Annotated in this window: 33 protein-coding genes (2 of these 33 running past the window's edge); 17 read left to right on the top strand and 16 right to left on the bottom strand. The window is 65.7% G+C overall.

Going from position 1 to position 57,671, the window contains the following annotated elements:
* The 3 genes from glgB to JKP78_RS22960 form a co-directional block, all read right to left on the bottom strand.
* Positions 1-1,688 carry the 5' portion of a 1,4-alpha-glucan branching protein GlgB gene (gene glgB / locus JKP78_RS22970; protein ID WP_200627728.1) on the bottom strand. The gene continues 523 nt to the left of window position 1, outside the view, so the window shows 1,688 of its 2,211 coding nt (coding positions 1-1,688); the start codon lies at positions 1,686-1,688; its stop codon lies off the left edge, out of view.
* A complete protein-coding gene (gene treS, locus JKP78_RS22965) occupies positions 1,685-5,005 on the bottom strand; it encodes a maltose alpha-D-glucosyltransferase (RefSeq protein WP_200627727.1) in 3,321 nt (1,106 codons plus the stop codon). Before treS ends, glgB begins: the two co-directional genes overlap by 4 nt.
* A gap of 154 nt (positions 5,006-5,159) precedes the next feature.
* Positions 5,160-7,178 carry an alpha-1,4-glucan--maltose-1-phosphate maltosyltransferase gene (locus JKP78_RS22960; RefSeq protein WP_200627726.1) on the bottom strand — a complete coding sequence of 673 codons (2,019 nt, stop codon included), beginning with the start codon at positions 7,176-7,178 and terminating at the stop codon, positions 5,160-5,162.
* 141 nt (positions 7,179-7,319) lie between these two features.
* Between JKP78_RS22960 and JKP78_RS22955 the strand changes: the two genes are divergently transcribed.
* Positions 7,320-7,481, top strand: coding sequence for a hypothetical protein (locus JKP78_RS22955; protein WP_170030651.1), 162 nt, complete (start codon positions 7,320-7,322; stop codon positions 7,479-7,481).
* A 130-nt stretch (positions 7,482-7,611) separates the two neighbouring features.
* Here JKP78_RS22955 and JKP78_RS22950 read toward each other — a convergent pair whose 3' ends face one another.
* A complete protein-coding gene (locus JKP78_RS22950; protein WP_200627725.1) occupies positions 7,612-9,294 on the bottom strand; it encodes an AMP-binding protein in 1,683 nt (560 codons plus the stop codon).
* A 322-nt stretch (positions 9,295-9,616) separates the two neighbouring features.
* Here JKP78_RS22950 and JKP78_RS22945 point away from each other — a divergent pair, with 322 nt between their 5' ends.
* Genes JKP78_RS22945 through JKP78_RS22930 form a run of 4 tightly spaced genes read left to right on the top strand, consistent with a single transcriptional unit; the run spans position 9,617 to position 15,175 of the window.
* A complete protein-coding gene (locus JKP78_RS22945; RefSeq protein WP_200627724.1) occupies positions 9,617-10,780 on the top strand; it encodes an isovaleryl-CoA dehydrogenase in 1,164 nt (387 codons plus the stop codon).
* 19 nt (positions 10,781-10,799) lie between these two features.
* Positions 10,800-12,407, top strand: coding sequence for a carboxyl transferase domain-containing protein (locus JKP78_RS22940; RefSeq protein ID WP_186686920.1), 1,608 nt, complete (start codon positions 10,800-10,802; stop codon positions 12,405-12,407).
* A gap of 3 nt (positions 12,408-12,410) precedes the next feature.
* Positions 12,411-13,226: a gamma-carboxygeranoyl-CoA hydratase gene (locus JKP78_RS22935; protein WP_186686919.1), complete on the top strand. Its 816-nt coding sequence runs from the start codon at positions 12,411-12,413 to the stop codon at positions 13,224-13,226.
* Entirely contained in the window at positions 13,223-15,175 is a 1,953-nt protein-coding gene (locus JKP78_RS22930) for an acetyl/propionyl/methylcrotonyl-CoA carboxylase subunit alpha (RefSeq protein WP_200627723.1), read from the top strand. Before JKP78_RS22935 ends, JKP78_RS22930 begins: the two co-directional genes overlap by 4 nt.
* 125 nt (positions 15,176-15,300) lie before the next feature.
* Here JKP78_RS22930 and JKP78_RS22925 read toward each other — a convergent pair whose 3' ends face one another.
* Positions 15,301-15,954, bottom strand: coding sequence for a LexA family protein (locus tag JKP78_RS22925; protein WP_170030662.1), 654 nt, complete (start codon positions 15,952-15,954; stop codon positions 15,301-15,303).
* A gap of 130 nt (positions 15,955-16,084) precedes the next feature.
* On the opposite strand from JKP78_RS22925, the gene JKP78_RS22920 reads away from it, so the two are divergent.
* Entirely contained in the window at positions 16,085-16,396 is a 312-nt protein-coding gene (locus tag JKP78_RS22920; RefSeq protein WP_200627722.1) for a DUF6124 family protein, read from the top strand.
* 431 nt (positions 16,397-16,827) lie between these two features.
* Positions 16,828-17,343, top strand: coding sequence for a DUF4880 domain-containing protein (locus JKP78_RS22915; protein ID WP_200627721.1), 516 nt, complete (start codon positions 16,828-16,830; stop codon positions 17,341-17,343).
* Here JKP78_RS22915 and JKP78_RS22910 read toward each other — a convergent pair whose 3' ends face one another.
* From JKP78_RS22910 to JKP78_RS22895, 4 genes are all read right to left on the bottom strand, one after another.
* Entirely contained in the window at positions 17,344-18,534 is a 1,191-nt protein-coding gene (locus JKP78_RS22910; protein ID WP_186686916.1) for a Bcr/CflA family efflux MFS transporter, read from the bottom strand.
* Positions 18,531-19,457, bottom strand: a complete 927-nt coding sequence (locus JKP78_RS22905) for a diiron oxygenase (RefSeq protein ID WP_200627719.1) — start codon at positions 19,455-19,457, stop codon at positions 18,531-18,533. Before JKP78_RS22905 ends, JKP78_RS22910 begins: the two co-directional genes overlap by 4 nt.
* Before the next feature lie 20 nt (positions 19,458-19,477).
* Positions 19,478-20,521 (bottom strand): SagB family peptide dehydrogenase, encoded by a 1,044-nt coding sequence (locus JKP78_RS22900; RefSeq protein WP_200627717.1) that lies wholly within the window; start codon positions 20,519-20,521, stop codon positions 19,478-19,480.
* A 1,049-nt stretch (positions 20,522-21,570) separates the two neighbouring features.
* On the bottom strand, positions 21,571-22,491 hold the full coding sequence (locus tag JKP78_RS22895) for a LysR substrate-binding domain-containing protein (RefSeq protein WP_186686907.1): 921 nt from the start codon (positions 22,489-22,491) through the stop codon (positions 21,571-21,573).
* 196 nt (positions 22,492-22,687) lie between these two features.
* On the opposite strand from JKP78_RS22895, the gene JKP78_RS22890 reads away from it, so the two are divergent.
* The 4 genes from JKP78_RS22890 (at position 22,688) to JKP78_RS22875 (ending at position 26,677) form a co-directional block, all read left to right on the top strand.
* Positions 22,688-23,437, top strand: coding sequence for an SDR family NAD(P)-dependent oxidoreductase (locus JKP78_RS22890; protein ID WP_186686905.1), 750 nt, complete (start codon positions 22,688-22,690; stop codon positions 23,435-23,437).
* Between the two features lie 76 nt (positions 23,438-23,513).
* The gene (locus JKP78_RS22885) at positions 23,514-24,812 is read left to right on the top strand and encodes an MFS transporter (RefSeq protein WP_186686903.1); all 1,299 of its coding nucleotides are present in this window, start codon (positions 23,514-23,516) and stop codon (positions 24,810-24,812) included.
* Positions 24,813-24,833: 21 nt separating this feature from the next.
* The gene (locus tag JKP78_RS22880) at positions 24,834-25,682 is read left to right on the top strand and encodes a transketolase (RefSeq protein WP_186686900.1); all 849 of its coding nucleotides are present in this window, start codon (positions 24,834-24,836) and stop codon (positions 25,680-25,682) included.
* The gene (locus tag JKP78_RS22875) at positions 25,679-26,677 is read left to right on the top strand and encodes a transketolase family protein (protein WP_186686897.1); all 999 of its coding nucleotides are present in this window, start codon (positions 25,679-25,681) and stop codon (positions 26,675-26,677) included. Before JKP78_RS22880 ends, JKP78_RS22875 begins: the two co-directional genes overlap by 4 nt.
* Before the next feature lie 19 nt (positions 26,678-26,696).
* Here JKP78_RS22875 and JKP78_RS22870 read toward each other — a convergent pair whose 3' ends face one another.
* Positions 26,697-28,154, bottom strand: a complete 1,458-nt coding sequence (locus JKP78_RS22870; RefSeq protein WP_186686895.1) for a diaminobutyrate--2-oxoglutarate transaminase — start codon at positions 28,152-28,154, stop codon at positions 26,697-26,699.
* A 25-nt stretch (positions 28,155-28,179) separates the two neighbouring features.
* Positions 28,180-28,395: an MbtH family protein gene (locus JKP78_RS22865; protein ID WP_170030671.1), complete on the bottom strand. Its 216-nt coding sequence runs from the start codon at positions 28,393-28,395 to the stop codon at positions 28,180-28,182.
* A 198-nt stretch (positions 28,396-28,593) separates the two neighbouring features.
* On the opposite strand from JKP78_RS22865, the gene JKP78_RS22860 reads away from it, so the two are divergent.
* The 6 genes from JKP78_RS22860 to JKP78_RS22835 are packed head-to-tail and all read left to right on the top strand — an operon-like array spanning position 28,594 to position 52,112.
* Positions 28,594-29,580: a TauD/TfdA family dioxygenase gene (locus JKP78_RS22860; protein WP_200627715.1), complete on the top strand. Its 987-nt coding sequence runs from the start codon at positions 28,594-28,596 to the stop codon at positions 29,578-29,580.
* The gene (locus JKP78_RS22855) at positions 29,577-38,501 is read left to right on the top strand and encodes a non-ribosomal peptide synthetase (RefSeq protein ID WP_200627713.1); all 8,925 of its coding nucleotides are present in this window, start codon (positions 29,577-29,579) and stop codon (positions 38,499-38,501) included. The genes JKP78_RS22860 and JKP78_RS22855 overlap by 4 nt, the downstream gene beginning before the upstream one ends.
* Positions 38,502-38,509: 8 nt before the next feature.
* The gene (locus tag JKP78_RS22850) at positions 38,510-41,611 is read left to right on the top strand and encodes an amino acid adenylation domain-containing protein (RefSeq protein WP_186686890.1); all 3,102 of its coding nucleotides are present in this window, start codon (positions 38,510-38,512) and stop codon (positions 41,609-41,611) included.
* Positions 41,612-41,615: 4 nt separating this feature from the next.
* Positions 41,616-46,385, top strand: coding sequence for a non-ribosomal peptide synthetase (locus JKP78_RS22845; RefSeq protein WP_200627711.1), 4,770 nt, complete (start codon positions 41,616-41,618; stop codon positions 46,383-46,385).
* Positions 46,386-46,388: 3 nt separating this feature from the next.
* Entirely contained in the window at positions 46,389-47,441 is a 1,053-nt protein-coding gene (locus JKP78_RS22840) for a TauD/TfdA family dioxygenase (protein WP_186686886.1), read from the top strand.
* Between the two features lie 51 nt (positions 47,442-47,492).
* Positions 47,493-52,112, top strand: coding sequence for a non-ribosomal peptide synthetase (locus JKP78_RS22835; RefSeq protein WP_200627710.1), 4,620 nt, complete (start codon positions 47,493-47,495; stop codon positions 52,110-52,112).
* Between the two features lie 201 nt (positions 52,113-52,313).
* Here the strand turns inward: JKP78_RS22835 and JKP78_RS22830 are convergent, their stop codons facing one another.
* The 5 genes from JKP78_RS22830 to JKP78_RS22810 form a co-directional block, all read right to left on the bottom strand.
* Positions 52,314-52,592, bottom strand: a complete 279-nt coding sequence (locus tag JKP78_RS22830) for a DUF3325 family protein (protein WP_200627709.1) — start codon at positions 52,590-52,592, stop codon at positions 52,314-52,316.
* Positions 52,585-54,132, bottom strand: a complete 1,548-nt coding sequence (locus JKP78_RS22825) for a PepSY-associated TM helix domain-containing protein (RefSeq protein WP_200627708.1) — start codon at positions 54,130-54,132, stop codon at positions 52,585-52,587. Before JKP78_RS22825 ends, JKP78_RS22830 begins: the two co-directional genes overlap by 8 nt.
* Complete coding sequence (locus JKP78_RS22820; protein ID WP_234454689.1) at positions 54,132-54,440, bottom strand: hypothetical protein; 309 nt, start codon at positions 54,438-54,440, stop codon at positions 54,132-54,134. The genes JKP78_RS22825 and JKP78_RS22820 overlap by 1 nt, the downstream gene beginning before the upstream one ends.
* A 76-nt stretch (positions 54,441-54,516) precedes the next feature.
* Positions 54,517-56,736 (bottom strand): TonB-dependent siderophore receptor, encoded by a 2,220-nt coding sequence (locus JKP78_RS22815; protein ID WP_200627706.1) that lies wholly within the window; start codon positions 56,734-56,736, stop codon positions 54,517-54,519.
* Between the two features lie 68 nt (positions 56,737-56,804).
* A protein-coding gene (locus JKP78_RS22810) for a cyclic peptide export ABC transporter (protein WP_186686864.1) crosses the window boundary here: on the bottom strand, positions 56,805-57,671 show its 3' portion. Its footprint extends 798 nt past the window's final position; 867 of the gene's 1,665 nt are visible here — the last part of the coding sequence; the start codon falls outside the window, past its right edge; the stop codon is at positions 56,805-56,807.

The following is a 57,671-nucleotide window of genomic DNA, read 5'->3' as shown; positions in this document are numbered from 1 at the left end:
CGCAGGTTGGCGAACTTCTGCCAGCGGTCGCCAGGCATCTTGTCGATCAGCGAATGCTTGCCGTGGACCACTTCGTCGTGGGAGATGGGCAGGATGAAATGCTCGGAATAGGCATAGATCAGCCCGAAGCTCATCTCGTTGTGGTGGTAGGTGCGGTGCACCGGGTCGTTCTGGATGTAATGCAGGGTGTCGTGCATCCAACCCATGTTCCACTTGTAGGCAAAGCCCAGGCCACCCTGCTGGGTTGGCTGGCTGACACCAGGCCAGGCGGTGGACTCCTCGGCGATGATCAGCGCCCCTGGAGCCTCATGGGCTGCCACACCGTTGAGGTGGCGGATGAAGTCGATGGCTTCCAGGTTCTCGCGCCCGCCATGGCGGTTGGGGACCCACTCGCCAGCCTTGCGCGAATAGTCGCGATACAGCATCGAGGCCACCGCATCGACCCGCAGGCCGTCGATGTGGAAGTGCTTCAGCCAGTGCAGCGCCGAGGCCATCATGAAACCGCGCACTTCGTTGCGGCCGAGGTTGTAGATCAGCGTGTTCCAGTCCTGGTGGTAGCCTTCCAGCGGGTTGTCGTATTCGTACAGGGCGGTGCCGTCGAAACGTGCCAGGCCGTGTTCGTCGGTGGGGAAATGCGCCGGCACCCAGTCGAGCAGGACGCCGATGCCGCCCTGGTGGCAGGCGTCGACGAAGGCGGCGAAGTCCTCGGCGCTGCCGTAGCGCGAGGTAGGCGCGAACAGCGACAGCGGCTGGTAGCCCCAGGACCCACCGAACGGGTGCTCCATGATCGGCAGCAACTCGATGTGGGTGAAGCCCAGCTCCTGCACATAGGGCACCAGGCGCTCGGCCAGTTCGCGCCAGTTGTAGAAGCGCCCGATATCGCCCGCCTCGTCCAGTTCGCAGCGCCACGACCCCGGGTGCAGTTCGTAGATCGACAGCGGTGCACTGTAGGCATGGCGCTGGGCGCGTTGCGCCATCCAGTCGTGATCCTGCCAGGCGTGAGCGAGCGGCCCCGCCACCTTGGACGCGGTACTCGGTGGCAGCTCGGTGGCACGCGCCAGCGGGTCGGCCTTCAGCGGCAGGATGCCGTCCTTGCCCAGCACCTCGTACTTGTAGGTTTCGCCCACGCCCAGGCGCGGCACGAACAGTTCCCACACCCCGGCGCTGTGGCGCAGGCGCATCGGGTGGCGACGGCCGTCCCAGTTGTTGAAGTCGCCCACCACCGAGACCCGGCGTGCATTGGGCGCCCACACCGAGAAGCACACACCGTCGACACCATCGACCTGCGTCGGCTGCGCGCCGAAACGCCCGGACAGGTCGCGGTGGTTACCCTCGGCGAACAGGTACAGGTCCATGTCGCCCAGTTGCGGGCCGAAGCTGTAGGGGTCTTCGGTGATCTGCTCGCCGCCGGCCCAGGCGATCTGCAGCAGGTACGGGTGCGCCTCGTCGAGGTGCGCAGTGAACAAGCCTGGCAGGCTGCCCTGCTCCATTTCGGCCAGGATGCGCCCGTCATGCCGGGCCAGGATGCGCACTTTCAGGGCATTCGGCAGGAAGGCGCGGACCACTTGCCCGCCACTGCCGTCGCCATGGGGGCCGAGTACTGCAAATGGGTCGGCGTGCTCGGCGCGGGCCAGGGCATCGAGGTCCCGTTGCCGAAGGCCGCCGTTTTCACGCGTTGTTACGTTCATTCTGACTCTCCCCAGGTACTGATCAGTCCATGCAGGCCATGCAAAGGCACGGCCAGCCAAGTTGGACGGTTTTCGGCTTCGTATGTGATTTCGTAGGCAGCTTTTTCCAGGCAGAACAGCTCCAGTGCGGCACGTTCGCCTTCGGCCTGCTGCCAGGCATGGGGCATGGCCGCGGTGGCGAGCCCATAGGCTTCGACAAAGGCATGCCGCGACTGGTGCAGGTACTGCCTGGCAACCCGCTGCCGGGCCTGCCGCGCCGGGTCGGAAAGGTCTACCGCAGACGCGCTGCGCAGGATCATGGCAGCAGCATAGTCGAACGATCGCAGCACGCCGCTGACGTCCTTGTACGGGCTGTGTTTCGCCCGCCGCTCCTGTAGCGGCCGGGCCGGCTCGCCTTCGAAATCGATCAGGTAGGCATCGCCCTGCACCACCAGCACCTGGCCCAGGTGCAGGTCGCCGTGCACGCGCATCAGCAGGCCGCCCTGGGCCTGGCGGGTGAGTTCGGCGACGTGTTGGGCCAGGCCGTCGCGCTGTTGCTGCAGGTCGTCGACCAATGCTTGGCTGTCGCTGTCGAGGTGCTCACGGTGCTGCACCAGCAGGTCGAGGGCACGGCTCAGTTCGGCACTGATCTGCGCGCTCCAGCGTTCACTGTCGGCAGCATCGCTCGGCCGCGGCTGGAAGGCCTCGTCGTTGCTCGGCGCAGCCAGCAGCAGGTGCATCTCGCCCAGGCGCTGACCAAGCAAGGCGGCAAAGCCGGTCAGCTCGGCCAGCGCGTCGGTGTGCACCTCGGTGTCGAGGCTGGCTGGTTCCATCTGGTCGCGAATGGCCCGTTCCAGGGTGTTCTGGGTCCAGGCCCAGGCATCGCCCTGGTTGCTCAGGTAGCCCTGGGCGATCATCAGCAGGTGTGGCGCGCCCTGCTCGTCCACGCGGCTGACCCAGGCCAGCAACGGCGAGATATTGGCAAAGCCGGCAGCGGTCAGGTAGGCACTCATTTCCAGCTCCGGGTGCACCCCCGGGTTGACCCGGCGAATCAGCTTGAGCACCACCTGGTCAGCGATCACCACCGAGCTGTTGGACTGCTCGGCACTGAGATAGCGCACGGTGCTTTCCTCGTTCAGGCCCAGCCCGGCCAGCTGTTCCGTGCACTGGAAGTGCAGTTCGCCCTCGCCACGGCCGCAGGGCAGGTGCAGGCCATCCTGGCAGGCCCGCAGCACCGCGCGAATGAACGGTTCGAGGACGAAGGCATCGGTGATCAAGCCGACCTGATGGGCACGCCGCACCCGCGACAGGGCCAGTTGCTGGGGCAGCGCGGTGCTGATCTGTTCTTCTCGCAACAGGCCGAACGGCAGTTGGTAGCGGCTACCCACGCCGTCGCTGAACACTTCGATTTCACTGAGCAGCACCGGCGTGGTGGCCGTGCCGAAGCGCACGCCGTAGCACAGCCGTACCTGGTCGATCGGGCTTTCCTTGCCGGCGAACCAGCGGCGCTTGGGCAGGTACTGCGGCAGGATGGCGCCTTGCAGGGTATCGCTGGAAGGGGCATCGAGCAGCTCTTCCATGCGCTTGCGCAACACTAGCGTGGTCAATTCGGGTAACCCCTCGGTGGGCTGGATGTGCCAGCTGGGCATGCGATCGTGTTCGGCCAGCAGGAACCAGTAGAAGGCATAGGGTGGCAAGGTCAGCAGGAACGGCAGTTGCCCGATCGGCGGGAAGGCGCTGCCACCGAGCATCTCCACCGGTACCTTGCCGGCGTACTGTGACAATTCCAGTTCGGCCGCCTGCGCGGCACGCGAGACGTTGGCCACGCACAGGATGACCTCGGTGTTGCCGTCGGCATCGGTGTATTCGCGGATATAGGCGAGGATGCGCCGGTTGTTCGGCGTCAGCGTGCGCAAGCTGCCTCGGCCAAAGGCCTTTTGCTGCTTGCGCACCGCCAGCATGCGCCGGGTCCAGTTGAGCAGCGAGTGCGGGTCGTTGGCCTGGGCTTCGACGTTGACCGTCTGGTAGCCGTACAGCGGGTCCATGATCGGCGGCAGCACCAGGCGCTGCGGGTCGGCACGGGAGAACCCGCCATTGCGGTCTGGCGACCATTGCATGGGGGTGCGCACACCATCGCGGTCGCCGAGGTAGATGTTGTCGCCCATGCCCAGCTCATCGCCGTAGTACAGCGTGGGCGTGCCGGGCATCGACAGCAGCAGGCTGGTGAGCAGCTCGATACGCCGGCGGTCACGCTGCAACAACGGCGCCAGGCGCCGGCGGATGCCCAGGTTGATGCGCGCGCGGCGGTCTTCGGCGTAATAGTTCCACAGGTAGTCGCGCTCGCGGTCGGTGACCATTTCCAGGGTCAGTTCGTCGTGGTTGCGCAAAAAGATCGCCCACTGGCAATTGGCCGGGATCTCCGGGGTCTGGCGCAGGATGTCGGTGATCGGGAAGCGGTCTTCCATGGCCAGCGCCATGTACATGCGCGGCATCAGCGGGAAGTGGAAGGCCATGTGGCATTCGTCGCCCTCGCCTTCACCGAAGTACGGGCGGGTGTCTTCCGGCCACTGGTTGGCTTCGGCCAGCAGCATGCGGTCCGGGTAGTTGGCGTCGATCTCGGCGCGGATCGCCTTGAGCACGGTGTGGGTTTCGGCGAGGTTCTCGTTGTTGGTGCCGTCACGCTCGATCAGGTAGGGGATGGCGTCCAGGCGCAGGCCATCGACACCCAGGTCGAGCCAGAAGCGCATGACGCCGATCACCGCCTTGAGCACCTGCGGGTTGTCGAAGTTGAGGTCCGGCTGGTGCGAATAGAAGCGGTGCCAGAAGTACTGGCCGGCGACCGGGTCCCAGGTCCAGTTGGACTTCTCGGTGTCGAGGAAGATGATGCGTGTGCCGTCGTACTTCTGGTCGTCATCCGACCATACGTAGAAGTCCCGCGCCTTGCTGCCGCGCTTGGCGTGGCGGGCGCGCTGGAACCAGGGGTGCTGGTCGCTGGTGTGGTTGATGACCAGCTCGGTGATCACCCGCAGGCCGCGCTTGTGCGCCTCGGCGATGAAGCGGCGGGCGTCGGCAAGGTTGCCGTAGTCGGCATGCACGGCTTTGTATTCGGCGATGTCGTAACCATCGTCGCGGCGTGGCGAGGGGTAGAACGGCAGCAGCCACAAGGTATTGACGCCCAGCTCGGCGATGTAGTCGAGCTTGCTGATCAGGCCGGCGAAATCGCCGATGCCGTCGTTGTTCGAATCGAAGAACGACTTGACGTGCAGCTGGTAGATGACGGCGTCCTTGTACCACAGCGGGTCGTCGATGAAGGCTGCCGGGCGGGAACGCTTGGCCATGTGCGACTCCTTTCAATTACAGGTTGCTCTGGCCCCATGCACAAGCAACTGACTTTACACAGGCCCTGTGAGAGCGGGCGGGCCGGCGAATCAGGCGCCGCAGTGCAGGGCACCGGCTTTGCCGGTGTTCGCGGGCGCGCCCGCTCCCACAGGTTTACCGCAGCTTTTCGATACGCCAGATCCCGAATGGCAGGTGCCAGGGTTCGATACGCATGAACTGGGTCTTGCCATACCAGGACCAGCGGTGGCCGTTCATCAGGTCCTCGCCATGGGTCTCGGCGTTGTCATCCAGCCCCAGCTCCCACAATGGCAGCTCGAAGTGCGCCTCCTGGGCATTGTGCGGATCGAGGCTGATGGCGATCAGGATGTAGTTGTCGCGCTCGGGCGTGCGCTTGGCGAAGTACAGGATGTTGTCGTTCCAGCAGTTGAAGAACGTTACGCCCAGGTGGGTTTGCAGCGCCGGGTTCTGCCGGCGGATGCGGTTGAGCTGGGCGATCTCGGCGATGATGTTGCCCGGCTGGGTGTAATCGCGCGGGCGAATCTCGTACTTCTCCGAGTCCAGGTATTCCTCCTTGCCCGGCAAGGCCGCCGCCTCGCACAGCTCGAAGCCCGAATACATGCCCCACAAGCCCGAGCCCATGGTCGCCAGGGCGGCGCGGATGAGAAAGCCGGCGCGCCCGGAATGCTGCAGGAAGAACGGGTTGATGTCCGGCGTGTTGACGAAGAAGTTGGGCCGGTAGCACTGGCTCCAGGGCGGCTGGTTGAGCTGTTCGAAGTACTCGCGCAGCTCTTGCTTGGTATTGCGCCAGGTGAAATAGGTGTAGCTCTGCGCGTAGCCGACCTTGCCCAGGCGCGCCATCATCGCCGGCTTGGTGAACGCCTCGGCGAGGAAGATCACGTCCGGGTAGTGGCTGCGCACATTGGCGATCAGCCATTGCCAGAACGGCAGTGGCTTGGTGTGCGGGTTATCGACGCGGAAGGTCTTCACCCCCTCCTCGACCCAGCCGATGATCACGTCGCGCAAGGCCAGCCACAGGCCTGGCACCGCATCGGGGGCATAGAAGTCGACGTTGACGATGTCCTGGTACTTCTTCGGCGGGTTCTCGGCGTAGCGGATGCTGCCATCCGGGCGCCAGCTGAACCAGCCAGGGTGCTGCTGCAGCCACGGGTGGTCCTGGGAGCACTGGATGGCGAAGTCCAGGGCGATTTCCAGGCCGTGCTGGGCGGCTGCCGAGACCAGCCGGCGAAAGTCCTCACGGCTGCCCAGCTGCGGGTGAATGGCGTCGTGGCCGCCTTCCGGACTGCCGATGGCATACGGGCTGCCGGGGTCGCCGGGCTGCGCCTGCAGGGAATTGTTGCGGCCCTTGCGGTGCTTGGTGCCAATCGGGTGGATGGGCGGGAAATACAGCACATCGAAGCCCATGTCGCGGATCATCGGCAAGCGCTGATGCACGTCGTTGAAGGTGCCGTGGCGCTCGGGGCGGTCAGTGCAGGAACGCGGGAACAGCTCGTACCAGCTGGCGAACTGCGCGGCCGGGCGATCCACATCCAACGGGTACTCGATGCTGCGGGTGAGGTAGCTGCGGTGTTCGGCCTCGGCCATCAGCCGGCTGGCCTCGGCGCCGAGGAACACGGCCACCTGCTCGTCTTCATCGAGGGTGGGCAGCCGGTCGGCAAGTGCCTGCAGTTGGTCGCGCAAGGCACCACCGCTCAGCTCGATGCCCTTGCCCAGCAGCAGGCGCCCTTCTTCGAGTTCGAGCCTGATGTCGACGCCGGCCTGGTACTTTTTCTCCAGGTCGTGGCAATAGGTGGCAAAGGGGTCGATCCAGGCCTCGATACTGAACAGGTGCGGGCCGATTTCGGTGGGGATGAACTCGGCCAGCCACAGGTCGTTGCCCGCCGCGGTCATCGGCACGCAATGAATGCGCCGGCTGCCGGCCTGGCGCCAGTTCAGCATCACCGCCATGCGGTCGTGGCCGTCGCTGAATACCTTGCTGCTGACCGCAACCGGCTGGTTGCTGATGGCCTTGGCTGCGAATGCGCCGCCTTCGAGCACCGGCTGGGTGTCCTCGATGACAATGCGCGGCGCCAGCAAGGCCTGGGACAGGCTGATGACCTGGTCCGGATGGTCATTGGCCATGGGCACGCTTTCGAAGGGCTCTTTCAGAGACATCAGGCCTTGCTCCCTTGGGCTGGTGGCAGTAAGGGTTCAGAGCCATGCGCAGGCGTGGGGGTTCAAAAAAATTGAGCGAACGGCAGCTGCCAGGGGTCGAAGCCTGCAGCACCTCTTCAATTACCCACGCGAGGTCAGGCCATGAACATTCCCATTCCACCGGAAACACCCGACCCCAACATCGACGATCCGAGCCTGCCGCCACCGGTGCCGGAAGAGGACCCGGACGAGCTGCCGATCAAGCCGACCGTGCCGCCGACGGTGGGTGACCCACCGAGCCAGGAGCCACCGGTGAAGGGTTAAGGGTAGACCAGGATTTTGTGCTGACAGGGCCGGCCTCTTCGCGGGCACGCCCGCTCCCACAGGTGCCCCAGGGCAGTGAAGTAGCTGTGGGAGCGGGCATGCCCGCGAAAGGGTCGGAACCACCAACGCTTCAACCAGCAGTAACCGCCGAGATCTCCGCCACACTGATCTCGCGCATGCGGAACTTCTGCACCTTGCCGGTCACCGTCATCGGGAACTCGTCGACGAAACGGATATGCCGCGGCACCTTGAAATGCGCGATGCGCGCCTTGCACCATGTCTGCAACTCCTCGACCGTGGCGCTGTGCCCCGGATGCAGCTTGATCCAGGCGACGATTTCCTCGCCATACCGGCTGCACGGAATGCCGATCACCTGCGCATCGGCCACCGCCGGGTGGGTGTAGAAGAACTCTTCCAACTCACGCGGGTAGATGTTCTCGCCACCGCGAATGATCATGTCCTTGTTGCGCCCGACGATGCGCACATAGCCCTGCTCGTCCATCACCGCCAGGTCGCCCGAATGCATCCAGCCGGCCGGGTCGATGGCCTCCGCCGTGGCCTGCGGGTTGTTCCAGTAGCCGAGCATCACGCTGTAGCCACGGGTGCACAGCTCGCCGATCTGCCCGCGCGGGACGATGCAGCCGTCGGCGTCCACGACCTTGTTCTCCAGTTGCGGTTGGGTACGGCCAACGCTGGTCACACGCAGCTCCAGGTCGTCGTCCGGGCCGGTCTGCAGCGATACCGGGCTGGTCTCGGTCATGCCGTAGGCAATCTGCACTTCGGCCATGTGCAGCTGGTCGATGACCCGGCGCATCACCTCGATCGGGCAGGTGGCGCCGGCCATGATGCCGCTGCGCAAGGTGGACAGGTCCACGTGTGCCCGCAACGGGTGGTCGAGCATGGCGATGAACATGGTCGGCACGCCATAGAGGATGCTGGCACGCTCCTCGGCCACGGCGCGCAGGGTGAGCTCGGCGTCGAAGGCGTCGTTGGGGTAGACCATGGTGCTGCCGTGGGTGATGCAGCCGAGGTTGGCCATGACCATGCCAAAGCAGTGGTAAAGCGGCACCGGGATCACCATGCGGTCGCGTTCGCTCAGGCCCAGGCTTGCGCCGACCATGAAACCGTTGTTGAGGATGTTGTAGTGGCTGAGCGTGGCACCCTTGGGTGCGCCGGTGGTGCCGGAGGTGTACTGGATGTTCACCGGCTGGTCGAACTGCAGGCTCTGCTGGCGCGCAACGCAAGCCTCGCGAGAGGTCTGCCCTGCCCGCTCAGCCAGCGCATGCCAGGGCAGGAAGCCTGACGGCGGGTTGGCCGCGAGGCTGATCACACCACGCAGATCCGGCAGCCGTGCACTGGCCAGTTGACCCGGTATGGCGCCAGCCAGCTCGGGTACCAGTTGCTGGACCATGGCATGGTAATCGGAGGTCTTGAACGCGTCGGCACACACCAGCCAGCGGCAGCCGGACTGGCGCAGTACATATTCAAGCTCGCCCACGCGGTAGGCCGGGTTGATATTGACCAGTATCGCGCCGACCTTGGCACTGGCCAGTTGCAGGATGCACCACTGGGCACAGTTGGGCGACCAGATGCCGACGCGGTCGCCGGTATTTACCCCCAGCGCCATCAGCGCACGGGCATGCACTTCGACCTGTTCGGCCAGCTGCCGCCAGTTGTAGCGCAGGCCCTGGTGGCGCGAGACCAGGGCTTCGCCATCGGCACAGCGGGCCACGGTGGCATCGAACGCCTGGCCGATGGTCAGGGTCAGCAGCGGTTGGTCCTGGCGACCGCGGGTATAGCTTGGTTGACTCATGGGTGTCCCTTCTTGTGGTTGTTCTGGGCACGGCTGAAGCAAGCGGGAATACTCTGGCGCAGATTTACGTTTACGTAAAGGTGACGAGTCGATTGACAGTCACCCTGCACAGGTTTACGTTAACGTAAAGGTGATGAACGACACCGGCCCCAGGCTTTACGTCGAGCCCTGTGGGAGCGGGCGTGCCCGCGAATGCCATCACTCAGGCAATGACGGTGGTCCTGCTGACGCATTGGCGGGCACGCCCGCTCCCACAGGGTTCGACGCCAGATCCTTGAGCTACGGTGTTACCCATATTTCAAGAACAACAAGGTGCCCCAGCATGCATTACCCCACCCTGAACTTCGCCCTGGGCGAAACCATCGACATGCTCCGCGACCAGGTCCGCACCTTCGTCGCCGCCGAACTGGCGCCACGCGCCGCGCAAATCGACCACGACAACCTGTTCCCCGCCGACATGTGGCGCAAGTTCGGTGACATGGGCCTGCTGGGCATCACCGTGCCGGAAGAATACGGCGGTGCCGGCCTGGGCTACCTGGCCCACGTGGTGTCGATGGAAGAAATCAGCCGTGGCTCGGCCTCGGTGGCACTGTCCTACGGCGCCCACTCCAACCTCTGCGTCAACCAGATCAACCGCAACGGCAGCCACGCGCAGAAGCTCAAGTACCTGCCCAAGCTGATCAGCGGCGAGCACATCGGCGCCCTGGCCATGAGCGAGCCCAACGCCGGCTCCGACGTGGTGTCGATGAAGCTGCGCGCGGAAAAGCGCGGCGACCACTACGTGCTCAACGGCAGCAAGACCTGGATCACCAACGGCCCCGACGCCAACACCTACGTGATCTATGCCAAGACCGACCTGGACAAGGGCGCGCACGGCATTACCGCGTTCATCGTCGAGCGTGACTGGAAAGGCTTCAGCCGCAGCAACAAGTTCGACAAGCTGGGCATGCGCGGCTCCAACACCTGCGAGCTGTTCTTCGACGGCGTCGAGGTGCCGGAAGAAAACATCCTCGGCCAGCTCAACGGCGGCGTGCGCGTGCTGATGAGCGGCCTGGACTACGAGCGCGTGGTGCTGTCGGGCGGGCCGACCGGCATCATGCAAAGCTGCATGGACCTGGTGGTGCCGTACATCCATGACCGCAAGCAGTTCGGCCAGAGCATCGGCGAGTTCCAGCTGATCCAGGGCAAGATTGCCGACATGTATACCCAGCTCAACGCCAGCCGCGCCTACCTGTACGCCGTGGCCCAGGCCTGCGACCGTGGCGAGACTACCCGCAAGGACGCTGCCGGGGTCATCCTCTACACCGCCGAGCGCGCCACGCAGATGGCCCTGGAGGCGATCCAGATTCTCGGCGGCAACGGCTACATCAATGAATTCCCGGCAGGCCGCCTGCTGCGCGACGCCAAGCTGTACGAGATCGGTGCCGGCACCAGCGAAATCCGCCGGATGCTGATCGGCCGCGAACTGTTCAACGAAACCCGCTGAGCACAAGGGACGGGCGCACATGGCTACCTTGCACACCCAGATCAACCCGCGTTCGGCGGAGTTCGCCGGCAACCGCGCGGCCATGCTCGAACAGGTCCAGGCCCTGCGTGGCCTGCTCGCCCAAGTGGCCCAGGGCGGCGGGCCCAAGGCCCAGGAACGCCACACCTCACGCGGCAAGCTGCTGCCGCGCGAGCGCATCGACCGCCTGCTGGACCCCGGCTCGCCGTTCCTCGAGATCGGCCAGCTGGCCGCCCATGAGGTGTATGGCGAAGACGTACCGGCTGCCGGCGTGATCGCCGGCATCGGCCGCGTCGAGGGCGTGGAATGCATGATCGTGGCCAACGACGCCACGGTCAAAGGCGGTTCCTACTACCCACTGACGGTAAAGAAACACCTGCGCGCGCAGACCATCGCCCTGCAGAACCGCCTGCCGTGCATCTACCTGGTGGACTCCGGCGGCGCCAACCTGCCACGCCAGGACGAAGTGTTCCCCGACCGTGAGCACTTCGGGCGGATCTTCTTCAACCAGGCCAACATGAGTGCCCTGGGCATCCCGCAGATTGCCGTGGTCATGGGCTCGTGCACCGCCGGCGGTGCCTACGTGCCAGCCATGGCCGACGAAGCGATCATGGTGCGTCAGCAGGCCACCATCTTCCTTGCCGGCCCGCCCCTGGTGAAGGCCGCCACCGGTGAAGTGGTGAGCGCCGAAGACCTCGGCGGCGCCGATGTGCACTGCCGCACCAGCGGCGTGGCCGACCACTATGCCGACAACGACGAGCACGCCCTGGCCCTGGCCCGGCGCAGCGTGGCCAACCTCAACTGGCGCAAGCTGGGCCAGTTGCAGCGCCAGGCCCCGGTGGCACCGCTGTATGCCGCCGAGGAGCTGTATGGCGTGGTGCCGGCCGATGCCAAGCAGCCGTTCGACGTGCGTGAGGTGATCGCCCGGCTGGTCGACGGCTCGCAGTTCGATGAATTCAAGGCGCTGTTCGGCACCACCCTGGTATGCGGTTTCGCCCACCTGCACGGCTACCCGGTGGCGATCCTGGCCAACAACGGCATCCTCTTCGCCGAAGCCGCGCAGAAAGGCGCGCACTTCATCGAACTGGCCTGCCAGCGCGGCATCCCGCTGCTGTTCCTGCAGAACATCACCGGCTTCATGGTCGGCAAGAAGTACGAGGAAGGCGGCATCGCCAAGCACGGCGCCAAGCTGGTCACTGCGGTGGCCTGCGCCCAGGTGCCGAAGTTCACGGTGATCATTGGCGGCAGCTTCGGTGCCGGCAACTACGGCATGTGCGGCCGCGCCTACGACCCACGCTTCCTGTGGATGTGGCCCAACGCGCGGATCGGCGTGATGGGCGCCGAGCAGGCCGCCGGCGTGCTGGCCCAGGTCAAGCGCGAGCAGAGCGAGCGCAGTGGCCAGCCGTTCAGCGCCGAAGACGAAGCCCGGCTCAAGCAACCGATCCTCGACCAGTACGAGCATCAGGGCCACCCTTACTACTCCAGCGCCCGCCTGTGGGATGACGGCGTCATCGACCCGGCCCAGACCCGCGACGTGCTCGGCCTGGCCTTGTCGGCCGCGCTGAACGCAGCGATCGAACCGAGCCGCTTCGGCATTTTCCGGATGTGACCCATGAGCGATTTCAGCACCCTCGAAGTGATCCGCGACCCGCGCGGTTTCGCCACCCTGTGGCTGAGCCGCGAGGACAAGAACAACGCCTTCAACGCCTTGATGATCCGCGAGCTGATCGTCGCCCTCGACCAGCTGGCCGAGGACGCCAGCCTGCGCTTTGTGCTGCTGCGCGGCCGTGGCCGGCACTTCAGCGCCGGCGCCGACCTGGCCTGGATGCAGCAGTCGGCGCAACTGGACTTCAACACCAACCTGGACGACGCCCGCGAGCTGGGCGAGCTGATGTACGCCCTGCACCGCCTGAAGACGCCGACCCTGGCGGTGGTCCAAGGCGCAGCCTTTGGCGGCGCACTGGGCCTGATCAGTTGCTGCGACATGGCCATCGGTGCCGAGGACGCCCAGCTGTGCCTGTCGGAAGTGCGCATCGGCCTGGCCCCGGCAGTGATCAGCCCGTTCGTGGTCAAGGCCATCGGTGAGCGCGCCGCCCGCCGCTACGCCCTCACCGCCGAACGCTTCAGTGGTGTGCGAGCGCGCGAACTGGGCCTGCTGGCCGAGGTGTACCCGGCCAGCGAGCTGGACGCCCAGGTCGAAGCCTGGGTCGCCAACCTGCTGCAGAACAGCCCGCAGGCGCTGCGCGCCACCAAGGACCTGCTGCGCGAGGTGGACGCCGGCGAACTCAGCCCGGCCCTGCGCCGCTACTGCGAAAACACCATCGCCCGCATCCGCGTCAGCGCCGAAGGCCAGGAGGGCCTGCGCGCCTTCCTGGAAAAACGCCGCCCCGCCTGGCAAACCGATGACAAGAAGGAGCCGCGCCCATGAGCCGCCCCGCTTTGACCACCCTGCTGGTCGCCAACCGTGGCGAAATCGCCTGCCGGGTGATGCGCACCGCCAAGGCCATGGGCCTGACCACCGTTGCCGTGCACAGCGCCACCGACCGTGACGCCCGGCACAGCCGCGAAGCCGATATCCGCGTCGACCTCGGCGGCAGCAAGGCAGCCGACAGCTACCTGGTGGTCGACAAGATTCTCGCCGCCGCCAAGGCCAGCGGCGCCCAGGCCATTCACCCCGGCTATGGCTTCCTGTCGGAGAACGCGGGCTTTGCCCGTGCCATCGAACAGGCCGGGCTGATTTTCCTCGGCCCACCGGCCAGCGCCATCGATGCGATGGGCAGCAAGTCGGCGGCCAAGGCGCTGATGGAAGCCGCTGGCGTGCCGCTGGTACCGGGTTACCACGGCGAAGCCCAGGACCTCGACACCTTCCGCGCCGCCGCCGAACGCATCGGCTACCCGGTGCTGCTCAAGGCCAGCGCCGGCGGTGGTGGCAAGGGCATGAAAGTGGTCGAGGAGGAAAGCCAGCTGGCCGACGCCCTGGCCTCGGCCCAGCGCGAAGCGCAAGCGTCGTTCGGCGATGCGCGCATGCTGGTGGAAAAGTACGTGCTCAAGCCGCGCCACGTGGAAATCCAGGTGTTCGCTGACCAGCACGGCAATTGCCTGTACCTCAACGAGCGTGACTGCTCGATCCAGCGCCGTCACCAGAAGGTGGTTGAAGAAGCCCCGGCACCTGGCCTGTCGCCTGAACTGCGCCGGGCCATGGGCGAAGCGGCGGTCCGCGCCGCCCAGGCGATCGGCTATGTCGGTGCCGGCACCGTCGAGTTCCTGCTCGACGCCCGTGGCGAGTTCTTCTTCATGGAGATGAACACCCGCCTGCAGGTGGAGCACCCGGTTACCGAGGCCATCACCGGGCTCGACCTGGTGGCCTGGCAGATCCGCGTAGCCTGCGGCGAGCCCCTGCCGATCACCCAGGAACAGGTGCCGCTGATCGGCCATGCCATCGAAGTGCGCCTGTATGCCGAGGACCCGGCCAACGAATTCCTGCCCGCCACTGGCACGCTGGCGCTGTACCGTGAGTCGGCGCCTGGCGAAGGCCGGCGGGTGGACAGTGGCGTCAGCGAGGGCGATGCGGTATCGCCATTCTACGACCCGATGCTGGGCAAGCTGATCGCCTGGGGCGAAGACCGCGAGCAGGCACGCCTGCGCTTGCTGGCCATGCTCGATGAATTTGCCATTGGCGGGCTGAAGACCAACATTGCCTTCCTGCGGCGCATTCTCGCGCACCCGGCATTTGCCGCGGCCGAGCTGGACACCGGCTTCATTCCGCGCCACCAGGCCATGCTGCTGCCCGCGCCGCAGGCGTTGCCAGCCGCTTTCTGGGAAGCCGCGGCCGAGGCGTGGCTGCAAGGCCAGGGCGGGCAGCAGCGGGATGACGACCGCGGTTCGCCGTGGGCCGAGCGCACTGGCCTGCGCCTGGGCCTGCCGGCACGCAGCAGCCTGCATCTGGCCAGTAATGGGCAGGATCAGGCGGTGGCCCTGGAACGCAGTACCGCGTCCGCCTGGCAACTGCTGGGCGAGCACCTGGTGCATGACCATGCAGGTGTACGCCGCCAGCATCTGGCGCTCCGCCGTGGTGGCATGCTGTACCTGCAGTGGGACGGCGAGATGCATGCGGTGCAAGCCTTCGACCCGATCGCCGAGGCCGAGGCCAGCCACAGCCATCAGGGCGGTTTGGGCGCGCCGATGAATGGCAGCATCGTGCGGGTGCTGGTAGAGCCGGGACAGCTGGTCGAAGCGGGGGCGGCGCTGGTGGTGCTGGAGGCGATGAAGATGGAGCACAGCATTCGAGCGCCGCATGGCGGCACGGTACAGGCGTTGTTCTGCCAGGAAGGCGACATGGTCAGCGAAGGGACGGTCCTGGTCGAATTGGCCGAGTGACCGAGGCCGATTGGCTTGAGTCTTGTGGGGCCTATGAGATCGAGCGCCGCGCGAGCGGCGTTCGATCTGCAACGCGCCACACCAACCACGCCTGGCACCCGACAGCCCCACCAGAATCGCAAACCTTAAAACACCCCGTGCACCCGTACGACCACACCCAGAAACTCGCACCCCGCTTCACAGAGAACAGTCGGATAGCGCGTATTCAGCGGCTTGAGCATCTTGTCTCCGCCCTCCTCGATCAACTGCCGCAACACCGCCGGCCGCCCCGGCTGCCGGGCAATGACCAGCCTACCTGGCTCTGCCGGCAGGCCGGTATCCACCAGCACTCGCATACCCTCGGGCACGCTCTTGCCACTGGCGGCATTCATCGAATCGTTCTCTACCACCAGCCAGAACGCATTACCCGCAGGCATGTAGTCGCTCTGTTCGTGGCTTTTGCCTGTTTCTGGCAAGGGCCCCTGCAAGTCCGCCCAGCTCAGCACTGGGAAGCGAAAGCTTGCATAGAGCAGCGCCTTGCCTGAAGCCGGTTGGTCGGCCGCATAGCGACCAGGTGATTCGCGCACCATATCGCGCTCCACCACCATGACTTGGGCTTCAAGAAACACCAGCCCAAGTTTCTCAAGCTTTTCGTTGATGGTTTCCAACGTCGGCTGCCGCGTGCCACGCAGCCAATGACCTACGCCGCCCTGGGTCATGCCCAGGCGTTCGGCCAGCTTGAGCTGGCTGAGATTGTGTTCGCGCTTGTAGCGCTTGAGAAAAGCGTTCCAGTTTTCCATGAGCGGCAACAATACGGACTGTATTACCCGCAGCAATACACAATCTGAATTATTTCTTTGGCCATGAATAGTACAGATTGACCTATGCTGTGATTCCTGTGTGTTTGAAGGGAAATCAGAAGGTATCGCGATGAAACCACCGAAAAACGACGAAACAGATCTCGACAGCGGAGCCGCCCGCCGCGCCCTCGACTACTACCTCAACCCCAACCCGCAGCGTCCCACCCTCGACAACAGGATCTGGACGTTGCACGAGGGTGTCACCAGCGAACAGGCCCGGGAGCATGCCATCGCCCTGCTGCGCTGCGCCGCCGCCACCGCCCAGGAAACCGCCACCCACCAGCACGGCAGCCAGCGCGAACTGACCTTAGCCCTGATGCACATGATGGACATGGCCCGCGCGCTGCTGGAGCACAAACGCGCCGTGGAACCAGGCATCTAGGCAACAAAGAAGGGAGAGAACGTGATTGGCCGGGTAACGGCAAAGGCCCCGATTGTCGGGACAAGGAAGCGCACCGGTAAAACTTTTTTACCGGATAAGCGAAAAATTCATTTGACTTGCAAATGATAACGATTATTATTGCACTCAACTGATCGCGAGATCAGCTGGATAACCTGGAGCTTAGGTCGCTCTCGGATTATCTCCTCATCAGGCTAATCACGGTTTTGGACCCGGCTTTTTGCCGGGTCTTTTTTTTGGCTCTTCAGGCTAATGAAGATCGTGATGGCGCGCATGCTAGCAAAAGTGTTTCAGGGCGTGAACGCTCATTGCAGAACATTGCAAAATCAGCACTTGAGAATCAATATCGTTTAGCTTAGGCTGACAGTGCGTCACGGAAGATGCCCCCTCTCCCTCCCAGCAAGGAGCTGACCATGAGCCGCCTGCTACTGCCGCTCGAACACCCAACCCCGACTACGGGGGACGCTACCGCAGAGTCCCTGCTGCATGCCTTGCAACAGCTGCCACGGCGCGTACAGCAAGTGTTCCTGCTCAACCGCCTGGACCAGCTGGACTTCGCCGCCATCGCTGCCCGCCTCGGCCTGCCCCTGGCAAGCATCGAGCGGCACATGGTCCAGGCCCTGCAAGCCGGCCGTTCGCGCCGCGACGGGCTGGCGAGTGCTGCCGGGCGATGGTATGTGCGTTTGCAGAGCCCCGAGGTGACCGCCTGCGAGCGCATCGATTTCCGTCGCTGGCTCGACGCAGACCCGGCGCACCTGCAAGCGTTTCATGACACCGAACTGCACTGGCGCAGCCTGCTGGTACCGGCACGGCAACTGGGACATGACGGCTGGTACCGGCACGGACGAGCCGCGCTGTCGCTGGGCGGCTGCTCGGTCGCGCTAGGCCTGGGCGTGGCGGCGCTGCTGCTGCTCGGTATTTGCGCCTGATCAACCCTCAGCTATGCGGTCAGTTTCCGCCATGCATGCAAGCAGTAGCCACCCGCACAGACTGGCGCCCAGGAAAAAAAGCCCCAGGCTCATCGGCAGCGCGCTTTCGACACCGGCCACAAGACTGCCAGCCAAACCACCACCTGCGAACAGCAATGTCGTATTGAGCGACGCTGCCGCACCGGCCTGGTGTGGGTAACGCGCCAAGGCTTGGGTCGTCGCAGCAGGACGCACCAGTGTTGTCCCCGTCGTGCAGATGATCATCGGTAGAACAAGGCCTGTCACCGTCAGTCCCGCTAGCTGCTCCCAAACCAAAAGTGTGATGCCCCCGGCAGCTATGAGCAGGAATCCCGTCTTGATCTGAACCTGCGGAGTTACTCGATTGTTCAAATAGGTCGCGGCTGCTCCGCCAGCGATATATGCAAGCCCATAGGCGATAAATACCACCGAGAATTGATATGGCGTCAGCCCCAGGCTGTCCATCAACGCCAATGGCGCGACAACGATGAAGGAAAAATGGCAGGCAAAAGCGAGACTGGACAGCAGGGAGTGCGCAAGATAGGTCGTATCACGCAGCATGACCCAGTAGCTGCGCATGCCCGACCTACGGCCTCTCAATGCAGGCGTGTCCTGCAGCAATGCATATGACAGGGATGAAACGATCACGGCTATGAAAGCGAATACCGTAAAGCTGCCCTTCCAGCCAAAGGATTGTTGGAGAAAAGCGCCTGCGACCGGTGACAACGAGATGAATAGCCCACTTGCGCTGGTCAGCAGGATACGCATGGCATTGCGCTGTCTACCACTGTACAGATCTTGCACGAGCGCCTGGCCCAGCACGAAACTCCCGCAACCCAGGGCCTGCAGCAAACGGAACGCCATGAACGTCTCATAGCGGGTTGAAAGTACACAACCCACTGCGCCTGCAATGGACACTGCCAACCCAGCGAGCAACAACCGCTTGCGCCCCGTGCCATCCGACAATGGCCCGATCACGATTTGCGCCACGGCGACACCAAACGCAAAGAAGCTCACCGAGTAGGCTATCTGTTGCGGCTCGACGTGAAACTCGTCTGCGAGCGCCGGGAATGATGGCAGGATCACATCCAGAGGGAATACGCCTAACAGACACAACAGGATCAACAGGGCCGAGCACAGAAAACTATTGAGCGATTCGGAGGGCCGATTCACGCTACTAACCCCGCTTTTCTGAATTGCAATAAATAGCCCTCATCATCCAGCAAATCAGTCCGTTCAATCGCTCGAAGCGTGGGCCCAGAAACTTCAAGCATCCGAGCAGACCAACTCGACTCCAAATAAGCGACAACTTCATTTCCGATTACTGGCCGACCTTTAAAAAGCGTCTGCAAGAAAGAAATATCAGGCCTACAGAATACCGCGAGCACCTCAAGCAGTACTTGAACTACATAATTCCTCTCGCACCTGGAGATTTTCCGCCACAGCTGAACAAAGCATTCAGAAAAGAAAACCGCATGACGCCCTTCATCATGTAGGTGATCAATAAACATATATGCCACAGGATCTACAAGTGAGTCGCGAGACAACTTTAACAGCTCGCAAGCAATCAAAGTCTCTGAGACAAATGCAATACAAAATCGGGTTAGACACCTAAACCCTAAAGGACTTTTCTCTAAAATACGATCCAACCCCACAATGCGAGTAGATTTAGCTCGCACCAGATCAAAATGCTTTGACACTTGATCTGCAATATCCCGTGAAAATAAAGCGTGATAGCCTTCATCAGCATACAACTTCAAAGCAATACGCCGCTCTCCATCCTCAAAGTACTTCTTTAAACCACCAATTACAATGCACTGCACAGCTTCGTTGACATGCGCTATCTCTAGCTCAGTCGTGTAATCCATAAAATACACTAAATGATACACATGCAAAATCCTCAACTCTTGCTTTGAAAGAGCTCTTACTGAGTCATGAGCTAGCACAGGACTGAGCGCAGCAGGAAACCACAAGCCAGGATCACATCGAGCAAAGTCCGCCTCTGAAAATTTATACACATAAGGCCGCGAGCGCACAGCGCTAGTCAGGTGCCAGCCTCTAAACATAGTAATACTACGATCAGTTCCTTTCCTCATGCACACACCCCATTGTAAACTCACTTAAGTAGAGATTTTAGGCAGTTCGGGATAGCGGAACCATCGCTATAACCACAGCCAACAAAAAAAATCACCTGCTCATCAGAATTTTCAAGATGTAGCAATGATTCAATGGAGGATTCATTCAACGCACCAGTTAGCCATGTATTCATCCCACGGGCAGTTGCCGCTAGTTGGAACGTCTGCGCCACATGACCAACCTCTATCAATGCCATCCGATAGGCGCGGGAATGCTCGTACTTCCACCACAATTTATCGAATCTGGATGTTAGAAACAGCCCCACTGGTATATCGTTCGCGAAATGCTGTCCTGAAGGCAAGGCGCCGAGTTTCGGTACCAATTGACTACGCCAATGCACCTGATGAAGATGAGGATCGTAATAATATATTCCTGGCTCTAAGCCTTCGACATTAGCCACATATACATAACCTTCTGTAGCATTTAAGCCACCTGCTGATGGACTGCTACGCCGCTTGGAGAACTGCTCCACTCCTCCTTGTTGATTAGAAAGTTCCCGCCTTTCAACAAAGCCCAGTGTACGATGCAAGATTTTCCCTAGCTCAGCTATTGAAATCGGTAACTGATGGAAAGCTCTTGCTGTTGCGCGGCGTGCAAGCACCTCATCGAATTCATCAGCAGCGCAAAAACCAGGTAACTGGATACCACCCCCAACGCCCCGAAAGCTCTCAACAGGAGAAGTTTTACCCAATACATCATTACAGTGTTCTAAGTATTGAACAGCCCACTCATGCTCGCTGGCAGGCTGGTTTTCCGGAACTATATCTTTAGTACCAATATGAAAAATCCTAGACAGCACATCCCAACCCCAATCACTCTCGCCCCTGGGAGAGTCCAACATAACCTTGCAACGTTTAAAATCCTCAACCACAGTATCACTTGAATCACTGCAACCCTGATCATAAATTAGTGAAATCAACCGATGAGCATGCTCCGCCGACAACTGATACTGCTTGTGCCTTTTGAAATCCCAGCAAATCAGAGCATTATCTACGGCAATAAAAAAGCAGTCGCTACTTATCATACCCCCTCCTTTAGCCAAAGCGCAGGCCGGCACTGCGCTTTAGCACTTATCGGCTAAGGCTTATTTAGCCGTTTTAACCAGAAGAGCCAAATTTGCCAATTTTGCGGATTCCATCTTGATAGCTTTCATATTCGATTCCCCATTAAATGCCGCGAAATTGCGACACGCCTGATAATAGCGGCATCTTGAAGATGTACAAGCCGAAGCAGGCAGCGAAACTTCCGAAGGCATTGTAGGATTTTTTACCGGCACACTTGCGGACGACGCGTCTAATTCGCCTGCAGAGTATCTGGAACGCGCCAAACAAGCTATTAGGCCGCAGCTTCGCTCGGCTCATCTCAGCTGATAAAAACAATTTAGTCTCAGGTCTAGACCAGGAAATCAGATTTATTGAGGACCAAAGGACTGGAAGTTCCTGGAATGGCAGGACCGTCGCACGCGTAGGCGATCGGATCAGTTACAGTGCCGTCATCGAAACAGATGCAGCCTGCACAATCATCGAGGGAGCGAGACACAACCTGCCACGGACGGATCTTGGTCGAGGGAGAGCCGGGTTGGCTCATTGATTGAAAGTCCGACAGCGACATATCAGTATTACAAATACTGACACTGTCGCCGGGCAAGCCTTTCCAGAAAACCGCTTAGCCTTCCAGTCCCTTCTTCAGCGCCGCCAGGCCATCTTCCTAGATGCCGGCTAACAGCGCAGTTGCTTCAGCATCGCTGATACCCATCGGCACGAACGAACCAGACCACTCCCCCGAGACCCGCTACCTTCAGCCATGTTGCCCAGTGGGGCGGCACCGAAGCCCAGCGGGTTGGTGATAAGGGGGTATGAGGTTCCTGTGCGTTTTCCTGATGGGAGAGTCGGTTGTGAACTCCAGTGGCTGCAATGCTATGCGCCACCCACCAAGACCGTCCAAGTCATATTTCGAACGACTTGAGACCTTTTATGCGACACCGATCAATCGTACTTCGTAATCCCACCATGGCATCTTTGCGATAGCGATCAGCGCCTTGTTGCCTTCAACAGTCTGTCGTGCGGACTGCTCTCAGTAATTGAAGTCATGACCGAGCTGGCCTTGCACCCATTCAAGGAACTGACGAACCCTGAGAGCTTCAGCATGGCCTCGAGGAAATACCAAGTGGTGGGCACTGACGGGCGTCGCCAGGTCTTCTACAAATACCGGTACCAACTCGCCTCGGGCAATATAGTCCTGAGCCAGCAAGGAACTCTCCAAGGCCACCCCATACCCGTGGCTGGCGGCTTCAAGGCTCATGTACGAGCGATCGAAACTCAGCGCATACGGGGATTGCGGCAACGCCAAGCCTTGCTGGGCAAACCACTGCGGCCACTGCACCAATGCGGCCTCCGACAGGATCAGGTTCTGCCCCAGCAGGTCGCTGGGCTGCTTGACCGGTGTGCGTTCGAGCAGCCGCGGCGAAGCCAGCACGGTGGCGCGTTCATGGCGGATGGTGCGCACTTCCAGGTTGGGCCAGTTGGGATAGCCATGGCGGATATCCAGGTCGATCTGATGACGGCCAAAGTGCAATGACTCGTACGAGCAGGACAGGTTGATCTGGATTTGCGGGTGACTGTTGCGGAAGTGGTCCAGGCGCGGCAGCAACCAGAGCAGCCCGAAGCTTGGTGCGGAATGCAGCCGCAGGCAATCGAAGCCCACGGCGTTACCGGCGCGCTCGGTGGCCATGGCCAGGCTCTGCAGGATGCCCGATACCTCGCGCAGGTACTGCTCACCCGCCGGGGTCAGCGCTACACCACGCGCCTCGCGAATGAACAATGGTCGACCAATCAGGGCCTCCAGGTTGGCGATCTGATGGCTGACCGCTGAGGGCGTGAGGTTCAACTGCTCGGCGGCACGCGCAACGTTAGCGAAGCGGGCGACTTGCTCGAAGGCCTGAATTGCTTTCAGCGAAGGGATCTGCGGAGACTTTCTGAGAAGGTCCAGGCTCATGGGCATTCCTGCATGGTTCGCGGCGGTACCTAGGGTTTTACCCGTCCATCGAACCCAGGCACAAGCCGAGGGCTGAATTTTTTTCAGCATCGGGTGAAAGCGGCAGCGTTGCTCGGCCCGCCCAGCGAGACGAAGCTGTGCCTATCGGTTCTGCCTGAACCGCTGCTCACAACAATAATCACCCGGAGCACTCCCGATGCTGTTAACAGGAAAATTTGCCGTCATCACTGGCGCCGCCTCGCCCCGCGGTATCGGCCGCGCGACTGCCCAGGCGTTCGCCGAACAGGGCGCCAAGGTCGCGATTCTCGACCTTGATCCAACGGCCGCCGCCGAAGCCGCCGCCTCCCTCGGCGAAGGCCACATCGGCCTGGCCGCCAACGTTGCCGATGAAGCGCAAGTGCGCGATGCCATCGCCCAGGTCCTGGCGCAGTTCGGACGGATCGACGTGCTGGTCAACAACGCCGGTATCACCCAGCCAGTGAAGACCCTCGACATCACTGGCGCGGACTATGATCGCATTCTGAACGTGAACCTGCGTGGCACGCTGCTGATGTCCCAGGCGGTCATCCCGACCATGCGTGCGCAGCAGGCCGGCAGCATCATCTGCCTGTCGTCGGTGTCTGCACAACGCGGTGGCGGCATCTTCGGCGGCCCTCATTACAGCGCCGCGAAGGCTGGCGTACTCGGCCTCGGCAAGGCCATGGCCCGGGAGCTGGGGCCGGATAACATCCGCGTCAATTCGATCACCCCTGGCCTGATTCACACCGACATCACGGGCGGCCTGATGCACGATGAGCGCCGTCACGCCATCATCGAAGGCATCCCGCTGGGGCGCCTGGGCGAGGCCCGCGATGTCGCCAATGCGGCATTGTTCCTTGCCAGTGATCTGTCCAGCTACCTCACGGGCATTACCCTGGATGTCAACGGCGGCATGCTTATCCACTGAGCATCCACCGCATCGTGACCGGCGCCCGAGCCCGGCGCAGGTCACGCGTTCGATAACAACAAGAGATCAGAACGAAATGACCACACTAGCGCTCGATGCGGTGTCCGCCGCACGCAGCAGTGCCTACCGCAAGACGGCCTGGCGACTGATGCCCTTTCTCATGCTCTGCTACCTGTGTGCCTACCTCGACCGGGTCAATGTCGGCTTCGCCAAGCTGCAGATGATGGACGACCTGGCCCTGTCCGAAGCGGTCTATGGCCTGGGCGCGGGCATGTTCTTCATCGGCTACTTCCTCTGCGAGGTGCCCAGCAACATCATCCTGCACAAGGTCGGCGCCCGGCGCTGGATTGCCCGCATCATGATCACCTGGGGCATCATCTCGGCAATGTTCGCCCTGGTGGAGACGGCCTGGCAGTTCTATGCCCTGCGCTTCCTGCTGGGTATCGCCGAGGCGGGCCTGGCACCTGGGCTGCTGCTGTACCTGACCTACTGGTTCCCCTCCTATCGCCGGGCGAAGATGACTGCGCTGTGGTTCATCGCCATTCCGCTCTCGGGGATGATCGGCGGCCCGCTGTCAGGCTGGATCATGGAACGTTTCGCCGGTGTGCACGGCTGGGCGGGCTGGCAGTGGATGTTCCTGCTCGAAGCCATCCCCACGGTGCTGGTGGGGATCCTGGTGCTGAGCTACCTGAAGGATGGCGTCGACCAGGCACACTGGCTGAGCGACGAAGAAAAGGCCCTGGTGCGCAAGGAACTGGCCGAAGACGAGCAACACAAGGTCACGCATGGTTCGGTGTCCGACTTCATCCGCGACCGTCGCCTGTGGTTGCTGGCCAGCATCTACTTCTGCGTGGTGATGGGCCAGTACGCGATCACCTTCTGGCTGCCTACGCTGGTGCGCAATGCCGGTGTCAGCGAGCCTTTGCACATCGGCCTACTGACCAGCCTGCCGTACCTGTGCGCCATCGTCGCGATGCTGCTGGCCGGACGCAGTGGCGACCGCCACCGTGAGCGCCGCTGGCACCTGGCGATCCCCATGCTGATCGGCGCCCTGGGCTTGAGCCTCGCCGCCGCGCTGGGCAGCAGCCTGACCCTGTCGATCCTCAGCCTGTGCCTGGCTGCGGCCGGGGTGCTGTCCGCTTCCTCGCTGTTCTGGATGTTGCCTACCACGCTGCTCGGCGGGGTTTCGGCAGCAGCCGGCATCGCCGCGGTGAACAGTTTCGCCAACCTTGCCGGGTTCTGCTCGCCGTACCTGATCGGCTGGGTTACCACCACCTTGGGCAGCAATGCCATCGGTATGTATCTCATCACCGCCGTGCTCATCCTTGGCGCCTTCCTGGTGTCGCGGGTACCGGCTCATCTGGTCAATCGCTGATTCGAAAAAGGAGTCACCCCCATGACTGCTGTGCGTTCCACCAACGAGGCGCTGCCACTGGCTGTGCGCGCCCGCAATATCCGCCGCCATGCATTGCGCATGGGCCAGGTCCAGGGCCAGGGCTATGTCGGCCAGGCCCTGGGCGCTGCCGACCTGCTGGCCGTCGCATACTTCCACGCGCTGCGTATCGACCCCGCCAACCCTGAGTGGGAGCGGCGCGACCGCTTCTACCTGTCCATCGGGCATTACGCGATTGCCCTCTACGCCGCACTGATCGAGGCCGACGTGATTCCCGAGGAGGAGCTGGAAACCTACGGCAGCGACGATAGCCGCCTGCCCATGTCGGGCATGGCTGCCTATACCCCCGGCATGGAAATTACCGGCGGTTCGCTGGGTCATGGGCTGGGCATCGCGGTCGGCGCCTGCCTCGGGCTCAAGCGCAAGGGTTCGGACAGCTGGGTGTACAACCTGTTGTCCGATGGCGAGCTGAACGAGGGTTCGACCTGGGAGGCGGCAATGTCGGCCAGCCATTGGCGCCTGGACAACCTGATCGCGATCATCGATGTGAACAACCAACAGGCCGATGGCCACGCCAGCGAAGTGCTTGCCTTCGAGCCGATCGTCGAGCGTTGGCAAGCGTTTGGCTGGTTCGTGCAGCGAGTGGATGGCAACGACCTGGATTCGCTGGTCAGCGCCTTCGACCAGGCCCGCGCCCACCCGGCGGCACAACCGCGGGTGATCATCTGTGACACGCGCATGGGCAAAGGTGTGCCATTCCTGGAAAACCGCGACAAGACGCATTTCATTCGCGTCGATGAAAACGAATGGGATCTCGCCCTTGAGGCGCTGGACGCCGGGAGCCAAGCATGAGCACAGTGAATGCACCGAAGAAACGCCTGACCACCTCGGCCATGATCGCCTCGATTGCCGCCGAGGGCCAGCCAACCCGCCCTGCCCCGTTCGGCCATGCCCTGGCCAGCCTGGCCGAGCACCGTCAGGATATCGTCGGGCTCAGTGCCGACCTGTCCAAGTACACCGACTTGCACATCTTCGCCAAAGCCCACCCCGAGCGGTTCTACCAGATGGGCATGGCCGAGCAGTTACTGATGAGCGCTGCCGCTGGCATGGCCCGCGAAGGAATGACCCCGTTCGCCACTACCTATGCGGTATTCGCTTCGCGTCGGGCTTATGACTTCATTTGCATGGCGATCGCCGAAGAAAACCTCAACGTCAAGATCGTCTGCGGTTTGCCTGGCCTGACTACCGGCTATGGCCCAAGCCACCAGGCCACGGATGACCTGGCGATCTTCCGGGCGATGCCCAACCTGATGATCGTCGACCCCTGTGATGCGCTGGAAATCGAACAGGCCGTGCCGGCGATCGCCGCCCACCAGGGGCCGGTGTACATGCGCCTGCTGCGCGGCAACGTACCGTTGGTACTGGATCGCTACGACTACCGCTTCCAGCTGGGCAAGGCCCAGGTGCTGCGCGGTGGCCGCGACGTGTTGCTGATCGCCAGCGGCCTGATGACCATGCGCGCCCTGGAAGCTGCAGAGCAATTGCACAAGGATGGCGTGGATGTGTCGGTACTGCATGTGCCGACCATCAAGCCGCTGGATGAACAGACCCTCCTCGCCGAGGCGCGCAAGCCTGGGCGCCTGGTGGTCACGGCGGAAAACCACTCGATCATCGGTGGCCTTGGCGAGGCTGTGGCGGGCGTGCTGCTGCGCAACGGGGTCACGCCCACCTTCCGCCAGATCGCACTGCCGGATGCGTTTCTCGATGCGGGTGCGCTACCGACACTGCATGACCGCTACGGGATTTCCACCGACGCGGTGTCGAGGCAGATCAAGGCGTGGTTGTAGCGCAGCCAGTCGTTGCAGGTCAGGCTGGGATGGCACCGGCTTCGCCGGTGCTCGCGGGTGACCCCGCTACCACAGGTTGTGCGCAGCGTTTGCGAACAGCCTGTGCAGCCAAGGCGATCTCCAGCTTCTCGACCAGTGTATCGATCTCCTCACTACCGATGGTCAATGGCGGCAGGAAGCGCAGCACCGCGCCATGCCGCCCGCCCAGTTCGAGGATCACCCCTTCACGCAGGCAGCCCTGCTGCACGGCCTTGGCCAGCACGCCATCCCCGGCCGGCACCCGGCCTTGACCTGCGTCGGTAGAGACGATCTCCACCCCGACCATCAGCCCACGCCCACGTACATCGCCGATACACGGGTAATCGCGTTGCAACTGGCGCAGCCGGGTCATCAGGTAGTCGCCCATGCGCTCGGCGTTGGCCACCACGCCCTCGTCGCGGATATACCGCAGGGTCGCGGTGCCGGCCGCCATGGCCAGCTGATTGCCGCGGAACGTGCCCGCATGCGCACCCGGCGTCCACACATCGAGCGCCTGCCGGTAGACCACCACTGCCAGCGGCAGGCCACCGCCGATGGCCTTGGACAGCACCAGTACGTCCGGCTCGATAGCGGCGTGCTCGAAGGCGAACATGCGCCCGGTGCGGCCGATGCCGCTCTGCACCTCGTCGATGATCAGCACCACGCCATGCTCGCGGGTCAGCTTGCGCAGGCCCTGTAGCCAGCGCACCGGCGCCGGAATGACACCGCCCTCGCCCTGCACCACTTCCACCACCACCGCCGCCGGCAGCGGCACCCCGGACTCGGGGTCACTCAGCAGCTGGCCGATATAGCTCAGCCCTGCGTCGATACCGGCCTCGCCACCCAGGGCAAACGGGCAACGGTAGTCATAGGGGTACGGCAGCACCTGCACATCGGGCATCAGTGAGCCCGGCAGCTGCTTGGGCCCCAGGTTGCCCATGAGGCTGAGCGCGCCGTGGGTCATGCCGTGGTAGCCGCCGGAGAAGCAGAACACGCCTTTGCGCCCCGTGGCGATCTTCGCCAGCTTGATCGCCGCCTCGATCCCGTCGGCCCCGGTCGGCCCGCAGAACTGGATACGCGCCTCGGCAGCAAAGGCTGGCGGCAAGGCTGCGAACAAGGTCTCGACGAACAGGTCCTTGACCGGCGTGGTCAGGTCGAGGGTATGCAAGGGCACGCCGCTGTCCAGGGTCGCGCGCATCGCCGCCAGGGTGCACGGATGGTTGTGGCCAAGCGCCAACGTCCCTGCCCCCGCCAGGCAGTCCATGAACAGTTGCTCACGGGTGTCCTGTACGTAGAGCCCCTGCGCTGCCTTCAGCGCAAGTGGGATACGCCGCGGGTAGGAGCGCGCGTTCGACTCGCGCGCCGCCTGGCGCTGCAGCAGCGGGTCAGCCTCGAAGTGGCGCGGCGGTTGGCGGCGAAAATGCGCCAGGTTGTACGGTGCAAGCTGAATGTCTTCCATGGATCGCTCCCTCTGCGGCTGGCGCTCAGCGTTGCTCGGCGGTTTCAAGGGCCTGGCGCAGGCTCAGCGGGCGCATGTCCGTCCAGTGCTGTTCGATCCAGGCCAGGCACTGCGCCTTGTCACCCTGCTGGCCGACCGCACGCCAGCCCTCGGGCAGGGCTTTGTAATCCGGCCAGATGGAATACTGCTCCTCATGATTGACCACCACCACGTACCCGCACTCGGCCTTTTCCCAACTCATTGTCGACTCCTTGGACAAACGTTTTCACAGAATCCCGGCTGCCCGCAGGAAGGCTGCAGTCGAGGCGCTCACAAACAATGTGAATGCTAATAAATTGCATTAACACTTACCATATCTTTCGTATATATTCCGCCGGGGCCCCGTGGGAGACCAGGGATGGCCTTTTGCTGTGACTACCACGATAAAAAGGAGCAACTCATGGGACGAGGTGTCGGGCCGGGCAATGGCCTGTCGGTGCAAGCACTTTTGCCAGACAGCGCCCTGCCGCTGCTGGTCGAGCCGGCACAACCCGGTGCGGGAAACTTCGCGGCGCTGCATGCGCTGGCCAACGACTGCCTGCACGAAAGCGGCGCCCTGCTGCTGCGGGGCTTCGGAGTGCTGGGCGAACAGGCGTTCCAGGGGTTGGTGCGCAGCTTCGGTCACCCGCTGCTCAATTACGAATTCGGCTCCACCCCGCGCAAGGCGATCGAACAGGGGGTGTATACCTCCACCGAATACCCCGCGCACCAGGTCATCCCGCTGCACAACGAGCAGTCCTACACCCTGCAGTGGCCGATGAAGATCTGGTTCCACTGCATACAGCCCAGCGCTGAAGGTGGCGAAACCCCGATCGCCGACAGCCGGCGCATCTTCCAGCAGCTCGACCCGGCCCTGCGCCAACGCTTCGAAAGCAAACGCCTGATGTACGTGCGCAACTACGGCAACGGTCTCGACCTGCCCTGGGAACAGGCCTTCAACAGCGCAGACCGCGCCGTGGCCGAGGCCTACTGCCGGGCCAACCAGATCGCCTTCGAGTGGAAGGACGACGGTGAACTGCGCACCCGCCAGGTCTGCCAGGCCAGCGCTCGCCACCCGGTCACGCAGGACTGGGTCTGGTTCAACCAGGCGCACCTGTTCCACGTGTCCAACCTGCCAGCTGCCGTGCGGGAAAGCCTGCTGGCGGTGGTCGAAGACCCGCTCGACCTGCCGCGCAACGTCTATTACGGCGACGGCAGCGAACTGGAAGAAAGCGCGCTGGCGGAGATCCGCGGCGTGCTCGAGCAATGCACCGTGCGTTTCCCCTGGCAGCAGGGCGACGTGCTGATGCTCGACAACATGCTGGTGGCCCATGGCCGCGCCAGTTTCAAAGGGCCACGGCAAGTGATCGTGGCCATGGCCGAACCCGCCCAGGAGTGCCGCCCATGACCACTTCCCAGCCGTTGCGTGAGGCCAGCGCCGGCCAGCAGGCGCTGTGGCAGTACCATCAGCTCAACCCGGCCAGCCCGGCCTACAACATGGTCGCCGCACGCGAGCTGCGCGCCGACCTCGACCCGGCCACCCTGTGCCAGGCCTTCGCCCAGGTGGTCAGGCACTGCGAGACCCTGCACTGCGGCTACCGCGAGCAGGATGGCAAGTTGTGGATGTACCGCCCGGAGCACATCCAGGTAAACACCCGCATCGAGCGTATCGACGACCTGGACAGCGCCGGCGTCGCCGCCTGGATCGCGCAACACGCCGACCAGCCGTTCGACCTGGCTGCGGCAGACATCTGCCGGCTTGGCCTGTTGCAAAGCCAGGGCCGCCTGTACCTGTGCATGGCGGCCCACCATATCAGCGGGGATTTCCTCAGCGTCGAATGGATGCTCAAGCTGACCTTCGCCGCCTACCATGCAGCGCTCAGCGGCGAGGCTCTGGTCCTGCCGCCGGCCGGCCTGTATTTCGACTGGCTGGACGAACAGCGCACGCTACTCGCCGAGGACAAGCTCGAGGCGGCAGCCAGCTACTGGCGCAACCAGCTCAGCGGCAGCCCGACGGCACTGGCGCTGCCCGCCGACCGACCACGCCCGCGCACGCCCGGCTTCGCCGGTGAAGAAATCGAGTACCTGCTCGCACCGGCCCTCAGCAGCCAGCTGCGCCAGCTCGCCGAGGCCCAGGGCGTCAGCCTGTACGTCGTGCTGGCCACGCTGTTCCAGATGTTCATGCACCGTTACACCGGCCAGGACGACTTCCTCATCGGCACGCCGACCATGGACCGGCACAGGGCGCGCTACAAGCAGCTGATCGGTTTCACCCTCAACAGCCTGCCGCTGCGCGCCCGCTTCGCGCATGCCCCGAGCCTGGCCGAATGCCTGCGCGACACCGCCCAGCAAATGCGCGAGGGGCTGCGCCATCGCCGCTACCCGGCGGCGCGCCTGCAGCAGGAAGTCGACGGCCCGCTGTTCCAGTGCATGATGACCTACATGCCCAGCCAGCGTGACGCCGCCTTCGCCGAGTACACGCTGCGCGAGCACCTGTTCACCCAGCGCGGCGCCGCCAACGAACTCAACCTGCGCTGGCAGGACGACGGCGTGCAACTGCTGGCGCAGTGGCGCTATCGCAGCGACCTGTTCGACGCCGCACGTATCGCCCGCCTGGCCGAGGATTTCGCCTGGTTCGCCGGCATCGCCCTGGCGCAGGTCGACACGCCCGTCCACCAGTTGCCGGCCACGCCGCCGGCCAACGGCGCGCGCCGCGCCGGGGCCGACCAGCCACCCACCTTCGCCACGGCGCTGGCTGCCTTCGAGCACCAGGTGCAGACGCATGGCCAGCGCATTGCCCTGCGCGATGCCGACGGCAGCCTGAGCTATAGCGAACTGGACCAGGCCGCCAGCGCCCTGGCCGCACGCCTGGGCGAGGCCGGTGCCGCTGCCGGGCACATCGTCGCCATCGCCCTGCCGCGCAGCCGCGCGCTGATCACGGCGATGCTGGCCAGCTGGAAGCTCGGCGCCGCCTACCTGTGCCTGGACCCGGGCCTGCCCGCGCAGCGCCAGCGCCAGCTGCTCGACAACAGCGGCGCCAGCGTACTGATCGACCCTACGCATACCCTGCATGGCCTGGCCCCAGCGGTAAGCCAGGCGCACACCGCCGGCCACCCGCAGCAACTGGCCTACCTGATCTACACCTCCGGCTCTACCGGTACGCCCAAGGCCGTGCGGGTGACCCAGGGTAACCTGGCGCACTATGCCCAAGCCGTACTCAAGCCGCTGGCCCTGAGCCCGCAAGCCAGCCTGACGGCACTGGCCAGCGTCGCCGCGGACCTGGGCTACACCGCCTGGTTCGGCGCGCTGCTCAGCGGCCGTACCCTGCAGCTGATCAGCGACGAACTGGCCAGCGCCCCGGAAGAGCTCGCCCAATACCTGGCAGCCAACCCGGTCGACTGCCTGAAGATCGTGCCCTCGCACCTGGCCGCCCTGCTCGCCGTGGCCGAGCCACACCGCCTGCTGCCGCGCCAGTGCCTGGTGCTCGGTGGCGAAGGCCTCGACCTGGCGCTGGTCCAGCGCCTGCAGCAGCTTGCCCCGAGCTGCCGCATCGTCAACCACTACGGCCCCACCGAAACCACCGTTGGCTGCCTGACCCACGCCGTGCAGGACGAAGCCCCGAGCCTTTCCGGTTTCGCCCCGGTCGGCCTGCCGCTGGACAACGTGCAGGTGCATGTGCTCGATACGCACCTCACGCCACTGCCGCTGGGCAGCATCGGTGAGCTGTACATCGGCGGCGCCGGGGTCGCCGACGGCTACCTCGGCCAACCCGGCCTGACCGCCCGGCAGTTCGTGCCCGACCCGTTCGCCGACAATGGCCAGCGCCTGTACCGCAGCGGCGACCGCGTGCGCATGTTGGCCAGCGGCGCCATCGAGTTCCTGGGGCGGATCGACGACCAGGTCAAGATCCGCGGCTTCCGGGTCGAGCCGGGCGAGGTCGAAGCCTGCCTGCGCGCCTGCAGCGGTGTGCGCGAAGCAGCCGTGCTGGCGCGCGCCCTGGCTGAAGGCGAAGCGCCACGGCTGGTTGCCTACCTGGTGGCCGAACCCGGGCTGGACCGGGCGCAGCTGCGCCAGCAACTGGCCGAGCGCCTGCCCGAGCCACTGCTACCGAGCGTTTATGTCGAACTCGAGCAGCTGCCGCGCCTGGGCAACGGCAAGGTCGACCGGCACAACCTGCCCCTGCCGGCGCCCGAGCCAGCCCCTGCGCAGGCGCACAGTACCCCGCGCGACCCAGTCGAGGCGCTGCTGCTGACACTCTGGTGCGAGGTGCTGGGCAAACCGGCGCTGTCGATCCATGACGACTTCTTCGCCCTGGGCGGCGACTCGATCATGGCCCTGCAAGTGATCGCCCAGGCGCGCAAGCAACAGCTCAAGTTCAGCCCCCGGCATTTCTTTGCCCACCCCACCATTGCCCGCCTCGCAGCCACCCTGGACTCGCCGCTCAAAGCCCTGGAAGCCCAGTTGCTGGGGGTCTGGCGCGAAGTGCTGGAGCGCCCCGAACTCACTCGCCAGGACGACTTCTTCAGCGTTGGCGGCGACTCGATCATCGCCCTGCAGGTGATTGCCAAGGCGCGCAAGCTGGGCTTGAAGTTCAGCCCCAAAGAGCTGTTCGCCCAGCCGCGGGTCGACGCCCTGGCCCTGCTCCTCGCCCAGCGCCAAGCGGCCCAACCCACAGCTGTGGCAACGCCCTCGGTACCACCAGCCACCCCCTCGGTATCGCTGAGTGCCGAACAGCGGCAACCGTTGCAAGCGCTGCTCGGTACCCCGCTGGAGGACGCCTACCCGCTGTCGCCGCTGCAAAAAGGCCTGCTGTTCCACACCCTGCTGGAAGGTGCCAGCGGGGTCTACGTCAACCAGCTGCAGGCCGAGCTGCAAGGCCCACTGGACGCCGAGCGCTACCTCGCTGCCTGGCATGCCACCTTCGCCGCCCATCCCCTGATGCGCACGGCAATCCTCTGGCAAGGCCTGGACGAGCCGGTGCAAGGCGTGTGCAGTGGCCTCACCCTGCCGGTGCAGCGCCTGGACTGGAGCGCGCTGGACCCGAGCCAACGCCAGCAGGCCCTGGACGCCTACTGCCAGGCCGACCGAGCCCAAGGCTTCGACCCTCAGCGCCCACCGCTGCAACGGTTGGCCCTGATCCACCTCGACGCGCAGCACAGCTGGCTGATCTGGAGCCGTCATCACCTGATTGCCGACGGCTGGAGCTCGGTGCTGCTGATGGAGGAGATTCTCGCGCGCTACAACGGCCTTGCCGTACCGTCGCGCCCACCTTACCGCGACTACATCGCCTGGCTCGCCGCGCAACCGCACCAGCACAGCCTGCAGTACTGGCAGCAACACCTGGCGCAGTTCGAAGGCGTCGGCACGCTGCCGGCGCTGAACCCGGCCGACCCCGAGCACAAACCGCGCTACCACAGCCGCAGCCTGCGCCTGAGCGAAGCCCACAGCAGCCGCCTGAACGCACTCGGCAAAGCCTGCCGAGTCACCCTCAACACCCTCATGCAAGCTGCCTGGGGCCTGTTGCTAGCCCGCGCCAACAACCACACCGAGGTGATGTTCGGCGTCACCAGCAGTGGCCGCCCGGATGCCTTGGCCGATGCCGGGCAGATGCTCGGCGTGTTCATCAATACCCTGCCGCTGCGCCTGCGCATCGACCCCGGCATGGCCCTCGGCGACTACCTGCAGCAGGTGCAAGCCACCAGCGTGGCCATGCGCGAACACGAGCAGACACCGCTGGCGCAGATCCTCCAGCAGCACCCGCGCGGTGCCGGGCTGTTCGACACCCTGCTGGTATTCCAGAACCTGCCGGCGCTCAGCGAGCGTCAGTTGCAGGCTGGCGAGCTGACCTTCAAGGTCCTCGACAACCTCGAACAGACCAGTTACGGCCTGACCGTCGAAGTGCTGCCCGGGCGCTGCCTGGAAGTGCTGTTCAGCGCCGATGCCCAGCGCCTTCCCGCTGCCGCGCTGGCGCGCCTGAGCGACGACTTGCTGAACCTGCTGCAGATGCTGGACAGCCCACCGGACACCCGCCTGGAACAACTCACCACACTCAGCCCGGCCCAGCATCGGCGCCTGCTCGACTGGGGCCGCCACCCGGCGGACTACGACCTTGAGCAAAGTTGGGAAGCACGGGTGGCAGCCCAGGTCGCCGCGCACCCCGAACGTATCGTCGCGCGCTGCGCCGAGCAAACGCTCACCTATGCCGAACTATGGCAGCAGTCCGAACGCCTGGCGCGGGGCCTGCAAGCCCTGGGCGCCCAGCCCGACCAGCCGGTGGCCTTGTTGGCCGAGCGCGGCATCGAATGGTTCTGCCTGATGGTTGCGACCCTGCGTGCCGGTTGTGGCTGGTTGCCGCTGGAGCCCTCGCAGCCGCCGGCGCGCTGGCAGCAGGTGCTGGCGCGCCTGGAGCAGCCGCTGGTGGTTTGCAGCCAGGCCTGTGCCGAGCCTTTGGCCAGCGTCTACCAGGGCCGCCGTGCGTTGCCGTCGGAGCTGCTGCAGCTGAGCACCAGCGGCCGGCTGCCGCAGCAGCCGGCACGCCCGCAACAGCTGGCCTACGTGCTGTTCACCTCTGGCTCCACTGGCCAGCCCAAAGGGGTGATGGTGCCGCGCGCCGGCATGCTCAACAACATGCTGGCCAAGGTGCAGCCGTTGGGCCTGAACGCCGACGACGTGATCGCCCAGACCGCCCCGGCGTGCTTCGACATCTCGGTCTGGCAAACCCTCACCGCGCCGCTGTTCGGCGCCTGTGTCGAGATCATCGGCGATGCGCTGGTGCGCGATCCGCAGGCCCTGCTGGCGCTGCTGCGCGAGCGCCGCGTGAGCCTGTTCGAACCGGTACCGGCACTGCTCCAGGCGATGCTCGAAAACCTCGACGGCCAGCCAGCGGCGCTGCCGCATCTGCGCTGGGTCATACCGACCGGCGAAGCACTGCCGGTCGCCACCGCGCAACTGTGGTTCCGCCACTACCCGCACATCCCGCTGATGAATGCCTACGGCCCGGCCGAATGCTCCGATGACGTGGCTTTCCAGCCGCTGTACCAGGCCCCGGGGCCAGACGCCAGCGTGGCCATCGGCCGGCCCACCGCCAATGCCGAGCTGTATGTGCTGGGCCATGACCTGCAACCGGTCGCCGCCGGGGTGGTCGGTGAGCTGGCGATTGGCGGCATCGGCGTCAGCCGCGGTTACCTGGCCGACCCGGCGCGCACCGCCGCCAGCTTCATCCCCAACCCGTTCGGCACGCCGGGCAGCCGCCTGTACCTCAGTGGCGACCTGGCCCGCTGGGACGCTGACGGCGTGCTGCAGTACCTCGGGCGCAAGGATTTCCAGCTCAAGTTGCGCGGGTTCCGCATCGAGCCTGGCGAGATCGAGGCGCACCTGGAGCGCCACCCCGACGTACTGCGGGCCATGGTCTGCTTGCAGACGCTCGGCGGCAGCGACCTGCTGGTGGGCTACTGGCAGGGGCGCAGCGGCCATCGGCTGAACGACGCCCAGCTGGCCCAGCACGTGCGCGACAGCCTGCCGGCGTACATGGTGCCGTCGCTGTGGGTGGCGATGGACAGCTGGCCGACCAACGCCAACGGCAAGGTCGACCGCAAGGCCCTGCCGCTGCCAACCTTGCAGCACGCCGAGGTCGAGCCCCTGGTCAGCGCCAGCGAGCAGTTGCTCGGCGAGCTGTGGGCCGCGCTGCTGCCCGCGCAACCGCTGGGGCGCAACAGCCACTTCTTCGAAGCCGGCGGGCATTCGCTACTGGCCACCCGCCTGATCGCCCGCCTGCGTCAGCGCTGTGCCGTGGAACTGCCGCTGCGCAGCGTGTTCGAGGCGCCGCTGCTGTGGCAACTGGCCGAGCGCCTCGACGCCCTGGCCGCCGCGCCTGCGGCGGGCACGACGCGCCCGGTGCTGCTGCCGGTGCCGCGCCAGGCGCACATGCCGGTGTCGCTGAGCCAGCAGCGGCTGTGGCTGGTCGACCGTCTGCACGGCCCCTCGGCGTCCTACAACATGGCCGCCAGCCTGAGCTTGAACGGGCAGCTGGACCTGGCGGCGCTGCGTGCCACCTTCAATGCCCTGCTCGCCCGCCATGAAGTGCTGCGCAGCGCCTACCACGACATCGACGGCGAACCGGTCATGCGCATCGCCGAGCCACTCGCGCTGGAGGTCGGCCTGCGCGACCTCAGCTCGATGGATGACGCCCAACGCCAGCAAGTGGCCGAACAGGAAAGCCTGGACAACCTGCGCCTGCCGTTCGACCTGCGCCAGGCGCCGCTGATCCGGGCGCGGCTGCTCAAGCTTGGCGAGCACCAGCACCTGCTGTTGCTGGCACTGCACCATATGGTCGCCGACGGCTGGTCGGTGGGCGTGCTGGTCAACGAGTTCAGCCAGCTCTATGCGAGCCTGCGCGCAGGGCAACCGGCGGCGCTGCCCGCACTGCCCGTGCAATACGCCGACTACGCGGCCTGGCAGCACCAATACCTGCAGGGCGCAGTATTGCAGTGCGAGGTCAGCTTCTGGCAGCAGCAGCTGCAAGGCGCGCCCCAGGTGCTGGCCCTGCCCTGCGACTGGCCACGCCCGGCCCAGGCCGACGCCCGCGGCGCCGCCAGGGCGCTGGAGATCCCCGCGCCGCTGCTGGCGCGTCTCGAAGCCCTGGCCCTGGCCGAGGGCGTGAGCCTGTACATGCTGTTGCTGGCCAGCTTCGAGCTGCTGTTGCACAGCATCACCGGTGCCGACGACCTTTTGCTGGGTACCGACGTGGCCGGCCGCGAGCACGCCCACCTCGATGGCCTGATCGGCTTCTTCGTCAACGTCCTGCCGCTGCGCTCGCGGCGCCTGGCTGGCGAGACGTTGCGCGAGTTCCTCGGCCGCACCCGCGACACCTGCCTGCAGGCCCTGGAACACCAGGCGCTGCCGTTCGACCGCATCGTCGAGGCGTTGCAAGTACCGCGCGAGCGCAGTCGCAACCCACTGGTGCAGGCGCTGTTCGTGCTGCAGAACACGCCGTCGGGTGATTTCTCCATCCCTGGCCTGGAGGTGCGCATGCAACCTGCGGCCGAGCGCACCAGCAAGTTCGACATGGCGCTGTTCCTCGAACGCCACGGCGACGTCATGCGCGGCGACTGGGTATACGCCCGCGCCCTGTTCAAGGGCGAGCGCATCGACGCGCTGATCGGCGCCTGGCTGAACCTGCTGCAGCAAGTGGTGGAGCAGCCGCACGCCGCCCTTGCCCATTTCACCGTCACGCTGCCCCTCGTGGAGACCCCGGCCTTGGCAAAACCCGCCCCCTCGTCCAGCAAGCTCGACAAGCTGAAAAAACTCCCGGCCCGGGCCTCTGCACCGCGGCCATTGATTCGTACCTCACCGCTGCAAGCAGGCCGCACCTTCCCGCTGGTGATCGAACCGCTGGCCGCCGACCTCGACCCGGTGGGCTGGGCGCAAAGCTCGCGCGACCTGATCGACACCCTGCTGTGCCAGCACGGTGGCCTGTTGTTCCGCGGCTTTGCCCTGGACGACGCAAAAGCCTTCGAAGCCTTTGCCGAAGCCATTCACCCCGGCCTATTCGGCGGTTATGGCGACCTGCCGAAAAAGGAAGGCGGGCGCAACATCTACCGCTCCACGCCCTACCCGGAACGGGAAATGATCCTGTTCCACAACGAGAGTTCGCACCTGCCCCGCGCCCCGCGCAAGCAGTGGTTCTACTGCGAACAACCGTCGCCGGTCGGCGGTGCCACGCCGATCGTCGACTGCCGCGAGCTGTACCGGCAACTGCCGGCCGAGCTGGCCGCGGCCTTCGAGCGCAAGGGGCTGCTGTATGTGCGCACCTTCACCGAACGGCTGGACGTCAACTGGCGGGCGTTCTTCAAGACCGACAGCCGCGACGAAGTCGAGGCCTTGTGCCGGGCCAGCCATACCGAATTCCGCTGGCTGGCCAATGACGAGCTGCAAACCCGTACGCGCTGCCCGGCGGTGATCCGTCACCCGCTGAGCGGCGAACGCAGCTTCTTCAACCAGCTGCAGCTGCACCACAGCTTCTGCCTGGACGCCCAGGTGCGCGAAGACCTGCTGAAGATGGTCGGCGCCGAACGCATGCCACGTCAGGTGTACTTCGGCGACGGCAGCCCGATCGACGACGCCAGCATGGCCCTGATCGGCCGCCTCTACGAAGCCTGCGCGGTGCGCTTCGACTGGCAGCGCGGCGATGTGGTGATGCTCGACAACCTGATTGCCGCCCACGCCCGCGACCCGTACGAAGGCCCACGCAAGATCGCCGTCGCCATGGGCGACATGCATGAACCGGCCCGGCTGGCCGCCCGCCACAACGCAACGGAACTGCAGGACTAAAGCACACGATGAACGACGCCATGGAATTGAACCACGACCTGCCACTGAGCGCCGAACAGGCCCTGGCCGTACAGCTCGGCCGCACGCCCCTGCACCTGGGGCTGAACCTTGCCGGGCCGCTGCAGGCAAGCCGCCTGCACGAAGCCTTGCTGCAGGTTATCCAGCGCCACACCAGCCTGCGCGTGGCCTTGCGCCCGTCGACGCTGTACCGCAGCCTGCGCCAGAGCACGGTCCCGGCCAGCCTCGACTGGCACCTGCTGGGTACTGAGCAGCACGCCGAGGCCCAGGCCCTGGCCGCCCAGCCACAGGCCGTCGAGCAAGGTTGCCTGGTGCGCGCCATCCTGCGTCCGCAGGGTGCCGACCAGTGGCGCCTTGACCTGTATGTCGCCGCCTGTGCCGCCGACCGGCTGAGCCTGCAGAACCTGCTGGGCGAACTGGCAGCGCTGTACGCCCAGCCCGACGCGGCCCTGGAGGAGCCGTTCCAGTACAGCCAGTACGTGGAATGGCGCAACGACCTCGACGCCGACGAAGAAGCCCCTGCCGGGCGCGCCTACTGGGCCGGCCTGGGCCTGGAGACGCTGGCGCCGGTGCGCCTGGGCGGCCTGCGCGAGCCCGCTGCGCAGGCGCCAGGCAACGCCGTTCAACAAGCCCTGTCCGAGGCCCTGCAAGCGCAGCTGGAACACCTGGCGCAACGCAGCGAGCAAAGCGTGGGCAGCGTGTTGCAAGCGGCCTGGTGGGCGTTGCTGGCGCGCATTGGCGGTGATGCCAGGTTCATCGGCGGCTGGCAACAGGACTGCCGCTTCGACTACGAAGCCCTGGCCAACGGCATCGGCGCCTACGAAAAAATCCTGCCGCTGGCCTTGGCACCGCAGCTCGATCAGCCCTTCGGCACCTGGCTGCAGCAACTGGCCGAACAGCTCGACGGCCACGCCCAGCAGCAGGAGTACTGGCACGTCAACGACCCTGCGCACACCCTGCAGCGCACGGTCGGCTTCACCTTGGTGCGCGACACCGCACCCTTCGCCAGCGGCGGCCTGCACTGGTCGGTCGATGCCCTGCCCGGCGCCGATGTGGGCTTCGCCCTGGCACTGCAAGCCACCCTCGACGCGCAGGAGCGGGTACTGGCCCTGAGCGTGCAGTCGCCTAGCGCGCATTACGCCGAGGCCGATTTGCGCTGCCTGCTGGAGCAATACCTGCACCTGCTGCAGGCACTGGTCGAACAACCATCCCAGCGTGCCCTTCTCGAACTGCCGCTGAGCCCGCCGGCGCACCAGGCCTTGCAGCAACGCCTGCGCGGCCCGCAGCGCGACTTCGGTAGCCGCCCGCTGATCGCGCGCCTGGCCCACTGGGCACAGCACACCCCGGATGCAGCGGCGTTGCAGGACGGCGCGCTCAGCCTGACCTACGGCCAGTTGCATGGCCAGGTCGAACACCTGGCGGCCGTGCTGCAGGCGCGCGGCATCGGTCGCGGTGCGGCCGTCGCCCTGCTGCTGCCGCGCTCGGCGCAACTGCTACTGGCGCTGCTCGCGGTCATGCGCGCGGGCGCCGCCTATGTGCCGCTGGATCCAACCTGGCCAGCGGCACGCCAGCAGCGGATCCTGGCCGACGCCCAGCCGCAGCTGGTGATCGGCGGCGCGCAGGGCATCGCCCTCGGCGAATTGCTCGAAGCCCCTGCTGGTGCGCTAGCCAGCAGCGACGTCACCCTGGATGATGCCGCCTACCTGCTGTACACCTCCGGCACCAGCGGCGAGCCCAAGGGCGTAGTGATCGAACATGGCCAACTGCTCAACTACACCGCCGCGGTCAGCGAGGCGCTGAGCCTGGGGCAATGCAAGCGCTTCGCCTTGATCTCCTCGGTGGCCGCCGACCTTGGCAATACCACCCTGTATGCCGCGCTGTGGGCCGGCGCTTGCCTGGTGCTGGCGGACGACCACGCCAGCCGGGATGCCAACGCCTTCGCCCGCTTCCTCGAAGACGGGCAGATCGACTGCCTGAAAATCGTGCCGTCGCACCTGGCAGCGCTGCTCGACGGCCAGCCAGCCATCGCCCTGCCCCAGGTGCTGGTGCTCGGCGGCGAGGCCTGCCCTGCGGCCTTGCGTCAGCGCATCGGCCAACTGGCCCCGGCCAGCCGCGTGCACAACCATTACGGCCCCACCGAAACCACGGTCGGCGTCCTCTACAGCCTCGACCAGACGCCTGACCCGCGCAGCCCGCTGCCGCTGGAACAGGCCTTGGCCAACACCTGGGTGCGCCTGCTGCAAGCTTCCCCGGCCGGCCTGCAACCTGCACCGATCGGCGCCCTGGGCGAGCTGTACATCGGCGGGGCGCAGGTCTGCCGCGGCTACCTGAACCGGGCCTCCGACGCCTTCATCGACGACCCGCTGCAACCCGGCCAGCGCCTGTACCGCAGCGGCGACCTGGCGCGCCTTGCGGCCAACGGCCAGTTGCACCTGGCCGGGCGCGTCGACCAGCAGATCAAGATTCGCGGTTTCCGCGTCGAGCCCGGCGAGCTGGAAGCTGCGCTGCTGGCCCTGGAGGGGGTCAGCCAGGCCGTGGTGCAGTACCGCGACGGCAAGTTGCTGGCGCATGCCGTCAGCCAGCGTGACAGCGCCGCGCTGCTGGCCGAACTGCGTGACCGCCTGCCGGACTACCTGATACCGGCGCAACTGCTGTGCCTGGCCGAACTACCACGCCTGGCCAACGGCAAGGTCGATTTCGTCGCACTGCCAAGCGAAAGCCCGGCCAGCGAACAGCTCGAGGTGCCGCCGCGCGATGCCCTCGAAGCGCTGCTGGTCGACCTGTACCAGGAATTGCTCGAACGCCCACAGGTGAGCATCAACGACAGCCTGTTCGACCTGGGTGGCCATTCGCTGATCGTCATCAAGCTGTGCACCCGCCTGCGCAACCTGCTGCAACTGGAGGTGGCGCCGGCGCTGGTGTTCGACCACCCGAGCGTGGCGGCGCTGGGCGCAGCGCTGCGCGCCGGCGAAAGCCGGCCCGGCCAATTGCTGAAGATCGCCGAGCTGCGCCGCCAGCTCGCGGCGCTGTCACCCGAGGAGCGTGCCGCCCTGCAGGCCCGCGCCCAGTCCGCCACTGTGCCACGGAGCTGAAGCCATGCAACTCGATCCCCAGCAACTGGCCGAGCGTATCGCCAGGCTCGCCCCGGAAAAACGCCAGGCCTTCGCCAGCGCCCTGGCCGCGCAAGGCTTCGCCCTCAGCCGCCTGCCCATCGTCGCCGCTGGCGAGCCGGGCCCGTACCCGCTGTCGTGGGCCCAGCAGCGCCTGTGGTTCCTGCACCGCCTGGACCCGGCCAGCAGCGCCTACAACATGCCCGCGGCCCTGCGCCTGCGCGGCAGCCTCGACAGCGCGGCGCTGCAACGCAGTTTCGACCAGCTGATCGCCCGCCATGCGATCCTGCGCAGCACCTTCGACGAGGCCAACGGCCAGGCACGCCAGACCGTGCATGAGCAGTTGCCGATGGTGCTGGCCCAGGTGGACTTGGCCTCGCTGCCCGAGGAACAGCGCAGCGCGCGCCTGCAACAGCTGATCGACAGCGAGAGCAACCGCCCCTTCGACCTCGGCCAGGCGCCCTTGCGCGGCCTGCTGGCGCGGCTCGCTGCCGATGAGCATGTGCTGGTCCTCAGCGCCCAGCACATCGTTGCCGACGGTTGGTCGCTGGGCATCCTGGTCAAGGAACTCTCCGCCCTGTACAGCGCCGCCGTGCAAGGCCGCGACAACGACCTGCCGGCCCTGCCGATCCAGTATCACGACTACGCCGCCTGGCAGCAGACCGGCCTCGGCGACAGTGCCCTGGCCAGCGAGCTGGCGTACTGGCGCGAGCAGTTGGGCGCCGAGCAGCCGACCTTGCAACTGCCCACCGATCACCCACGCCCGCGCCAGCCGAGCGGGCGTGGCAGCCGCCACACGTTGCGCATCGAGGCGCCGTTGTGCCAGGCCCTGCGTGAGCTGGCCCAGGCCCGTGGCACAACGCTGTTCAGCGTGCTGCTGGCGGCGTTCAACGTGCTGCTGTATCGCCTCAGCGGGCAGACCGACCTGCGGGTCGGCGTGCCGGTGGCCAACCGCAACCGGGTCGAGACCGAAGGGCTGATCGGTTGCTTCATCAACACCCTGGTGCTGCGTTGCCAGCTCGACGGCCAGCTGCGCTTCGACAGCTTGCTCGACACCCTCGAGCACACCCGCCGCCAGGCCCTGGCCCACCAGCAGCTGCCGTTCGAGCGCCTGGTCCAGGCCCTGGAGCCCGAACGCCAGTTGCAGCATTCGCCGCTGTTCCAGGTGATGTTCAACCTGCTTGACGGCACCACCCCGCGTCGCCTGCAACTGCCCGGCCTGACAATCGACGAGATCGAGCGCGAACAGACCAGTGCGCAGTTCGACCTGGTGCTCACCGTGGTCGAGCGCAGCGACGCACTGGAACTGACCCTGACCGGCAATGCCGACCTGTTCGAGGCCGCTACCCTGGCCGACCACGGTCGCAGCTATGCCACCCTGCTGCACAGCCTGGCGCAGGCGCCCGCCACGCGCATCGCGCAACTGCCGCTGTACAGCGACGCGCAACAACAGCGCCTGCTCGCCGACTGCCAGGCTGCGCTGGACCTCGGCCCGCTGCCGCAGTTGGTGCACCTGCGGCTGGCCGCGCAAGCGGCCGAACAGCCGCAACGCATCGCCCTGATCCACGACGACCGCACCTGGAGCTACGCCACCCTGCAGCAGCGTGCCGCGCTGATCAGCCGCCACCTGCTGGCCCTGGGCCTGCCCGCCGAAGCGCGCATCGGCCTGTGCCTGCCGCGTGGCCTGGACATCATCGCCGCCGTGTTCGGCACGCTCAATGCCGGGCTGGCCTTCGTGCCCCTCGACCCGCAGTTCCCCAGCGAACGCCTGGCGCACATGATCGACGATGCCGACATCTGCCTGGTGCTGGTGGCCCCGGACACCGCACCCTGCATGGCGGCGTACCAGCGCCCGTGCCTGGACGTCACCAGCCTGGACGCCGACGCACCGGCGCTGGCCGGGGTGCCGAGCACGCGCCCGGTACAGCGCGAACAACTGGCCTATGTCATCTATACCTCCGGCTCCACCGGCAAGCCCAAGGGCGTGGCAGTCACCCACCGCTCGCTGGCCGGCTACAGCGAAGTGGCGCGCACCTATTACGGCGTCGACGCCGACGACCGCGTATTGCAGTTCTCGACGTTCAACTTCGATGGCTTTGTCGACCAGCTGTTCCCCCCGCTGGTGTGCGGCGCGGCGCTGGTGGTGCGCGGCCCGGAGCTGTGGGACAGCCACGAGTTCCATGCCCGCCTGTACCGGCACCGCATCACCGTCGCCGCCTGCCTGACCACCGCCTACTGGTTCCAGCTGGTGCAGGATTTCGCCCGCCAGCCGCACGCCGCCTATGGCGCGTTGCGCCTGGTCAGCGTGGGCGGCGAAGCGATGCCCAGCGCCGGCCTCGCGGCCTGGCGCCAGGCCGGCCTGGGCGCCGTGCGCCTGCTCAACATCTATGGCCCGACGGAAATCACCGTGGTCTCCAGCATCCAGGACTGCACCGCGCTGCTGGCCCGCGAGCCGCTGCCGCTACAACTGCCAATTGGTGCACCACTGCGCGGGCGCGCCTATTACCTGCTCGACCGCGACGACAACCTGGCAGCGCCCGGCGTCCCTGGCGAGCTGTGCATCGGCGGCGAGCTGCTTGCCCGTGGCTATCACGACGTGCCCGACCTGACCGCCGAGCGCTTCTGCCCCGACCCCTACGGCCCGCCCGGTAGCCGCCTGTACCGCACCGGCGACCTGGCCCGGCGCTTGCCTGACGGCAGCTACGAGTACCTGGGCCGGATCGACCAGCAGGTCAAGCTGCGCGGTTTCCGCATCGAGCTCAGCGAGATCGAATCGCACCTGCGCAGCCACCCCCAGGTCCGCCAGGCCCTGGCGCTGGTGCGCGAGGACCGCCCAGGCGATCGCCGCCTGGTGGCCTATCTGGTGTTCCACGATCACCCCGTAGATGCCAGCGAACTGCGCCAGCACCTGGCCGCGCAATTGCCCGACTACATGATCCCCGCGGCGTTCGTGAACCTGGCACAGATGCCCATGACCCCCGGCGGCAAGCTCGACCGCGCCGCCCTGCCGGTGCCGGACTACAGCGTCCAGGGCAGCAACCAGCGCGCCGCGCAGAGCGAGCGCGAGCAGCAGCTGCTGGCCCTGTGGCAGGAAGTGCTGGGCGAGCAGGCGATCGCCATGGACGACAACTTCTTCGCCATCGGCGGCCACTCGCTGCTGGCCGCGCAACTGGTGGCCCGTATCCGCCAGGTGCTGAAACTGGAACTGCCCCTGCGCAGCCTGTTCGAGGCGCCGACCATCGCCCAACTGGCCATCCTGCTGGACAACGCCAGTGCCGACCGCCAGGCAGCCATCGGCGTCGCCGCACTGCCGAGCGATGGCCGCCGCGTGCTGTCCCATGCCCAGCAGGGCATGTGGCTGGTGCAGGCGTTGCAACCGGGCAGCGCGGCCTACCACATCCCCAGCGCCGCGCGCCTGCTCGGGCGCCTCGACCTGGCCGCCTTGCGCCAGGCATTCCAGGCGCTCGCCCAGCGCCACGAGGCCCTGCGCAGCAGCTTCCACGAAGACGACGGCACGCTGTATGTAAAGGTGCAGGACAGCCTCGAACTGCCGCTGGACTGGCACGACCTCGGCCTGCTGCCGGAAACCGAGCGCGAGGCCAGCGCCCGGCGCCTGCTGGTGGAGCTGGCGACCCGCCCGATCGACCTGCGCCAGGCCCCGCTGCTGCGCCTGCACCTGGTGCGCCTGGACGATCAGCAGCACCTGCTGTTGCTGGTGATGCACCACATCGTCTCCGATGGCTGGTCGATGGGCGTGCTGGTGCGCGAACTCTGCCAGCTCTACCGCGCAGCGCTGCACGGCGCCAGCGCTGCGCTGCCCGCACTGCCGGTGCAGTACAGCGACTATGCCGCCTGGCAGCGCCAGCAGCTCGACGCCGCGACCTGCCAGCGCCACCTGGACTACTGGCGCCAGGCCCTGGGCGAGCCGCTGGCGCCGCTCGAACTGTTCAGCTACCGGCCGCGCCCCGAGGTGCTCGGTGGCCAAGGCGCACGGCTGTCGTTCCAGATCGACGCGGCCTCGGCCCAGGCCCTCAGGCAGCTGTGCCTGAGCCATGGCGCCACCTTGTTCATGGGTTTGCTGGGCGTGCTGCAACTGAACCTGTACCTGCACAGCGAGCGTACCCAGGCGGTGATCGGTACCGACGTGGCCAACCGCGAACGCAGCGAGACCGAGGGCCTGGTGGGCTTCTTCATCAACCAGCTGGCGCTGCGCGGCGATGTCGGCGGCAACCCCAGCTTCAACGCCCTGCTGCAGCGCCTGCGGCCACAGGTGCTGGAAGCCTTCAGCCACCAGGCCCTGCCTTTCAGCAGCCTGGTCGAAGCACTCAACCCCGCCCGCAGCCTGGCCTACAACCCGCTGTTCCAGGCCAAGCTGGTGCTGCAGAACCAACCCGACAGCGCCCTGGAATTGCCGGGCCTGAAGGTGCTGCCCGAACGCATCGAGCATGGCCAGTCGCAGCTGGACCTGCACCTGAGCGTGGAAGAGCACCCGGCTGGCCTGGCCTGCACCCTGAAATACAACACCGACCTGCTCGATGAGCACGCGGCCGAGGCCTTCGCCAGCGCCTTCACGCGCCTGCTCGAACAGCTGGTGATGGCCCCCGAGCTGCCGGTGGAAACGCTGCTCCAGCCGCTGCGCGCGCAGCTGCAGGAACAACGCATGCAGCACCTGAGCGCGCGTAGCGAACGGAGCCTGGCCCGCCTGGGCGGCAGCCGTCGCCGCAGCCGCATCACCATCGACTCTATGGAGGGATAACACATGAACGGCCCCGCGATTGCCAAGCTGGGCGGCATGCGCCGCAAACCAATCCGTGTGGACGAGGATTCCCTGGTCCGCTTCACGCCGCTCAACCCGGGCAGCGGCTACACTGCCGTGTGCGAACCGGCCGGCTCCGGCATCAGCCTGGTGGCCTGGGCCGAGGCCAACCGCGAGCTGATCGAGCGCAAGTTGCTCGAGCATGGTGCGCTGCTGTTCCGCGGCTTCCCGGTGGACAGCGCCCAGGCCTTCGACGACTGCATCAGCGCGTTGTCCGGCGGCGCGCTGGAGTACAAGTTCCGCGCCTCGCCGCGCACCCAGGTGGACCCGCGCCTGAACATCTACACCTCCACCGACTACCCCAAGGACCAGCGGATCTTCCCGCACAACGAGCACTCCTATTCGCCGGTGTTCCCACTGAAGATCTTCCTCTGGTGCGACATCGCCCCGCTGGCACGCGGCGAAACGCCGATCGGCGACACCCGGGCAATCACCCGCGCCATCGACCCCGAGGTGCGCGAACGCTTCGCCCGCCTGGGCATCATGTACGTGCGCAACTATGGCGATGGTTTTGGCCTGCCCTGGCAGACCGTATTCCAGACCGACGACCGCGCCCAGGTCGATGCCTACTGCGCCAGCGTCGGCATCCAGACCGAATGGAAGGCCGACGGCCGCCTGCGCACCCGCCAGGTCGGCCCGGCGCTGGTACGCCACCCGCGCAGCGGCGAGACGCTGTGGTTCAACCACGCCACGTTCTTCCACGTCAGCACCCTGCCGCCCAGCGTGCGCGACGCCCTGGAGGCCGACTTCGCCGATGACGACCTGCCGCAGAACACCTTCTACGGCGACGGCAGCCCAATCGAGCCGCAGGTGCTGGAACACCTGCGCGGCATCTACCTGCAGCACATGACCGAGTTCCCCTGGCGCCACGGCGACGTGCTGCTGCTGGACAACATGCTCTCGGTGCATGCCCGCAACGAATACGACAGCCCGCGACGCATCCTGGTGTCGATGGCCGAGGCCCTGAACAGCACGGAGGTGGCGCTCAAGCCCTGACGCGCGCGCCTGGTTCACGGTTTCCCTGCCCACCATTCAAGGTTTTCACACATGTCCAGCATCGCCATCGAGGGCTTCCGCCCTGCCCTGCAACAAAATGCCCACTGGTCCCGTGCCAACGGCCGCGACGACGCCCTGTACCTGACCTTCGCCGTCCCTGACGGCACTGACCTGGCGCGCTTGCGCAGCAGCCTGGCGCAAGTACTGGAGCAGCACGAGATCCTGCGCACGCGGCTGCTGGCCAGCCCCGGCATGCAACAGCCGGTACAGGTGATCGCCGAGCGCCTGCACATCGACTGGCGCGAAATCACCGAGCAGCCGTCGCAAGCGGCGTTGCACCCTGCGCTGCAAGAAGCACTGGGCCAGGCCAGCCTGGCAGTGGCAGTAATCCGTACCACACCGCTGCGTGCCTGCCTGGCCGTGCCAGCCGCCAACGCCGACTACACCACCTTGCAACTGCTGCTCGACGCTTGGCAGGCGGCGTACCAGGGTCAGCCCGCAGACGAGGAAGCGGTGCAGTTCGCCGACTTCGCCGAATGGCAGTTCGAGCACCTGGGCAGCAGCGACAGCGATGCCGGGCGCGCCTTCTGGCAGCGCCAGCAAGCCGCCGACCAGTACCTGACCCTGCACCCGTTCCAACGCGCCGAGGCCACCGCGTCGGCGCAGCCAGCCAGCCTTGCACACACACCGGACGCCGCCTTCCAGGACCTGATCGGCAGCGCCCTGGCCGGGCTCGCTGCCACGCCTGAGGCATTGTTCGGCTACTGCTGGGCGCTACTGCTCAAGCGCCACCTGGGGCAGCCGCAGGTGTTGCTGGGCTGGGCCGACGATGGCCGCAACAGCGCCACGGCGGGGGCCTTCGGGCCCTATGCCAAGCGCCTGCCGCTGCGCCTGGAACCGGACGACCAGGCCACCCTGGACACCGCCCTGCCGGCCTTCGCGCAATTGCTGGAACAGGCTCGCACCTGGCAGGAAGAGTGGCCGGCCCAGGCCCAGGACACGCCCTTCGGCTTCCGCCTGCGCCGGCCACTGGCCTCGGCCTGGCCGGTACTGGCGCTGCACGGTGAAGCCTGCGCCCACAGCCTGCTGCTGGAAGTGCTCGAGCAGCCCGAGGGCTTCAGCTTCCAGCTGCACTACGATGCCGCGCGCCTGGACGCCGGCGCGGCCGGGCTGTTGCTCGACCAGTTCCTCACCCTGTGCCGGCAGGCCAGCGCTGCCAGCCAGCAAGCGCTGGGCGAGGCTTCGGGCATTAGTGACGCTCACCAGGCCTGGCTGGCAGCACTGAACCACACCGAGGTGCAGCAGCCAGCGCCGACCCTGCTGCACCAGTTGTTCGAGCAACAGGTCGCGGCCCGGCCAGACGCCATCGCGGTCAGCCACGGCGAGGCACAACTTACCTATCAGGCGCTGGAGGCCCGGGCCAACCAGCTGGCGCACCAGCTGCGCCAGGCAGGCCTGGTACCCGGCCAGGCCGTCGGCCTGTTCATCGGCCGCAGCCTGGAGGCAATCGTCGGCATCCTCGGCATTCTCAAGGCCGGTGGCGCCTACCTGCCGCTGGACCCGAGCTACCCGGCCGAGCGCCTCAGCGACATGCTCGAACAGACCCGCGCCGCGCTGCTGCTGAGCCTGAGCAGCCTGGAGAGCCGCCTGCCCCAGGGCGACTACCGCACCCTGTGGCTCGACCGCCTGGCCGAGCACGAGCTGCCCACCCAGCGCCCGGCACCACTGACCGATGGCGACAGCCTGGCCTACCTGATTTTCACCTCCGGCTCTACCGGCCGCCCCAAGGGCGTGATGGTGTCGCACCGCAACGCCGTGCATTCCACCTCGGCGCGCCTGCTCGCCTACCCGGAGCCGCTGCAGGCCTTCCTGCTGGTCTCGGGGCTGGCGTTCGACAGTTCGGTGGCCGGGCTGTTCTGGACCCTGGCCCAGGGTGGGCAGCTGTGCCTGCCGCAGGATGACCAGGTGCAGGACGCCCTGGCCCTGGGCCGGCTGATCGCCGCCCAGCAGATCAGCCACACGCTGATGCTGCCTTCGCTGTACGCGCAGGTGCTGGAACAGGGCGCCGAGCACCTGGGCAGCCTGCGCTGCGCCATCGTCGCCGGCGAAGCCTGCCCGGCCAGCCTGGCCCGCCGGCATAAGCAGCAATGCAAGCAGGCGCAGCTGTACAACGAGTACGGCCCGACCGAGGGCACCGTGTGGTGCAGCTATTACCGCGCTCGTGGCGACGAGCACGGCGTGCTGCCGATCGGCAAGGCGATCGCCAACATGCAGGTGCAGGTGCTCGACAGCCACCTGCGCCCGGTGGCTGCCGGGGTTATTGGCGAGATCTACCTCAGCGGCGCCGGCATCACCCAGGGTTACCTGGGCCGTCCGGACCTCACTGCCGAGCGCTTCCTGCATAACCCGCTGAACCCTGGCGCTGGCCTGCTGTACCGCAGCGGTGACCTCGGCCGGGTCAACGCCCAGGGCGACATCGAGTTCCTCGGCCGCCTCGACGACCAGGTCAAGATTCGCGGTTTCCGTATCGAGCTGGGCGAGATCGAAGCACGCCTGCTCAGCCACCCCGGGGTGCGCGAGGCGGCAGTAGTCGCCCGCGCCAACGATGCCGGCGACACGGAACTGGTCGCCTATGTGGTCGCCCGCGATGCCTGCCCCGGGGCCATCGCCCTGCAGGCGCACCTGGGCCTGCAGATGCCCGAGCACATGGTGCCGAACACCTACGTGATGCTCGGCGCCTTGCCGCTGACCCCGAACGGCAAGCTCGACCGCAAGGCCCTGCCGGCACCGGTGCGTGAGCGCCGGGCCAGCTACCGTGCACCGCGCAACGAGCACGAAGCCGCGCTGGCGGCGCTGTGGGCCGAGGTACTGGGGGTCGAGCAGGTGGGCCTGGACGACAACTTCTTCGAACTGGGTGGCCACTCGCTGACCGCCACCCGGCTGGTCTCGCGCCTGCGCAGCAGCCTGGGCATCGAAGTGCCGGTGCGGGCGCTGTTCCAGCATTCCACCCTGGGCGCGTTCGCCGAGCAGGCCTTGCCCAAGGCCGAAGCATCGACACTGCCGCCGATCCGTGCACAGCAGCGCCAGGCGCCTTTGCGCCTGTCCTTTGCCCAAGAGCGCCTGTGGCTGTTCGACCGCCTGCACCCTGGCAGCACCACCTACAACGTCCCCGAGGCGGTACGCCTGCGTGGCGCGCTCGACCTGCCGGCCCTGGAGCGCAGCTTCAGCGTGCTGCTGCAGCGTCACGAAAGCCTGCGCACCACCTTCATGCTGGACGGTGCCGTGCCGGTGCAGCAGGTGCAACCTGCCGAAGCCTTTACCCTGGGCCTGATCGACCTGAGCCGTTTGCCTGCCCCGCAGCGCGACCTGCGCCTGCACCAGGAACTCAAGGCCAAGGCCGCGCAGCGCTTCGATCTGGAGCAGGGGCCGCTGCTGTGCGCCGGGCTGATACGCCTGGCCGCCGACGAGCATGTGCTGTGGCTGACCCTGCACCATATCGTGTTCGATGGCTGGTCGATGCGCGTGTTCACCCGCGAGCTGGTCGCGCTGTACAGCGCCTTCAGCAACGGCCAGCCCTCGCCGCTGGCCGAGCCGCAGTTGCAGTACGCCGACTTCGCCCAATGGCAGCGCCGCGAGCTGACCCCGACGGTACTCAAGCCGCAGCTGGACTTCTGGCTACGCCACCTGGGCCAGGACCGCAGCCTGCTGCAGTTGCCGTGCATGCTGCCGCGCCCGGCCCTGCCCAGCCATCGCGGCGCCGAGCACAGCCTGGTGCTCGGCCCGCAACTGACCCAGGCCCTGCACGCCTACAGCCGCGAACAGGGCTGCACGCTGTTCATGACCTTGTTGGCGGCGTTCAACGTGTTGCTGGCTGGCCACAGCCGGCAGTCGGCAATTCGCATCGGCATCCCCATCGCCAACCGCCACCACCAGGCGCTGGAGGGGCTGGTGGGCTTCTTCGTCAACACCCTGGCGCTGCGCACCGACCTTTCGGGCAACCCGCATTTCGACAGTGTGCTGCACCAGGTGCGCGACAACCTGCTGCATGCCCATGCCAACCAGGACCTGCCGTTCGAGCAATTGCTGCAGGCCCTGCCAGGCGCCCAGCAACACGCCGTGCCGCTGATCCAGGTGATGTTCGACCTGCACCAGGAGCGCAACCTGCGCTCTTCGGCGTTCGGCAACCTGAGCATCGAACCGTTGCAGCAAGAGCACGGCAAGTGCAGCACCTTGTTCGACCTGATGCTGGATGTCAGCGAACGCGAAGAGGGGCTGATCGCGACCTTCACCTACGCCACCGACCTGTTCCTGCCGGCCAGTATCGAGGCGTTGGGCGAAGACCTGCGGGCCCTGCTCGAAGCCCTGCCCGGCCAGCCGGCGGCTTCGTTCGAGGCGCTGGTGCAGCGCCTGCAGCCACAGCCGCTGGCTCAGACCGGGCAGCGTCCGGCGGCCCGCGAACAGTTGGCAGCATTGTTGTGCGAGGTGCTGGAGCTCGCGACGCTGGATGAACAGGCGCAGTTCTTCGAGGTGGGCGGCAGCTCGCTCAAGGCCGTGCTGCTGTGCGCGCGGGTACAGCAGATGTGGGGGACCCAGGTACCCGCCAGCCTGGTGTTTCTCAACCCGCAACTGGGTGATTTGCTGAACGTGCTGAGCCGCTACAGCCACGCCTGACGAGCAGCTGCGGGGCACTGTCCCCGTAGGTGATCGCGGATAAATCCGCTCCTACAGGTCCGGCGTCGGCCCGAAGCCGGCGCGGTTCACATGTGTAGGAGCGGATTTATCCGCGATGCAGGCAACGCGGAGGATGGCACCGGCCTTGCCGGTGATCGCGGCTGAAGCCGGTCCTCCTGACGGTGGGCAAAAAATCCAATTTCAGGCGCGCAGCCAGTACAGCAGCAGGGCCACAGCCAGGCCACACGGCAGCAACGCAAGCACCCAGAACAGCGCCCCCATGGCCAGCCCCAGGTCCCCCATGCTCACCAACAGGGCCAGCGCCGATAGCAGCAGCGCCACCAGCCGCAAGCCTCGCGTGCCGGGAAACCGCCGTGGCTGCATTACCCCCTGCCAATGCTGCGCCTGGCTCAGGGCCAGGGCCGACAGCCCCAGCAGTTGCAAACCCAGCACTGCTACGCTGAGCAGCCCTTCAAGCATCCTTGACCTCCGCCAACCGATGCACCAACACCGCGCGTCGTCGCAAGCGCCAGCCCAGGCAGCCAGCCAGCACCGCGCAGGCCAGCAGCACCAGGTCGACCCCGGCTACCGCCCACAGGCCCTGGCCAAGCGCGCGCAGCAGATGATCACCAGTGCTCCAGGCATTGGCCAGCACCGCCAGCAACGCCAGGGCAGCGATCGCCAGGCACTGGCTGGCCCACGGGGCACGAGCATGCGCGCAGCGGCCGATCGCCCACCAGGCGTGCACCCCAGCCAATAGCCAGACGCCGAAGAATACCTGCACTTCCCAGTCGGCGCGCCCAGCCAGGCCGGAGGGCAAGCAACGGTTGGCCAGCAGCATGCCCAGCGTGGCCAGCGGCATGCCGGTGATCAGTACGCTGCACAGCAGGGTCATCACCAGCGAGCCCCATTCCCGGCCGGGCTGCTGCAGGCGGCGCTTGGCCAACCAGTACAGCAAGCCGCTGGCAAGCATCACGCAACCACTGAGGCCGGCGAAAAAGTACAACGCGCGCAGCGCCGGTTGATGGAAATGCGCCACATGCAGCCCAGCCAGTACATCCAGGGTCGCCGCCGCGGCGGGCAGGCGCGCGGCATGCAGCAAGCGTGCGCTGGCACCATCGAAGTACAGGGTTTGCCCGTCCACACTCAGGCGGTCGGCCACGCTGCGGCTGATCTCGACATAGGCGTTGGCATCGCCGGGATGCCACACCCTGACAAATGCCGGTGCGCCCCCGCCCCACTGTTGGCGGGCCTGGGTCAGCATGCCATCGAGCGAGGCCAGCGGCCCCGGGGTGCCGGTCGCCGGGCGGCTGTAGCCAGCGTCGGCGTGTACCGCGAACTGCCCGGCCTGGCCGGGGTACAGCGCCTCGATGGCCGACGGCAGATACAGCGGAAACAAAATCAGCAGGCCACTCAGCAGGATCAGCGCATGAAACGGCAAGGCCAGCACACCGGTGAGGTTGTGCAGGTCGAGCAGGCGCCGGGGGGCTTTGTTGGCGCGCAGGGTGAACAGGTCCTGGAACAGCCGCGCATGGATGCACAGCCCGGCGACCAGGGCGATCAGCCCGATCATGGCGGCCAGCCCCAGCAGCCGGGTACCGAGGTTCCAGGCCTGGATGTTCAGGGTGTAGTGCAAACGGTAGAAGAAGTCGCCGCCACGGCTGCCGGCCACCTCCAGCGCGCCCTGCCCGTCTGGTAGCAGAAAGCGGCTGAAGCCTTCGCGCTCGACACTCCAGGCCTGGAAGCGCACCAGCGGACGGCGGGCATCGGGCAATTCGACATACCACTGCAACAGCGCCTTGCCGTCGCTCAGGCTGGCCACCTGGGGCAGCACCTGGCGGTCCAGCGACAACGGTGTGGTGGCCGGTGCCACGCGCAGCGCTGGCAGCATCCAGCTGTCCAGTTCGCGGTCATACAACGCCAGGCTGCCCATGAAGAAGGCGATCAGCAGCAGCCCGGAAAAGCCCACGCCGAGCACCCGGTGCGCCCACAGCATGGCCTGGCGAACACTGTCGAACATCAGCCCGCCTCCGCCAGCAGGTGCTGCAGGGCCAGCAGCGCCAAGGCGATGGTGGTCAGCCACAGGGCGTTACGCCGGGCACGGCGCGCGCACAACAGCCACAGCACCAGCGCCGGGTACGACATAAAGGCCGCAAGCGAACTACTCAGCACCGCCTCGCTGCGCGCCTGCCCCAGCCAGGCCAGCGCCAACGCGAGCTGGGCGCTGAGCGCCCAGGTGAACAAGTAGGCCAGCAGCATGGCCAGCAGCAGCCATAGCGCACGCTGTCGGCCGCGCTTGGCGGCCGTGTTGGATACGGGTCGTTTCAACCGGGCCTCCTTGTTCGGCATCAAGTGCAGCGCGACCAGGGCGCAGCATGCCGCCAGGTCACGCGGCTGTCACGCCTCAGAACTTGGCACGCAGGGTGAACGACACCGCGCGCGGGTCGCCGAAGATGTTGCCATCCTGGAAGGTGTTGATGCGCTGGTAGTACTTCTTGTTGGCCAGGTTGGTACCGAGCAGGTCGGCCGACAGGTTCTCGTTGATCTGGTAACCGATACCGGCATCGTACAGGGCGTAGCCACTCTGCTGCAGCTTGGTGCCGTGCATGTCGATGCTCGGCACGTTGAGCTTGTTGTAGGTTTCGCTGACCACGCTCACCCCACCCTGCACGCTCCACTTCTCGAACTCGCCCGGCAGCTTGTAGAGGGTCCAGACGCGCAGCATGTTCTTCGGCAGGTAGGTCTGCAGCTGCTCGTTGGGGCTGTCGTAGCGCTTGTAGGTGTGGGTGAAGTTGGCGGTGAGGAACCAGTCCGGGGTCATCTGGCCGCTGACTTCCAGCTCGTAGCCGCGGGTGCGGGCCTTGCCACCGGCCACCACGGCCCGCGACGACGGGTCGTTCATGTCGGGAACGGCACGGTTCTCTTCCTCGATCTGGAACGCCGCCAGCGAGGCATTCACCGCACCGTCGAGGAACTCACCCTTGATCCCCAGCTCGTGCTGCTTGCCTTCGATCGGCTCGAGGATGTTGTTGTTGATGTCCAGGTTGCTGACCGGCTGCGGGTTGAACACTTCGGCGTAGTTGGCATACAGCGAGTAGGTGTCGTTCAGCTGGTAGATCAGCCCGTAGAACGGGGTGAACTTCTGCGACTCGCTCTGGCTGCTTTTTTCCGATGGCGAACCGGCCTCGGGCTGGTGCTGGCTGCGGTGCATGTCGAGCCAGGTGACGCGCCCGCCCAGGACCAGGGTCAGCGGCTCGGCCAGGCTCAGGCGCAGGTTGCCGTAGACCGCCTTGGTGCGGCTGTTGGCGACGTTGGTGGGCAGGCGATCGGAGTCGGGGAACGCCGGGTAAGGGAAGTTCGCCTGCGGGTCATACAAGTCAACATCGCCGAGGTAGCTGGAATAGTAGCCGCCGTTGGAGGAAAACTCCGAACGCGAATAGTTGGTACCCACCAGCAGCTTGTGCTCGCGGCCGAACAGGCTGAACGGGCCGTCGGCGTACAGGTCCACTTCGTCCTGTTTCTCGCGGTAGTCGAACATGATCGAGTTCATCGACACCAGGTTGTCGGCCGGGTCGATCCCCCCGCCGTTGCGCGCGTAGGCCTGGGTCAGGTCGTAGTTGTTGTCGGCATGGCGCACCGACAGCTTGGTCTTCCAGCCGCCACCAAGCTGGTGCTCGAGTTCGGTGAACACCGAGGCGCTCCAGAAATAGTCGCGGTTCCAGTTGGCCCCGTAGAAGTTCTTGCGCGACACATCCGGCAGCGACATGGCCGCTTCGCCGGCGCTGTTGGTGTAGCGGAACGCCGGCAACGAGCGTTGGGCGCCACGGATGTCGGTGTTCTGGTTGCTGGCACCGAGGGTCCAGACCGTGTCCGGGGTCAGGTCGATATCGACGATGCCGTAGGCCTGGTTGGTCTCGCGCTTGCCGCTGCCGTCGTAGGGGAATGCCGTCTTGTTCTCGCTGAGCACCAGGCGCCCGCGGATGTTGCCGGTTTCGGTCAGCGGGCCGGTGACATCGATCATGCCGCGGTAGGCATCCCAGGAGCCGGCGCTGATTTCGGCCGATACCGCTGGGTCGGCCATCGGCCGCTTGCGCACCAGGTTGATGCTGCCGCCGGGGCCGCCCGCGCCGGTCAGGCTGCCGGCCGGCCCCTTGAGCACTTCGACGCGGTCATACATGGTCAGGTCCGGGGACAGGAAGATCCGGTTGTCCATGGTGGTCGGCGTGCCGTCCAACTGCAGCGAGGTGATCTCGAAGCCACGGGCGAAGAAGCTCAGGCGGCTGGCGTCGATGCGCTGCACGGTCACACCACCGACTTTGCCCAAGGCATCTTCGAGGGTATAGAGGTTCTGCTTCTGGATGCGTTCCTGGCCGATCACGTTGATGGTCTGCGGCACTTCCTTCAGGCGCAGCGGTACCTTGGTGCCCACTGACACCGTCGGTGCTTCGGTCTGCATGCCGACGATGGTCTGCTCCGGCAAGGTGATCGAAGACGGTGGCAGCTGCTCCTCGGTGCTTTCCTCGGCCCAGGCCATTGGCGCAAGCAGCACACTGCTGCTCACCAGCGGGGCCAGCAGCCAGCTCCCCGTCTTGCTCGGCTGGCGGCCCTTTTCAACTTGACACATACCGCGAACTCCTATGCGTGGCCGTTTGGGGCCATTGTTTTTATGTGGTGTGAGGTGTTTTGCGTCGGCTACACCGACGCGGGCAGAACGGGAGAAGCACCGGGCGCCGTGCTGATCGCGCCATGCTCGTAGGGATAGAGCTGGCCGCCGTCGCACTTGAGCACCCGGTCGGCAACCGAGAAATAGTGGTCGTCGTGGCTGATGGCGATGATGGTCTTGCCCTGGGCCTTGAGCTCGGGCAGCAGCTCGCGGTAGAAGAACGCGCGGAAGCCCGGGTCCTGGTCGGCGGCCCACTCGTCGAGCAACAGGATCGGCCGCTCCTCGACCAGTGCCACCAGCAGCGCCAGGCGCTTGCGCTGGCCTTGCGACAAGCGGGTGGTGGACAACCCGCCCTGCGCATCGATGGTGACCTTGCGCTGCATGCGCAGGCGTTCCAGCCAGGCCTGGGCCAGCTGCGGGTCGAAGTCGCCCTGCGGGCCGACCAGGCGTTCGAACAAGTAGAAGCTGGAGAACACCGTGGAGAAATGCGTCCGGTACCAGTCGCGCAGTGCCGGGGTGATGGCGACGCCGTGCAGCTTCAGTGCGCCGGCACTGGGTTCGTAGAGGCCGGTGAGCAGCTTGGCCAGGGTCGACTTGCCGCTGCCGTTGCCGCCGACGATGAACAGGATTTCGCCCTTGGCGACGCTGAGGTTCACCGGCCCCAGGCGGAAGCCGTAGTCATCGCCCTGCGGCGGGTAGTCATAGCTCAGCGCCTGCAGTTCGAGCAGCGGTTGGCTGGGGTCGGGCTGGCCGCTGTCGGCCATCAACCCGCTGCGCTCGTCGGCGAAGGCCAGGGTGTGGATCTTGGCCAGCGACACATTGCCCGCCACCAGCGTCGGCAGGCTGCCGATCAGGTCGTTGAGCGGCATGCGCAGGAACATCAGCACCAGCACGAA

The sequence above is a fragment of the Pseudomonas sp. LAM2023 genome (genome assembly GCF_016620375.1).
GTDB lineage: Bacteria > Pseudomonadota > Gammaproteobacteria > Pseudomonadales > Pseudomonadaceae > Aquipseudomonas > Aquipseudomonas anuradhapurensis.
This window is presented reverse-complemented; position numbering and strand designations above follow the sequence as displayed.

Excerpts from the sequence above, each read along its gene's own strand:
- treS (WP_200627727.1), bottom strand. The coding sequence starts at position 5,005 with ATGGCCAAGCGTTCCCGCCCGGCAGCCTTCATCGACGACCCGCTGTGG.
- JKP78_RS22960 (WP_200627726.1), bottom strand. The coding sequence starts at position 7,178 with ATGTCTCTGAAAGAGCCCTTCGAAAGCGTGCCCATGGCCAATGACCAT.
- JKP78_RS22955 (WP_170030651.1), top strand. The coding sequence starts at position 7,320 with ATGAACATTCCCATTCCACCGGAAACACCCGACCCCAACATCGACGAT.
- JKP78_RS22950 (WP_200627725.1), bottom strand. The coding sequence starts at position 9,294 with ATGAGTCAACCAAGCTATACCCGCGGTCGCCAGGACCAACCGCTGCTG.
- JKP78_RS22945 (WP_200627724.1), top strand. The coding sequence starts at position 9,617 with ATGCATTACCCCACCCTGAACTTCGCCCTGGGCGAAACCATCGACATG.
- JKP78_RS22940 (WP_186686920.1), top strand. The coding sequence starts at position 10,800 with ATGGCTACCTTGCACACCCAGATCAACCCGCGTTCGGCGGAGTTCGCC.
- JKP78_RS22935 (WP_186686919.1), top strand. The coding sequence starts at position 12,411 with ATGAGCGATTTCAGCACCCTCGAAGTGATCCGCGACCCGCGCGGTTTC.
- JKP78_RS22930 (WP_200627723.1), top strand. The coding sequence starts at position 13,223 with ATGAGCCGCCCCGCTTTGACCACCCTGCTGGTCGCCAACCGTGGCGAA.
- JKP78_RS22925 (WP_170030662.1), bottom strand. The coding sequence starts at position 15,954 with ATGGAAAACTGGAACGCTTTTCTCAAGCGCTACAAGCGCGAACACAAT.
- JKP78_RS22920 (WP_200627722.1), top strand. The coding sequence starts at position 16,085 with ATGAAACCACCGAAAAACGACGAAACAGATCTCGACAGCGGAGCCGCC.
- JKP78_RS22915 (WP_200627721.1), top strand. The coding sequence starts at position 16,828 with ATGAGCCGCCTGCTACTGCCGCTCGAACACCCAACCCCGACTACGGGG.
- JKP78_RS22905 (WP_200627719.1), bottom strand. The coding sequence starts at position 19,457 with ATGAGGAAAGGAACTGATCGTAGTATTACTATGTTTAGAGGCTGGCAC.
- JKP78_RS22900 (WP_200627717.1), bottom strand. The coding sequence starts at position 20,521 with ATGATAAGTAGCGACTGCTTTTTTATTGCCGTAGATAATGCTCTGATT.
- JKP78_RS22895 (WP_186686907.1), bottom strand. The coding sequence starts at position 22,491 with ATGAGCCTGGACCTTCTCAGAAAGTCTCCGCAGATCCCTTCGCTGAAA.
- JKP78_RS22890 (WP_186686905.1), top strand. The coding sequence starts at position 22,688 with ATGCTGTTAACAGGAAAATTTGCCGTCATCACTGGCGCCGCCTCGCCC.
- JKP78_RS22885 (WP_186686903.1), top strand. The coding sequence starts at position 23,514 with ATGACCACACTAGCGCTCGATGCGGTGTCCGCCGCACGCAGCAGTGCC.
- JKP78_RS22880 (WP_186686900.1), top strand. The coding sequence starts at position 24,834 with ATGACTGCTGTGCGTTCCACCAACGAGGCGCTGCCACTGGCTGTGCGC.
- JKP78_RS22875 (WP_186686897.1), top strand. The coding sequence starts at position 25,679 with ATGAGCACAGTGAATGCACCGAAGAAACGCCTGACCACCTCGGCCATG.
- JKP78_RS22870 (WP_186686895.1), bottom strand. The coding sequence starts at position 28,154 with ATGGAAGACATTCAGCTTGCACCGTACAACCTGGCGCATTTTCGCCGC.
- JKP78_RS22865 (WP_170030671.1), bottom strand. The coding sequence starts at position 28,395 with ATGAGTTGGGAAAAGGCCGAGTGCGGGTACGTGGTGGTGGTCAATCAT.
- JKP78_RS22860 (WP_200627715.1), top strand. The coding sequence starts at position 28,594 with ATGGGACGAGGTGTCGGGCCGGGCAATGGCCTGTCGGTGCAAGCACTT.
- JKP78_RS22855 (WP_200627713.1), top strand. The coding sequence starts at position 29,577 with ATGACCACTTCCCAGCCGTTGCGTGAGGCCAGCGCCGGCCAGCAGGCG.
- JKP78_RS22850 (WP_186686890.1), top strand. The coding sequence starts at position 38,510 with ATGAACGACGCCATGGAATTGAACCACGACCTGCCACTGAGCGCCGAA.
- JKP78_RS22845 (WP_200627711.1), top strand. The coding sequence starts at position 41,616 with ATGCAACTCGATCCCCAGCAACTGGCCGAGCGTATCGCCAGGCTCGCC.
- JKP78_RS22840 (WP_186686886.1), top strand. The coding sequence starts at position 46,389 with ATGAACGGCCCCGCGATTGCCAAGCTGGGCGGCATGCGCCGCAAACCA.
- JKP78_RS22835 (WP_200627710.1), top strand. The coding sequence starts at position 47,493 with ATGTCCAGCATCGCCATCGAGGGCTTCCGCCCTGCCCTGCAACAAAAT.
- JKP78_RS22830 (WP_200627709.1), bottom strand. The coding sequence starts at position 52,592 with ATGCTTGAAGGGCTGCTCAGCGTAGCAGTGCTGGGTTTGCAACTGCTG.
- JKP78_RS22825 (WP_200627708.1), bottom strand. The coding sequence starts at position 54,132 with ATGTTCGACAGTGTTCGCCAGGCCATGCTGTGGGCGCACCGGGTGCTC.
- JKP78_RS22815 (WP_200627706.1), bottom strand. The coding sequence starts at position 56,736 with ATGTGTCAAGTTGAAAAGGGCCGCCAGCCGAGCAAGACGGGGAGCTGG.